Annotated in this window: 55 protein-coding genes, 1 pseudogene and 2 riboswitches (1 of these 58 cut by a window edge); of the genes and pseudogenes, 12 read left to right on the top strand and 44 right to left on the bottom strand. The window is 49.9% G+C overall.

Going from position 1 to position 57,671, the window contains the following annotated elements; translation table 11 throughout:
* The 4 genes from QNH46_RS06275 to QNH46_RS06260 all read right to left on the bottom strand — a co-directional run.
* A protein-coding gene (locus QNH46_RS06275; RefSeq protein ID WP_283927350.1) for a carbohydrate ABC transporter permease crosses the window boundary here: on the bottom strand, window positions 1–461 show its 5' end (the start). The gene continues 622 nt to the left of window position 1, outside the view; the window shows 461 of its 1,083 coding nt (coding positions 1–461); it begins with the start codon at window positions 459–461; its stop codon lies beyond the left edge, outside the window.
* A gap of 320 nt (window positions 462–781) precedes the next feature.
* Window positions 782–2,188, bottom strand: coding sequence for an ABC transporter substrate-binding protein (locus tag QNH46_RS06270; protein ID WP_283927349.1), 1,407 nt, complete (start codon window positions 2,186–2,188; stop codon window positions 782–784).
* A 267-nt stretch (window positions 2,189–2,455) separates the two neighbouring features.
* Window positions 2,456–3,460, bottom strand: coding sequence for a LacI family DNA-binding transcriptional regulator (locus QNH46_RS06265; RefSeq protein ID WP_283927348.1), 1,005 nt, complete (start codon window positions 3,458–3,460; stop codon window positions 2,456–2,458).
* A gap of 86 nt (window positions 3,461–3,546) precedes the next feature.
* The gene (locus QNH46_RS06260) at window positions 3,547–5,436 is read right to left on the bottom strand and encodes a cellulose binding domain-containing protein (RefSeq protein WP_283927347.1); all 1,890 of its coding nucleotides are present in this window, start codon (window positions 5,434–5,436) and stop codon (window positions 3,547–3,549) included.
* A 676-nt stretch (window positions 5,437–6,112) separates the two neighbouring features.
* Between QNH46_RS06260 and QNH46_RS06255 the strand changes: the two genes are divergently transcribed.
* Complete coding sequence (locus tag QNH46_RS06255; RefSeq protein ID WP_283927346.1) at window positions 6,113–6,343, top strand: hypothetical protein; 231 nt, start codon at window positions 6,113–6,115, stop codon at window positions 6,341–6,343.
* Window positions 6,344–6,443: 100 nt separating this feature from the next.
* On the opposite strand, the gene tyrS is transcribed toward QNH46_RS06255, so the two are convergent.
* The 5 genes from tyrS to QNH46_RS06235 all read right to left on the bottom strand — a co-directional run bounded on the left by tyrS (window position 6,444) and on the right by QNH46_RS06235 (window position 10,751).
* Complete coding sequence (gene tyrS / locus QNH46_RS06250; RefSeq protein WP_283927345.1) at window positions 6,444–7,703, bottom strand: tyrosine--tRNA ligase; 1,260 nt, start codon at window positions 7,701–7,703, stop codon at window positions 6,444–6,446.
* 650 nt (window positions 7,704–8,353) lie between these two features.
* Complete coding sequence (locus QNH46_RS24560) at window positions 8,354–8,455, bottom strand: SHOCT-like domain-containing protein (RefSeq protein ID WP_430691884.1); 102 nt, start codon at window positions 8,453–8,455, stop codon at window positions 8,354–8,356.
* 82 nt (window positions 8,456–8,537) lie between these two features.
* On the bottom strand, window positions 8,538–8,828 hold the full coding sequence (locus QNH46_RS06245) for a hypothetical protein (protein ID WP_283927344.1): 291 nt from the start codon (window positions 8,826–8,828) through the stop codon (window positions 8,538–8,540).
* A 457-nt stretch (window positions 8,829–9,285) separates the two neighbouring features.
* A complete protein-coding gene (locus tag QNH46_RS06240; RefSeq protein ID WP_283927343.1) occupies window positions 9,286–9,765 on the bottom strand; it encodes a GyrI-like domain-containing protein in 480 nt (159 codons plus the stop codon).
* Window positions 9,766–9,848: 83 nt separating this feature from the next.
* Window positions 9,849–10,751, bottom strand: coding sequence for a helix-turn-helix transcriptional regulator (locus tag QNH46_RS06235; RefSeq protein WP_283927342.1), 903 nt, complete (start codon window positions 10,749–10,751; stop codon window positions 9,849–9,851).
* Window positions 10,752–10,876: 125 nt separating this feature from the next.
* On the opposite strand from QNH46_RS06235, the gene QNH46_RS06230 reads away from it, so the two are divergent.
* Window positions 10,877–13,258: a polyprenyl synthetase family protein gene (locus tag QNH46_RS06230; RefSeq protein WP_283927341.1), complete on the top strand. Its 2,382-nt coding sequence runs from the start codon at window positions 10,877–10,879 to the stop codon at window positions 13,256–13,258.
* A gap of 123 nt (window positions 13,259–13,381) precedes the next feature.
* Here QNH46_RS06230 and QNH46_RS06225 read toward each other — a convergent pair whose 3' ends face one another.
* From QNH46_RS06225 to QNH46_RS06205, 5 genes and pseudogenes are all read right to left on the bottom strand, one after another.
* Window positions 13,382–13,795: a (deoxy)nucleoside triphosphate pyrophosphohydrolase gene (locus tag QNH46_RS06225; RefSeq protein WP_283927340.1), complete on the bottom strand. Its 414-nt coding sequence runs from the start codon at window positions 13,793–13,795 to the stop codon at window positions 13,382–13,384.
* 118 nt (window positions 13,796–13,913) lie between these two features.
* Entirely contained in the window at window positions 13,914–14,912 is a 999-nt protein-coding gene (locus tag QNH46_RS06220) for an EamA family transporter (protein ID WP_283927339.1), read from the bottom strand.
* 78 nt (window positions 14,913–14,990) lie between these two features.
* Window positions 14,991–15,101, bottom strand: a riboswitch (purine riboswitch).
* A 261-nt stretch (window positions 15,102–15,362) separates the two neighbouring features.
* A pseudogene (locus QNH46_RS06215) lies at window positions 15,363–15,691 on the bottom strand (pyruvate kinase); the annotation flags it as partial.
* Window positions 15,634–16,080, bottom strand: coding sequence for a type II toxin-antitoxin system death-on-curing family toxin (locus tag QNH46_RS06210; RefSeq protein WP_283927338.1), 447 nt, complete (start codon window positions 16,078–16,080; stop codon window positions 15,634–15,636). The pseudogene QNH46_RS06215 and the gene QNH46_RS06210, both read right to left, overlap by 58 nt.
* Window positions 16,081–16,380: an AbrB/MazE/SpoVT family DNA-binding domain-containing protein gene (locus tag QNH46_RS06205; protein WP_244996629.1), complete on the bottom strand. Its 300-nt coding sequence runs from the start codon at window positions 16,378–16,380 to the stop codon at window positions 16,081–16,083.
* A 220-nt stretch (window positions 16,381–16,600) separates the two neighbouring features.
* On the opposite strand from QNH46_RS06205, the gene QNH46_RS06200 reads away from it, so the two are divergent.
* Window positions 16,601–17,152 (top strand): sigma-70 family RNA polymerase sigma factor, encoded by a 552-nt coding sequence (locus tag QNH46_RS06200; protein WP_283927337.1) that lies wholly within the window; start codon window positions 16,601–16,603, stop codon window positions 17,150–17,152.
* Window positions 17,145–18,434: a DUF4179 domain-containing protein gene (locus tag QNH46_RS06195; RefSeq protein WP_283927336.1), complete on the top strand. Its 1,290-nt coding sequence runs from the start codon at window positions 17,145–17,147 to the stop codon at window positions 18,432–18,434. The genes QNH46_RS06200 and QNH46_RS06195 overlap by 8 nt, the downstream gene beginning before the upstream one ends.
* 108 nt (window positions 18,435–18,542) lie before the next feature.
* Here QNH46_RS06195 and QNH46_RS06190 read toward each other — a convergent pair whose 3' ends face one another.
* Both QNH46_RS06190 and QNH46_RS06185 read right to left on the bottom strand, forming a co-directional pair.
* Window positions 18,543–19,571, bottom strand: coding sequence for a Gfo/Idh/MocA family protein (locus tag QNH46_RS06190; RefSeq protein ID WP_283927335.1), 1,029 nt, complete (start codon window positions 19,569–19,571; stop codon window positions 18,543–18,545).
* Window positions 19,572–19,677: 106 nt separating this feature from the next.
* Complete coding sequence (locus tag QNH46_RS06185) at window positions 19,678–20,574, bottom strand: sugar phosphate isomerase/epimerase family protein (RefSeq protein WP_283927334.1); 897 nt, start codon at window positions 20,572–20,574, stop codon at window positions 19,678–19,680.
* Window positions 20,575–20,702: 128 nt separating this feature from the next.
* Between QNH46_RS06185 and QNH46_RS06180 the strand changes: the two genes are divergently transcribed.
* Entirely contained in the window at window positions 20,703–21,620 is a 918-nt protein-coding gene (locus tag QNH46_RS06180) for an AraC family transcriptional regulator (RefSeq protein ID WP_283927333.1), read from the top strand.
* A 238-nt stretch (window positions 21,621–21,858) separates the two neighbouring features.
* On the opposite strand, the gene QNH46_RS06175 is transcribed toward QNH46_RS06180, so the two are convergent.
* The gene (locus QNH46_RS06175; protein WP_283927332.1) at window positions 21,859–22,023 is read right to left on the bottom strand and encodes a hypothetical protein; all 165 of its coding nucleotides are present in this window, start codon (window positions 22,021–22,023) and stop codon (window positions 21,859–21,861) included.
* A gap of 5 nt (window positions 22,024–22,028) precedes the next feature.
* Entirely contained in the window at window positions 22,029–22,370 is a 342-nt protein-coding gene (locus QNH46_RS06170; protein WP_155609639.1) for a DUF1492 domain-containing protein, read from the bottom strand.
* A gap of 183 nt (window positions 22,371–22,553) precedes the next feature.
* Between QNH46_RS06170 and QNH46_RS06165 the strand changes: the two genes are divergently transcribed.
* Window positions 22,554–22,766: a hypothetical protein gene (locus QNH46_RS06165; RefSeq protein ID WP_283927331.1), complete on the top strand. Its 213-nt coding sequence runs from the start codon at window positions 22,554–22,556 to the stop codon at window positions 22,764–22,766.
* A gap of 351 nt (window positions 22,767–23,117) precedes the next feature.
* On the opposite strand, the gene thiE is transcribed toward QNH46_RS06165, so the two are convergent.
* The 6 genes from thiE to QNH46_RS06135 all read right to left on the bottom strand — a co-directional run bounded on the left by thiE (window position 23,118) and on the right by QNH46_RS06135 (window position 28,977).
* Window positions 23,118–23,789, bottom strand: coding sequence for a thiamine phosphate synthase (gene thiE / locus QNH46_RS06160; protein ID WP_283927330.1), 672 nt, complete (start codon window positions 23,787–23,789; stop codon window positions 23,118–23,120).
* Window positions 23,786–24,598 (bottom strand): bifunctional hydroxymethylpyrimidine kinase/phosphomethylpyrimidine kinase, encoded by an 813-nt coding sequence (gene thiD, locus QNH46_RS06155; RefSeq protein ID WP_283927329.1) that lies wholly within the window; start codon window positions 24,596–24,598, stop codon window positions 23,786–23,788. Before thiD ends, thiE begins: the two co-directional genes overlap by 4 nt.
* Window positions 24,595–25,440, bottom strand: coding sequence for a hydroxyethylthiazole kinase (gene thiM, locus QNH46_RS06150; protein ID WP_283927328.1), 846 nt, complete (start codon window positions 25,438–25,440; stop codon window positions 24,595–24,597). The genes thiD and thiM overlap by 4 nt, the downstream gene beginning before the upstream one ends.
* 15 nt (window positions 25,441–25,455) lie before the next feature.
* Window positions 25,456–26,145 carry a thiaminase II gene (gene tenA, locus QNH46_RS06145; protein WP_283927327.1) on the bottom strand — a complete coding sequence of 230 codons (690 nt, stop codon included), beginning with the start codon at window positions 26,143–26,145 and terminating at the stop codon, window positions 25,456–25,458.
* A 156-nt stretch (window positions 26,146–26,301) separates the two neighbouring features.
* A riboswitch (TPP riboswitch) is annotated at window positions 26,302–26,406 on the bottom strand.
* 64 nt (window positions 26,407–26,470) lie between these two features.
* Window positions 26,471–27,643: a Rho termination factor N-terminal domain-containing protein gene (locus tag QNH46_RS06140; RefSeq protein ID WP_283927326.1), complete on the bottom strand. Its 1,173-nt coding sequence runs from the start codon at window positions 27,641–27,643 to the stop codon at window positions 26,471–26,473.
* Between the two features lie 653 nt (window positions 27,644–28,296).
* Complete coding sequence (locus tag QNH46_RS06135; RefSeq protein ID WP_283927325.1) at window positions 28,297–28,977, bottom strand: hypothetical protein; 681 nt, start codon at window positions 28,975–28,977, stop codon at window positions 28,297–28,299.
* Between QNH46_RS06135 and QNH46_RS06130 the strand changes: the two genes are divergently transcribed.
* Complete coding sequence (locus tag QNH46_RS06130) at window positions 28,962–30,623, top strand: DUF2339 domain-containing protein (RefSeq protein WP_283927324.1); 1,662 nt, start codon at window positions 28,962–28,964, stop codon at window positions 30,621–30,623. The genes QNH46_RS06135 and QNH46_RS06130 overlap by 16 nt on opposite strands.
* Before the next feature lie 184 nt (window positions 30,624–30,807).
* Window positions 30,808–31,347: a hypothetical protein gene (locus QNH46_RS06125; RefSeq protein WP_283927323.1), complete on the top strand. Its 540-nt coding sequence runs from the start codon at window positions 30,808–30,810 to the stop codon at window positions 31,345–31,347.
* Between the two features lie 611 nt (window positions 31,348–31,958).
* On the opposite strand, the gene QNH46_RS06120 is transcribed toward QNH46_RS06125, so the two are convergent.
* Entirely contained in the window at window positions 31,959–32,825 is an 867-nt protein-coding gene (locus QNH46_RS06120; protein WP_283927322.1) for a DUF6612 family protein, read from the bottom strand.
* A gap of 154 nt (window positions 32,826–32,979) precedes the next feature.
* On the opposite strand from QNH46_RS06120, the gene QNH46_RS06115 reads away from it, so the two are divergent.
* Window positions 32,980–33,585 (top strand): SLOG family protein, encoded by a 606-nt coding sequence (locus tag QNH46_RS06115; protein WP_283927321.1) that lies wholly within the window; start codon window positions 32,980–32,982, stop codon window positions 33,583–33,585.
* 523 nt (window positions 33,586–34,108) lie between these two features.
* Here QNH46_RS06115 and QNH46_RS06110 read toward each other — a convergent pair.
* The 12 genes from QNH46_RS06110 to QNH46_RS06055 form a co-directional block, all read right to left on the bottom strand.
* Window positions 34,109–34,609 (bottom strand): CYTH domain-containing protein, encoded by a 501-nt coding sequence (locus QNH46_RS06110; RefSeq protein ID WP_283927320.1) that lies wholly within the window; start codon window positions 34,607–34,609, stop codon window positions 34,109–34,111.
* Window positions 34,610–34,663: 54 nt separating this feature from the next.
* On the bottom strand, window positions 34,664–35,263 hold the full coding sequence (locus QNH46_RS06105; RefSeq protein ID WP_283927319.1) for a response regulator transcription factor: 600 nt from the start codon (window positions 35,261–35,263) through the stop codon (window positions 34,664–34,666).
* Window positions 35,260–36,396, bottom strand: a complete 1,137-nt coding sequence (locus tag QNH46_RS06100) for a sensor histidine kinase (protein WP_283927318.1) — start codon at window positions 36,394–36,396, stop codon at window positions 35,260–35,262. Before QNH46_RS06100 ends, QNH46_RS06105 begins: the two co-directional genes overlap by 4 nt.
* Window positions 36,397–36,507: 111 nt before the next feature.
* Window positions 36,508–37,560 (bottom strand): Delta(5) desaturase DesA, encoded by a 1,053-nt coding sequence (desA, locus tag QNH46_RS06095; protein ID WP_283927317.1) that lies wholly within the window; start codon window positions 37,558–37,560, stop codon window positions 36,508–36,510.
* 279 nt (window positions 37,561–37,839) lie between these two features.
* The gene (locus QNH46_RS06090; protein ID WP_283927316.1) at window positions 37,840–39,009 is read right to left on the bottom strand and encodes an aminotransferase class I/II-fold pyridoxal phosphate-dependent enzyme; all 1,170 of its coding nucleotides are present in this window, start codon (window positions 39,007–39,009) and stop codon (window positions 37,840–37,842) included.
* A gap of 73 nt (window positions 39,010–39,082) precedes the next feature.
* The gene (locus tag QNH46_RS06085) at window positions 39,083–40,537 is read right to left on the bottom strand and encodes an aminotransferase-like domain-containing protein (RefSeq protein WP_283927315.1); all 1,455 of its coding nucleotides are present in this window, start codon (window positions 40,535–40,537) and stop codon (window positions 39,083–39,085) included.
* Window positions 40,538–40,917: 380 nt separating this feature from the next.
* Window positions 40,918–41,853 carry a putative RNA methyltransferase gene (locus QNH46_RS06080; RefSeq protein WP_283927314.1) on the bottom strand — a complete coding sequence of 312 codons (936 nt, stop codon included), beginning with the start codon at window positions 41,851–41,853 and terminating at the stop codon, window positions 40,918–40,920.
* A 280-nt stretch (window positions 41,854–42,133) separates the two neighbouring features.
* Window positions 42,134–44,008 (bottom strand): molecular chaperone HtpG, encoded by a 1,875-nt coding sequence (htpG, locus tag QNH46_RS06075; protein WP_283927313.1) that lies wholly within the window; start codon window positions 44,006–44,008, stop codon window positions 42,134–42,136.
* Between the two features lie 131 nt (window positions 44,009–44,139).
* Window positions 44,140–44,370 carry a sigma-70 family RNA polymerase sigma factor family protein gene (locus tag QNH46_RS06070; protein WP_283927312.1) on the bottom strand — a complete coding sequence of 77 codons (231 nt, stop codon included), beginning with the start codon at window positions 44,368–44,370 and terminating at the stop codon, window positions 44,140–44,142.
* Between the two features lie 8 nt (window positions 44,371–44,378).
* Complete coding sequence (locus tag QNH46_RS06065) at window positions 44,379–44,513, bottom strand: hypothetical protein (RefSeq protein WP_283927311.1); 135 nt, start codon at window positions 44,511–44,513, stop codon at window positions 44,379–44,381.
* Between the two features lie 4 nt (window positions 44,514–44,517).
* Window positions 44,518–44,700 (bottom strand): hypothetical protein, encoded by a 183-nt coding sequence (locus QNH46_RS06060; RefSeq protein ID WP_283927310.1) that lies wholly within the window; start codon window positions 44,698–44,700, stop codon window positions 44,518–44,520.
* 224 nt (window positions 44,701–44,924) lie between these two features.
* The gene (locus QNH46_RS06055) at window positions 44,925–45,194 is read right to left on the bottom strand and encodes a NifU N-terminal domain-containing protein (protein ID WP_283927309.1); all 270 of its coding nucleotides are present in this window, start codon (window positions 45,192–45,194) and stop codon (window positions 44,925–44,927) included.
* A gap of 158 nt (window positions 45,195–45,352) precedes the next feature.
* Here QNH46_RS06055 and QNH46_RS06050 point away from each other — a divergent pair, with 158 nt between their 5' ends.
* Window positions 45,353–45,745: a hypothetical protein gene (locus QNH46_RS06050; RefSeq protein WP_283927308.1), complete on the top strand. Its 393-nt coding sequence runs from the start codon at window positions 45,353–45,355 to the stop codon at window positions 45,743–45,745.
* A gap of 115 nt (window positions 45,746–45,860) precedes the next feature.
* On the opposite strand, the gene QNH46_RS06045 is transcribed toward QNH46_RS06050, so the two are convergent.
* The 4 genes from QNH46_RS06045 to QNH46_RS06030 form a co-directional block, all read right to left on the bottom strand.
* Window positions 45,861–46,892 (bottom strand): LacI family DNA-binding transcriptional regulator, encoded by a 1,032-nt coding sequence (locus QNH46_RS06045; protein WP_283927307.1) that lies wholly within the window; start codon window positions 46,890–46,892, stop codon window positions 45,861–45,863.
* A 114-nt stretch (window positions 46,893–47,006) separates the two neighbouring features.
* On the bottom strand, window positions 47,007–47,843 hold the full coding sequence (locus QNH46_RS06040) for a carbohydrate ABC transporter permease (protein ID WP_283927306.1): 837 nt from the start codon (window positions 47,841–47,843) through the stop codon (window positions 47,007–47,009).
* Window positions 47,843–48,685, bottom strand: coding sequence for a carbohydrate ABC transporter permease (locus QNH46_RS06035; RefSeq protein ID WP_213592718.1), 843 nt, complete (start codon window positions 48,683–48,685; stop codon window positions 47,843–47,845). Before QNH46_RS06035 ends, QNH46_RS06040 begins: the two co-directional genes overlap by 1 nt.
* A 133-nt stretch (window positions 48,686–48,818) precedes the next feature.
* A complete protein-coding gene (locus QNH46_RS06030; RefSeq protein WP_283927305.1) occupies window positions 48,819–50,210 on the bottom strand; it encodes an ABC transporter substrate-binding protein in 1,392 nt (463 codons plus the stop codon).
* Between the two features lie 275 nt (window positions 50,211–50,485).
* Between QNH46_RS06030 and QNH46_RS06025 the strand changes: the two genes are divergently transcribed.
* Both QNH46_RS06025 and QNH46_RS06020 read left to right on the top strand, forming a co-directional pair.
* Complete coding sequence (locus tag QNH46_RS06025) at window positions 50,486–50,644, top strand: hypothetical protein (protein ID WP_283927304.1); 159 nt, start codon at window positions 50,486–50,488, stop codon at window positions 50,642–50,644.
* 57 nt (window positions 50,645–50,701) lie between these two features.
* Entirely contained in the window at window positions 50,702–50,944 is a 243-nt protein-coding gene (locus QNH46_RS06020) for a hypothetical protein (RefSeq protein ID WP_283927303.1), read from the top strand.
* Between the two features lie 373 nt (window positions 50,945–51,317).
* Here QNH46_RS06020 and QNH46_RS06015 read toward each other — a convergent pair whose 3' ends face one another.
* From QNH46_RS06015 to QNH46_RS06005, 3 genes are all read right to left on the bottom strand, one after another.
* Window positions 51,318–53,942, bottom strand: a complete 2,625-nt coding sequence (locus QNH46_RS06015; RefSeq protein WP_283927302.1) for a cation-translocating P-type ATPase — start codon at window positions 53,940–53,942, stop codon at window positions 51,318–51,320.
* A 240-nt stretch (window positions 53,943–54,182) separates the two neighbouring features.
* A complete protein-coding gene (locus tag QNH46_RS06010; RefSeq protein WP_283927301.1) occupies window positions 54,183–55,547 on the bottom strand; it encodes a glycoside hydrolase family 30 protein in 1,365 nt (454 codons plus the stop codon).
* 71 nt (window positions 55,548–55,618) lie between these two features.
* Window positions 55,619–57,622, bottom strand: coding sequence for a beta-galactosidase (locus tag QNH46_RS06005; RefSeq protein WP_283928360.1), 2,004 nt, complete (start codon window positions 57,620–57,622; stop codon window positions 55,619–55,621).
* Window positions 57,623–57,671 lie beyond the last annotated feature (49 nt).

Below are 57,671 nucleotides of genomic sequence, written 5' to 3'. Positions count from 1 at the left end.
AGACCCAGGCTTACGCAGGCCAGCGTCCCAACGAACACCCATAACAGGTTGTTCCGCAGCGCCGTCGCGAGCAGGCGGTCGGTAAAAATGGCCGCATAGTTGGCCAGACCGACGAACTTATCCGAGGAAGCATTGAAGAAGCTTAAATATAGCGTCCGCAATGCAGGCAGAATAAGCAGCCATCCCAGGACGAGGGTTGCCGGGCCAACGAAGATGAACGGCAGGACTTTCCGCCGGACTTGCTCCGGGTACTGCTCCACCGCCCAGTTAAACGTGTAATAGATGAGGTAGACGCCGACGACTCCCCATAGCACGGCAAATACGGCCGTCAGCAGCGGGTTAAGTGTCGAATCGCGGAAAAACAAAAATATGGAACCGTGTACGGCGATATTGGCCAATAGTACAAGCAAGGATAAGAGCACGGCTTTCATGCTAATTCTTGGTTTTGCTTGTGCACTCATAATAGCTCCCCCTAAAAGTTTTGCGAAGCAAAACTAACTTCGTAAACATTCGCTTGTTTTGCGTAGCAAAACTTGTCTTCGTAAGCCTGATCAAAAGTGTCAACTTTTCAGCACCGAAGCCTAAGCTTTTGATGTACGTTTTTTTCAAAACGTTTTAGTATGCTTTTCAAGGGTGTTATGCAAGATTCGATGCCGATTAGCACCTTGAATAACTTCGTGATCAAAGTTGATAAGACAAGAAAAGAGGAGCAGCTAGCAATCGAACCATAGTGCTCCTCTTTACCCGTTAACAACGTGTGAAAAATGACGATAATTGCAGATTAGTTATCCCAGCCGGACTGAATTTGCTTCAATGCGTCATCCAAGGAAGCCGTACCGCTCACGTAGTCGGTCATCCCCTTCCAGAACGTACCTGCGCCAACTTTACCAGGCATCAAGTCAGATCCGTCGAAGCGGAGCGTGGATGCATCCTGTACGAGCTTCGCCATGCGGCGGTCGGATTCGGAGCTGTACCAGTCGAGAGATGCGTCGTTCATAGGCGCGATAACGCCGCCGGATTGAACCCAAGTTTTGATGGATTCGCCCGTCGTGAAGAATTCCATGACCGCGCGAACCTCCGGACGATCGTTGAACATCGCGTAAATGTCGCCCGCTACAAGTACTGGCTTGCCGTATTCTTTATCAATAGATGGCAGGTAGAACCAGTCGTAATCTTCATCCACTTTAGCCGTTTCCGGGAAGAAGCTGGTGATGAAGTTGCCTTGACGGTGGAACCAGGCTTTTGGAGGATCCGTGAACATTGGAGCCGGAGCATCACCGAATGCCGTAGTTACGATCGATTTCGTGCCGCCGTATACATAATCTTTATTCATCCAGATGTCAGACATAATTTCTACAGCACGCTTCACTTCAGGAGATGTGAACGGAAGCTCGCCGTTTACCCATTTGTCGTAATTCTCTGGAGTTGTAGTGCGGAGCATGATGTCCTCCACCCAGTCCGTAGCTGTCCAGCCTGTGGCTGCACCGGACTCGATACCGATACTCCAAGCAGGGTCGCCGTCTTTGGCGATTTGCTCAGTCAAGGCCATCATTTCATCCCATGTCTCGGGAATTTTGTATCCTGCCTCTTCGAACTGCTTCTTCGGATACCATACCAAGCTCTTCACGTTACTGCGGTTCCAGATCCCCGCCAGAATTTTGCCGTCTTTGCCGTCCATCGTTCCCATGTCGAGCCAGCTTTGGTTGTAGTTCGCTTTTAATTTGTCCTGGTCAAGAATGTTGGTCAAGTCGATGACTTTCCCCGTTTTTGCGATAGAAGCCAGCAGACCGGGCTGCGGGAAGTCAGCGATGTCCGGAGCATTTCCGCCGTCTACGCGGATATTGATCGTCGCTTCGAATTCTTTGGAGCCTTCATATTGAATGTCGATCCCGGTTTTCTCCTCGAATTCTTTAATGCTGCTTTCGAATTTCACTTGGTCAGCATCTACGAACGGACCGAACATCGTTACTTTCGTTCCTTTATATTCGCCCTTCAGCGCAAGCTCCAGAGGCGACAGATTCTCGTTGCTGCTGCCTTCGTTTGCTGCTCCCTGGTTGTTGCCTCCTGTATTCGCTGGCGGCTCATTTTTCGGCGTATTTCCGCCCCCGCCACAGGCGCTCAGCACCATCGTAAATGACAGCAATAGTACGAGAAGCAATGACATTTTTCGTCCTACAGCGTTCTTCATCTTATGAACATCCCCTTTAGTTTAGTAAATCTTGCGTCCCTAGTTGCAGGGTCTTGCATTCTTGCTTCTTCCTCGTTTTTTGCCCGCTAAACGGATCATTCTTCTCCAGGATCACCCCCTTCAAGGCTTCAATCTTCGTTTCTTAGGCTAAGCATATCATGATCTACAAGGTCGCATACGTTTACATTTTGCTGATTCCTCATTCAAATTTTTACGATTTCCCGATTCTGAAAAGCTTTTCAGAATCGACAGAAAAATAAGTAAAACTTACTTTTCTCGGCAGGAATCCCGTACAATGAGCCGATGGGCCATTTTTTCTCGTAAAATGTCGATGCTTCCCGTCGTGACCAGTTCATGCACCTTCTCTGCCGCACGATAACCCAACTCGTAGATCGGCTGCGCAATCGTCGTCAGCTTTGGAATATACATGCTCGCTACCCGCAGGTTATCGAAGCCTATAACGGATACTTGCTCCGGAACGCTGATGTTCCGATCGTTCAAATAAGATATCGTCCCCATCGCGAACTCGTCGGCTACGCAGAAAACCGCGGTGATGCCTGGGTGCTCCGCAAACAATTCGCCGGCCGCCTCATACGCATGTTCAAAACGGTGGTTCGCATATTTGACCTTCTCCACGTTTTGCTCCAGCCCGCAATCCGTAAGCGCTTGCACAAAACCTTCAAAACGTGGCGGTCCAGCTATGGAATTCTCATGGTTGAAGCCAATCATGCCGATGTCAGTGTGGCCAAGACCAATTAAGTATTTGACCGCATCATATGCCGCCGCCTTATCATCAATCTCCACGCTCGGGATGTCATATTCATAGGAGTGGGAGGAAACAAGTACAAACGGGATTCGGCTGCCGGCCAGCTTCTCATAATACTCTGGAAAAATAATGTCACTAGCAAAAACGATGCCATCCACCTGTTTCTCATGAAACGCGTCGATGTAAGACAGCAGACGATCCTTGTCGCGGTCCGTATTGCAAATCATAAGACTGTAGCCAAGCTTGATGCAAGCATCCTGCACTCCCCGAATGATGCCGGAATAGTAAATGTTCTCGATATCAGGGATCAGCAGGCCCAGCGTAAATGACTTTTTGTAAATCAAGCCCCGAGCAAAAGAGTTCGGCTGATACTGCAGCTCCTCGATCGCATCCAACACCCGCCTCCGTTTACTCTCAATCACTGTATCCGGGGCGTTCATAACACGGGATACCGTGCTGATGGATACTCCTGCCATCTTGGCAACATCCCGAATTGTAGGTTTCATCTTCGTCGACTTCCTTTTTTGAAAAGCTTTTCAACGCCATTATAGCAAGCCCTTTTTATTTTGACAACAACTTTTTAAAAACGCTTTCAAAATGAACAACCACATCGCCCATGAACCAAAATTTCGCGAAAGAAATAGCCTTGTGCTCCTAGAGAGAACAAGGTTATTTCTTGTTTAGATCCAATTTCGATTAAGGCTCGATTCCCCCAGACCAGTACTCCGTTGTTGTATAATGTTACTTTGTTCCAGTCGGTGTATGAAGTCTTGGTGGCATCGAAGGAGTAGTCGTTGTTCTCATTAAAGTTGGACCAGTCGGATTTGGACATCCGCAGTTGAATGTCCCCGGTCTGCCCGCCGGGAGCAATAGAGCCTGCTGCGGCCGTGAAGCTGAGCTCGACGTAGGTGTCTGCATGAGTGCCAGAAACACTGCCGAAGGCCGTTTGAATGTTGCTTGACCCCACCTGAGCCCAATCGATCCAGGCGTTCATCGTTTGATTGCCGTCTTTCGTAAAGTAATAGCGAAGCTTCAGGCTGCTTAGATTGACGGCGCTCGTTCCGTTATTTTTGATGTTAAAATACGGTTTGATTTGATTATCGCTGGAGTTTGTATCCCCAGCCCGATATTGTAAAACGAGGGAGCTGGAAGGTACTGGCGTACCTTGCGGAGTTACGCTGGCCTGCGTGGAATTGGAGCTTGTTCCGACGCTATTCGCGGCGCTCACCACATAATAATACGTATTGCCGTTCGTCAATCCCGTATCCGTATAGCCGGTAGCTGCAACGTTGCTGGCAATCGTCGTGTAAGGCCCGCCGCTGACTGCTGCTCTCTTGACCGCATAGCTTGTCGCTCCGGAGGAAGCATTCCAGCTCAATACGGCTTGTCCATTCCCTGCCGCAGCTGTTAAGCCTGTTGGAGCGGCCGGTGCTGTTGGCACCGGAGGATTCCCGTTATCCGGAACCGGCTGATAACCAGGCGTTGTGTAAATTCCGCTAAGCTGAGATGTAGCGAGTGTGCCATAGGTGCTGTTCACTACGGTTTTACCCCAATCCGTCAAGCTTCCCGCCGGGCCCGTTGCCAGATCCAAATATTCGACGCCTCCGCCGTTGCCATACCAGGACCAGGCCAGCCAGCCAACGCCTTTCTGCTGGGTATAGCTCAGGATGGTCGCCTCATCCACATCGCCGCTGGAATGCTTATGTCCAAATTCGCCAATGATGACGGGAATATTCAGGGCCAGGGCATTGTCAATGTTGCTCTTTACCGTTGCGGCATCGCCGCCCGCATATTCGTACATATGGATAGAGAAGATCATATTTTTCAGCGGATCGGTGCTCGCAACAGCCAATCCTTTCTCAAAGATCGAGTTCGGATATTGTCCCCAGCCTGCCGCATCCACAACGAGCGTGTTCTTAATGCCTGCATTGCGGAGAGCCGGGATCGCCGCCTGATAACCGCTTGCCCAGCCATCCGAGCTCCATGACCCGAACCATTCATTGGCAATGTTGACGATGACGCGATCCTCTTTTCCGATTAACGCATCTTTAATGCTGATCCAATAGTCAACGGCACGATTCAGCGTTGAGGCAGAATCCGAGCCTGTCGCATCATGTACTTCGAGCATCGTAATGAGATTATATTGATCACATAAGGCGATGATATTCTGGACCGAAGCGACATCGTCCCTCGTCCACTGTCCCCCATCCGACAGTACGATTCTTACGGTGTTCGATCCTGTCGCGGCGATCGCGGGTATAGCGGCTGCTAAATCATTCTTGAACCAGGTGTGAGCATGATTGACCCCTCTCATGACAAATGGCTTGCCCGTTGCATCATAAAGCGTCGTACCGTTCACATAGAATCCCTTTACAGGCGTAGCTGCCGCGGATGCTTGCCCGCCGGAAACAATAGCCGAGGCTGTGATAACGGTCATAGCAAGAAGCATTGTAGCAAAAGACTTCAACAGTTTTCTAGCCATAAATAGAACCCTCCAATTCAATAGTTTGGATGATAGGTAAGCGCTTACTTGATTGGCGTTACTACGAAGCTCCTTTCTGCGGAAAAGTAGATAGAAATGGAAATTACAATTCTCATCATACATTAACTGTAAAAATAATTCTATAGTTTATTATATTTTGTTAGCATTATTATAATAACAAACCTAGAGCTATGGTGACAAAGAAGGATGCCCCAGCCACTAAATGAATAGTTTACGGGGCACCCCTCACCTATGTATGTATGTATGTATGATATGTTGACTATTCTGCTAATACAGGTTCCTCTGTCTCAGCATGACCTCAGGCGGCGAATCGGTTTGGCGGGTAAAACAGCAGCAATACTTCTATAGTCAATCTATTTAAAAATGGAGACATGTTCCCTGTTGAGCTAACTACTCTGGAAGATAGCCGGCATAGTAGATCGTCGACCTTCTGAATAAGCAACTGCGAGTGGATATATGAAAGTGAAACAGATCAGTATTTGCTAATCTTCCTTGATACGGGAACTGTATTCCCCCTAAGAGGCTGCTCCCGCAAGATGATGCTTCCTCAGGGCTCAACTCTACTATTTGTCCATTTTCTTCTCTTTTCGGAACGATCACTCCTACGCCAACATATTCTGGAGTATGCCATTGCGTTCCAAAGGAGTGACTGCGTGTGAAGCGTGTGAGACCTATAAAAAAGCATGTAAAGCAGTCGGCAAGAAAGCATGCAAAACCCGTAAAAATACGAAGTATAAGCGGTCGCCATGGCAGTTCGATTTCAACGACCCGAAGAAACGAAATCGCGCTGCTTTCCGCCATTTTGTTTCTAATCGCCGCCTCACTTAGCTTATATGTCGCCTGGAATGATTTGCAATCCGGCGGCACCTCCGAAACGCTCATCTAACCTACGCAGAGACGCCAAGATAACTCGGCGTCTTTTTGCATAAAAAGCAAAAGCACAGCACCCTCCCGCAGGAGACTGCTGTGCCTTTCGTTTCGTACCCCTAAACCAATTTCACCAAATGGTATTTCTTCTTCCCTTTGCGGACGATGATGAAGCGGCCTTCGATCGCCAGATCGGCCGTAATCTCGAACTCCAGCTCATTGACCCGCTCCCCGTTCAGAGAGATGGCCCCGCTCGTAATATCCTCGCGCGCTTGGCGTTTCGAGGGTTCAATGCCTACGTCAACGAGCCAATCGACGATATTCTTGGATTCTTTGGCTGCTTCGAAGGTCGGCATTTCTTTGAAACCTTGTTCGATTTCATCAGCAGTCAGAGACTTAATATCCCCGCTGAACAGAGCGGCGGTAATTCGCTTAGCCTCAGCCAGCGCATTCTCGCCGTGCACGAACCGGGTCATTTCTTCGGCCAGCGTAATTTGCGCTTCGCGTTTATGCGGCTCGGTCTGTACCTTCTCAGCCAGAGCCTCAATCGCCTCTTTATCGAGGAACGTGAAGTATTTCAGGTATTTAACGACATCGCGGTCATCGGTATTTGCCCAGAACTGGTAGAACTCGTACGGTGTCGTTTTCTTCGGATCAAGCCAGACCGCGCCGCCGGCCGTTTTGCCGAATTTCGTGCCATCGGCCTTCAGCATGAGCGGAATCGTTAAGCCGAAGGCTTTCGCTTCCGGGCCTACTTTTTTGCGAATGAGATCCAGCCCGCTTGTAATATTGCCCCATTGATCGGAGCCACCGATTTGCAGCTGAACATCCTCTTCCTGATACAGATGCAGGTAGTCCATCGACTGCAGAATTTGATACGAGAACTCCGTGAACGAAATTCCGCTATCCAAACGGCTTGCTACGACATCTTTGGCCAGCATCGCATTGATGCTGAAATTCTTCCCGTAATCCCGCAGAAAATCAATCACGTTCAACTGATGCGTCCAATCGTAGTTGTTCACCAGTCTCAGCTCATTGTCCCCGTCGGTCATAAACAGCTTCTTCATTTGCGCAGTCAGCGCCTCAACGTTAGCCTGTACCTGCTCCATCGTCTGCAGGCTGCGCTCGGTCTGACGGCCGCTTGGGTCACCGATCGTTCCGGTTGCGCCGCCAATGAGAATGACAGGTTTGTGCCCTGCCAGTTGAAATCTTTTCAGCACGATAAAAGGAATCAAATGCCCGATATGCATGCTGTCTCCCGTCGGGTCCACCCCGCAATACAAGGAGATCGCCTTCTCCTCGGTCAGCTTGCGGAGCCCCTCCGCATCCGTCTGCTGATTAATCGCTTCGCGCCATTCCAATTCATCGATAATATTCAACATCTTCAGCTCCCTATACTCCATAAAATAAAAAACGTCCCCTAGTCTGTTTCAGACTAAAGGGACGATTGAATTAACCGTGTTACCACCCAATTTGTACGATGATCTCAACATCCGTCAGCCGGATTCGCCATCATACCTCTCTCAGCTCGCTATCGTGAGCCAACCCGCTTGGCATTACCCAAGATACTCCGGAGTGTAATTCGCAAGGGATCAGTAATGCTGCCAGGTCGCATCGACCCCTGGCTTTCTGAGAACAGTGACTGCCCGCTACTTCGTTCCATCATCGTAATTGACATATAAGTTTACAGAAAGTATAGTGAATTGATTTTCGATTGTCAAATGTATTTTTCCCCTGAGGAAAGGAATCATAGATCTTTGGTTATCATGATATCCATTTCCTTCTGCTGACGCTTACGGAGAGATTTCCGGCCTCTTGCCCACTCTTCTACCAAAATAATCAATCCAACTAGAAGTAATACAATATACGCAGTCTTACTTTCAATTCTATTGGTTGTAAACATCCATGTTATCACAGCAGTGAACACTAGAGGGATGATGGCACCGAGTATGAAACTATTCCTGCTAGCCATAAAATACTGAACAGCCGACATACCAACAATGATGAAAAACACCGTTAAATCCGGCGTCTATATCCCTCTCCACTCTGCATTATATTTCTCGATAATAAGTCGTGCATCTTCTAAGGTAATACGTTCCTCAATGGCAAGTTTCTTAACGAAATTAACCAAAGGTTGTGAATTCTCGTCCTGAGCTAGTAAGAAGGGGCTGTTTTAGCCCCTTCTTCATCGTATTAATCGGTAGAGAATTTCCTTAGCTCGACTGCTTGCCGTCAATTGCACACAACAATATGCTGGCAGCAAGACCAAAGCGGCGATCAAGCGTGTGAGACGGGTCGGTGGAGAAATCCACATTAATTTTCGTGACAAACGAATTGAAATTTTGCTTAAAAGTAGTCACCGTACTTCCATTTATTTCTACGTTATAAGTTTGCGGAATTAAGCTGCTGAGGAACCGCCGCAGCAGTGCTAGTAGCCTGCTATCCTCTTTGATCCGCCCGATCTCGGCCTCGCCCGCATTCAGTATGATCCATTCATCTTTCAAAATAGACTTAAATCCCTTTCTGCGCATGCTTCCGACATGCTTGATTGGCATTATAAATATGGAACCTGGCACCCAGTACGGAGATTATCTTTTGCTTTTCGCGATGGCCTCCCATGAGCTTTATTATTGTTTATAATACGACAAGCTAGAGGCTCTGTATATAAAGTCGAAATGTGTTGTCCCAGTGGACTTTTCATGCCGAAATGTCTTTCAAATAGTGGACACCTGAAATATATCTGCGCCATCTGGGATCATCTATATATAGATTTTTATAATATTCAAACACAATATGTAGTCAGCGCTATGCGTTGGATGATGATCTCCCTAGTGTCCACATTTGCATGGACATTCACTATTAAAACGTCCGCGATGTACGCACAAAAAAACCATCCCCCTCTAATGTAATAACGAAATCCCCGCCCCACATTCAATTCAATTCAATTCAATTCAATTCAATTCAATTCAATGCAATATAAATGTGAATTTCGGCGTTATCCATGTCTCCACCGCTTTGATACTCTTCAAAATCGCAGCTGAATTTTCTATCCAGCTCCATCGAACACAGCTTCGTCCAAAATTCAGCCACCGCCTGCTGCATATGACCTTGCACAATAAATTTTGCATACTTCCCCGCAGGGATCGTTTCGATCTGAATCTCCGCCTCTTCTAAACTTTGTTTGGCATCAGAGTCCCCCGCTCCTTGCACTTCGCAGCATACGATCACATCATATTCGCCATGAACATCCATCTCATAATGGGTGTATAAGCCAATGCTTTTATCATTCCTTTTGCCAGGTATCGCGTGATAGATTCCATCCTGATAAAACCGCTGCCAGAGCTCACCTATCTTTCGGCTCATAAGGGGATCGTTGTTACTGGTTCTGATCCGGAGTCCTGCGACTGTTTTTTCCTCTACATGTACTATTTCATAATTCATGGGCAATACCTCGTTTCATTTGATTTTGAGGTCAGTATAGCAGCCCTAATTTGACAACAGCATGTCATATTATAAAAACTAGCTCATGAATATTTTCTTAAACTCGCCTCCAGCTTTTGCTTTATAATATTCCGGACATGCTCCGGTTCTATCACCTCAGCAGCAGCACCGTAAGACAAAATGTACCCGTACACCCACTCATCCTCGACATAAGTAACCTCTACAATAAAGCTTCCGTCCGGAAGTTTAGTTATTCCATTCTGGTCAAATTCGTCATAGACCCTATAAGCCATGCTGGACTCCATTTTTAAAACAAGCTTTACCGTTCTATGATTTATATTGGAGGGATAACTCCAGACTTCCCCCAGCTTCTCTCTGCTAAATGTTTCTTGAGAGCAAGCCAGATTTTTGATTCGGGTCACCTTGAACATTCTGAAGTCATTTTTCAACCTGCAAAATCCATAAATATACCAGCCTTGCCCTTTAAAAATCAGCTTTACAGGCTCTGCGATTCTCTCGGTTTTTACTCCATAGGAACTATAATAATCAAAGGCCACTACATTTCTGTTTAAAATCGCCGTTTTCAATAAGTTGAACTTCTCCTGCTCCGAAGCATCAGAGCCCCACCGGGAGAAATCGACATCAATCCAGCTGGTGGACTCTTTGTTGAATATGGCTGCGAGCTTACTCAGCACGGGCTCCACATCTGGAACATTCAGGGCATTCAAGCCTTGAAGCGAAGAGAGGATGTCCACCTGTTCCTTGTCTGACAGCATCGATTTGCCCAGCACAAACTGATCAAGCAGACGAATACCTCCGCCCTTCCCCTTACTCGTATATACGGGGATTCCCGCCGCACTCAATGTATCTATATCGCGGTAAATCGTCCGCTGCGATACTTCGAACTGCTCGGCCAATTGCTTGGCGGTTACCTGCTTTTTATCCAATAAAATATAAACAATTTCAAGCAGCCTGTTTATTTGCATCACTGTCACCCCAGCCTATTTTACCAAAGTGTATGGGCCGATGTTGTAACCAATAAGTTTCTTTCACGTATATGATGTAAGCATCATCCGTCCACTAAACAACTAGAAATTGAGGGAAGCCAACAATGAATGAGGTAATTACAATTCAAGCCAATACAGGGTATAAAAGGGCTGAGCAGAAGGCACTTGAGTATTACGCATCTCTGCAAATGCGGGCTATGAATCATACGTATGTTCAAACATTGACAACTGATATTCAACGGTGGAAAAAGAGCCATGTTCCCCGCTTCTGGCATTCCTGGCTTCCACGCGGCAGCAAGACGCCTGATGCACTGGGCTATCATCAATATATCAGCTGGCTGAATCGCTCCGGCAAATTGGACGGCTATCTGGATCGAAGCATTTCTTATATTTACATGCGTGACTTGGGCAAAACCCTCGATTCTCCAGATACCCTGGCTCGCATAGAGCGTACAGCAGCGGATGTTAAAAGATACCTGCTTCGCTACACCAGTACCAAACAGGGAGACCCTCCAGAATTCATGAATATGGCCGGACTATACCGATGGGCGCAGAAGGAGAACATAGAGGACGCCGTTATCTGGCTAATCGAAAAACTGAACCGCGTATCCACCCATATCCCTCAGGGAATGGATGCGGAGCATGCCCAGAGAAAACTGATGAAAATCATCATCGGCGTCGTGCTTCATGTCATGGATGAGATGAACGATAGCCTGCCGGCTGATGAGCGCTCGAAACGGCTTGATGAGGCGATCCGCCTCGGTTACTCCTATGGACTGACCTATCCTTTTATTGACGATCTCCTTGATTCAGAAATTCTAAATACCGGGGAGAAGGAACAATATTCCCGCATGATCAGAACTGCACTGCTTACCGGCTCTGTTCCGGAATCCGGAGAGTGGGACGGCGAGAACAGGGACTTCATCCAGTATGTATATTCAGAGCTTCGGGAAGCTTTTGAATATATTAGAAACTCCCAGTCGCCGAAAACCATCAATATCTTTTTTGAGCAAGCCTATGTATTTTTCCATGCTCAGCATCTGGACCGTGTCAAGGAGCTGTCCCATCCTGCCTACACCAACGAGGAGCTGTACCTGCCTGTTATTCTGAAATCCTCTTCTTCCCGATTGATTGTCCGCTCCGTCATTGGCGCACCCGAGGATGAAGGCTTCGAGCAGCGGACGTTCTACTACGGGATCTACAACCAGCTCGCTGATGATTTTGCGGATATGTTCGATGATATGAAGGCCGGTGCCGTGACGCCCTACACCTATTATTTGCAGCACAGCAAGCAGCGTCCGGACCTGATGAATCCGTATGAATTGTACTGGACGGTCATTTCCTATTTGATCCACGACGTGTATCGTTCAGATGCCAGAACACGGGACATTATCCTGAATCGTGCCATCAACGGATTAAAACGCTTCAAGGATCGCCTTGGGGAAGCGAAATACAACGAAACCATGAGCATCTTTACCTCGGGAAATCCGGAATTCAACCGGCTCATCCAGCGTATGGTTCAGCAAGCGGACGATGTGGACTTTCTTGACAAGCTGCTTCGGGATCAAATCATCACTGTACTGAGAAACAGCCGCAAAGAGAAGGATAGCTTCATCGATACGATTCATTCTGTCCGCCGCGAGATCAATCAACAATTGCAAATTCCTAAAGCGGGAGAAATGCCGCCCGTCACAAATTCGCTAATTGATGCCGCGAACTATAGTCTTCAAGGAGACGGCAAACGTCTTCGGCCTATTTTAACGTGGGTCATGGGGGTTAATGAATATGGCCTGGAGCCCGCGGCGATCATGCCGCTGCTGAAATCATTGGAGTATATGCATACAGCCTCTTTGATTTTCGACGATCTGCCCTCACAGGACAATGCGCCTACCCGCCGGGGACGCCCGACTCTTCATCAGGTTCATAATAGCGCCACCGCGGAGCTGACGGGGCTGTATCTGATTCAGAAAGCCGTTGAAGAGCAGTCCTCCCTGAGCGGTTTTGAGGCCACGGCCGTACTCGCCTTGATGCGATATTCATCCCAAAAGGCCGGCGAAATCTGCATGGGTCAGGCCATGGATTTAGAAGCCAGGGGACAATTGTTAACCCTTGAGCAGTTGAATACGATATGCTTCTACAAAACAGGGATCGCCTTTGAAGCTTGCCTGGTGATGCCTGCCATTCTGGCTCAAGTCAACGAGGCGGAAATAGCATCATTAAAGAAATATGCCTACCATGCAGGCATCGCCTTCCAGATTAAGGATGACTTGCTGGATTCGGAAGGTGAAATCAGCTTATTGGGAAAGCCTGTTCGTCAGGACATTGAAAACAATAGTTCGACCTTTGTAACCCTTCTAGGTCATGATGGTGCCCGAAGGGCGATGTGGGAGCACTATTGCCGGGCCGTGGAAGCATTGAACGATATACCCCGGAACAACGTTTTTCTTAAGCACTTATTACATTATATGGTGAGCAGAGATAAATAAAGCGATAACAGCAGATCATTCTGTACGTTAGAACGTCGTGAGGTGAGGATTCGTGTGAAAGAGATCGAATATCCGATCCATGACGTCTAACGTATTTTTTACCTACTAGAAACTTGTTCATTTTTAAGCTTTGCTGGATGATTGGTCTGGGTTTCCTCCCGCACTAAGCTTCCGGACAAACACCTTATCCGCCTCAGCGAACTCAAATAAACCAAGCTCACTCTTGGCGATCCAGCAGTATTCATCATGGTCGGCTAATGTAATTGTCCCGGCCTGATATGCTGCCTTCCAGGCAAACAGCCGGATATGCACATCTCCATACCAGTGGTCATTGACGCCAACAAATTCATACGGTTCAATCGTAATATTCATTTCCTCCATGAGTTCCCGGCGAAGGCACTCTTCACCAGACTCGCCTTCTTCGATCTTTCCGCCCGGAAATTCCCACAGCCCCGCTTGGGACTTCCCTTCTTTTCGGCGTGCTATTAGCAGTTGCCCTTGTTCATTCTCAATGATTGCTGCCGCTACTTGGATCATACTGCTCTCACCTCTCGTTAATTCTGGCACAAGTATACAACAAAAAACACACCCTCCTCCAATCGAACCAGTCGATCTAAGGATGGTGTGCTGACACCGACATAAATGTACAACGACGCTAAGTTAACCGCCCTGCGGTTCTTGCTCGCATTTTATAGAGTTCCGGCAGCATGACCCCAAGCAGCACGATGATGACCCCGCCCCATTGCAGCATTGTCACGTGCTCGCGAAGAACGAACGAGGAGAGCAGCACGGCCACCGGAAGTTCGGCAGCTCCGAGTATGCCCGCCATTCCCTCGCCGATGTGAGGCACGCCGACCGCGAATAGCACTGGAGGGATAAAGGCTCCAAACAAGCCAAGCAGGAAGCCGAACAGGAGCAGTTGGCTCCACAATAAGCCGTTAAACAAAAAGTACGGCGGAAACAAGATGAACACAAGCACCAGCCCGCCGGTAATCATCCAAGCGCTGCGGTAAGCCGGGTGAACCGACGGTATCGCTTTACCGCTAAATAGAATAAACAGGGTGTAGCTGACAGCCGATAATAGTCCCAGCGCAATGCCAATCGCGGGGAAACTTGTCTCCTTCTGCTCCATAAGTCCAGCAGCGAGCAGCGTACCTCCGAGCAGCAATACCAAAGTAAACAGCATAATTCCATTTGGGCGCTTCCGCTTGCTAACCGCTTGAATTAAAACACTGATCCAAGTGAATTGAAACAGCAGCACAATCGCCAGCGAAGCCGGAATATAGCGCAGCGAATGATAGTAGAGCAATCCCGTGATCGCAGTAGGCATCCCAGCCAGCATCAGCAGCAATCTATGCTTCCAGATCAGCTTCGGCGAATGTTTTGCCGTTGCTTCCGATTTCATTGAACCTGCTGGACCTGCTGTCAAATCTGCTGCCGACTCCGCTGCTGCCCCCAAACGCTTGCCCTTGCTGCGTTCTTTCCAGGCCGTATACATGGCCAGCAGCCACGCCAAGATGCATCCCGTCAACAACTGTGTGCCCACCACTTCGCCAAGCTGATATCCTTGGCCATATGCGAGTACAACAATCGTCGACAATATGCCGTAGCTGCTCGCTCCAATTAATACAGACAATAGGTATTTCATTTTCATTTCCTTGCAAATCCTCCCCAACGTATATCAAAATAAGCCCAGAAACGCAAAAAATCCTAGCTGCGAAATAAGAATCGGCAATACCGTTCTCATTCTCGTAGCTAGGAAGTTACGGCTTCCAGTAGAAACCCTCGCTCCGATTTGGTGTTAGTTCAGCGAGGTTATACGAAAAATAATCTATGCGATGCAATTGTCACACTCATGCCTGGCAGCTGCAGCAAACCACAACGTAATAACCAAGACACATCTTACACGACAAGCAGGAGGCTGTCAATCCTTTTAAGATGGCTCCAAAACCAGACTCTTCTGGTGCATCCTCCAGATTTAATTTTAAGGCTTCATCATGCCTTGACCTGCTGAATCTGGATCAGGTTGGTCGTCCCCGCCTGCCCCAGCGGCAAACCGGCGGAAAGTACGACCGTGTCGCCCGGGTTCACATAACCTGTCCCCAGCGAAGCGCTCCTCCAGAATCCGCCGTACTTCCCGAATATCATCGCCCTTGCGGACAAAAGAGACGGCGATCATCTCGGTCTCCTGTTCCAGTCCGAAGCCGATATGGCGGATATCCCTTTCCGTCACCCCCGTCAGAGACGTATGAATTCCCGGCAGGTTTACACCCTTTCGCGGCTTTAGTTGGCCTCCGCTTTTGATGAGACAACGAATTTCTGTACCTTCGACATCCATGACGCTCAGACGCTCAGCTCAATCAGGCCGTCCTCGATCAGAATGCGGTCATTCTTCCGGACGACCGAGGGCATTTCCGCGTAGTTGACCGAAATCCCTGAATACAATGCTCACCAAAAATATGTGCAATATCTTCAAGGGAGTACTTTCCGGTTACGATATCAACCATGAAGTTAACTGCAAAGCTTCTCTCCATTTTCAAATGATAACCATTTATAAGCAGAAAGGTCTTAACAGACAAATAAGCAGTGCGCTTATTGCCGTTGTGGAAGCAATGATTTTTAGCTAAAGAATCGACCAGTTCAGCTGCTTTATCAAACAATGACGGGTAAGCATCCTCATGAAATACGGTTTGCCCCGGTCGATGGATCGCTGACTCAAGCAAAGAATAATCTTTAACCCCTGCTTGCTCCAAATCCTCCATCTGCTTCATCATAAAATAATGCCCGGCAACGACTTCTTCCTTGGTTAAATACTTTACCATTTACCGGTCCCTTAAATCGTCTAAGATGTCCCGATCCTCGTTGAAAATATCATAGAAAGCTTCGAGCACTTCTGGGCGAACATGATCTGGCAGCTTTGTCGGAATAACTTTTCTAAGGACCACTTCGCCTTTATTATTCTCTATAAATTCAATTTCATCGCCTTGCCCTACATTAAGCTTTTCTGCTAAAGCCTTTGGTATACTAACTCCCAAACTGTTTCCCATCCGGCCTATTTTACGTGAATATCTCATAGCCTTTGATCTATTCGTAGTTCTATCCACCTTAGCTACACCACCCAACGCAGTATCCTCCTCAATAGTATAATCATCGCACGATTAGTTATACCTTATAACTGTAATTACATAATAACGTAATAACTCGAATTCATGTAAAATATAGCAATAAAGCGAGATCGAGTAGTAACAATTATAACGATGTATACTTTGAGATAGCCAATTTTTTTTAAAGAATGAACTTTTCCCCCGGGTCGTGACTCTTATAGGGGAGTGAGGTGAAGCAATGAATGCGGTTCGATACGTAAAAAAAGCAAAAAAGGGCAACAAAGAAGCGCTGCTCCAACTGATCCTGGCCGAGAAAGACGACTATTACAGACTCGCGTTGACCTACATGGGGAATTCCCATGACGCGATGGATGCCATGGAGGATATGATCGTCAGATTGTACGAGAACATCGGCCAGCTCAAAAAGGAGGAAGCCTTCTACAGCTGGAGCCGAACCATTCTGGCCAACAGCTGCAAAGCCTTGCTTCGCAAGCGCCAGAAGCTGGTGCCGCTGGATGATGCGGCCATGAACGGCAAGCTGACAGAAGACCTGGCCCTTGCCCTTCCTAGCGATCCTTATCGGCACAGTGATCAGCAAATGGATATCCGGCAAATGCTGCTCCATTTAAATGAACAGCAGCAGGAAGCGATCCAATTGAAATATTGGCATGATCTCGATTACCAGACGATTGCGGATATGATGGGCGTGCCGATCGGGACGGTGAAATCGCGTATTTTTCAAGGATTAAAAAAAATGAGAGAGCTCTATGGGGGTGAAACGGATGGATAATATCGAGAAGCGGCTAACAGAAGAGAATCGGCGCCTGAACACCATCGCCGCACCGGAGGAACTGGAAGCCCGGTTACGAAGCGCCCTGGAGGGGGCTGCCCCAGCAAGAACTAAACGGATATCCGTGGTCTGGCGGGCCGCGGCAGCCGCTATATTGTTGATCGTTATTTTCGGCTATAACTATAATGCCTTTGCCTTCTACGGCAAGAAGCTGCTTGGCTTCGACGAGCTGATCAGCAGTACACTGCAGGAGCTGAACGATCAAGGGATGGGGCAGCTTGTGGACAGGAAGGCGACCTTAAGCGACGGAACGGAGCTGACGATTAACGGCATCATGACCGATGCCAACCAATTGATCCTGTACTACACCTTGACGAACCCCAGGGGGATCGATGATTGGAGCGACCCTCCGTTCAAGCCGTCCAGGATTACCGGCTTTCTGACGAACTCCCATTTGGAAAGCGGCGTATCGCAGCCCAACGAGGGCCAGACCGAGGTGAAGGGAACGATCACCTTCGAGCCTGTAAGCCCTTTTGCCAAAAAACTGACGCTGCATTATTTCGAACTTGGGGAAAACAACCAGCTCATCGACCAAACCCTCTCCTTCGCCTATGATCCGAACCAGGCGATGCAGACCGAGGTGAAGCAGTCTATCGGCAAGAAGGCACAAGTAGACAAAGGCACGATAAACTTCCAGTCGATCACCGCTACGCCAACGATGACCATGATTGAAGGCTCGTTAAACGTAGATAACTTTGACCGCCTCCCTGGAGCATTAGACGGGATCGAGCTGATTGCCAACGGAGTGCCTGTAGAGAGGACCGGAAGCGGGCATGGATCTTCTATCGGAGGCAGAAAGTTTGACCTGCGCTACAATCCGCTGCCCAAGCCCTTGAAATCCCTGGAGCTCGTTATGAAAGAATTCGCCGGTTACCAGCAGTTGGATCAAAGGCTGCCCCTCGCGTCGGCTGGCGAAGAGCCCTTCACATGGGAAGGCAAGGAGCTATGGGTGAAAAAAGTAACCATCACGTCTCAAGGTGTGGAAATCACGATCGCGACCGAGGAGGATGTCCTGCTTGACGGCGTCTCGATCGAAACGCAGGGCAAGACCATTTCTTTACGTACGACCGTCGGCCAGATCGAAACCAAGCTGGAGGATGGAACGATCCTGAAGGAACGCACCCTGCTGTTTGATTCGCAGGCCAAGCCGGAGTACCTGCGCATCAAAGGAATGCATTACATGAAGGAATATAATGTGGTTATCGATATTCCCGTCGATTAACAGAGCCGCCGCTTTCGGCGGTTTTTTCTTTATTCTTGTGCAAAAAAATAAAGGGGGAGCATGCCGCTCCCCCTCCTTCCAACCCTTTTCATCTAACCGCTTACTGTGTTACCCCAGCCTAACCTTCCGTCCGCTCTTCGCGCTTTCGATCGCTCCGAGCACCATGGCCATGCTGTGGATGTTATCACGGCAATCGGTCTCGGCCGGACGGCCTTCCTTCAGAGCCAGGAACATTTCATCCAGGCAGCCCTCATGCCCCGGCTTGCCATTCCAGCGCAGCGGCGCCTCCACGCGCACCGTATCGCGCATGAACTTCTGCTCCGCCTGTTCGCCGGCGCTCACGACCTCCGCATAAGGCGCCTGGACGCCGTCCCAAATCGCCGTCCCTTTCTCACCGATGATCCGCCAGTCACCCTCCCAGGACGTCGGAGCGCCTTCCGCGCACCACGAGCCCCGGTAGCTGAACACCGAGCCGTCCGACATTTCATAAATGCAGACGGCCGAGGCATTGCCCGCGTACCAGGAGCCCGGAGGGTTAAACTCATGGCAGTAGACCGATACCGGGTCGGCGCCGGCGATAAACCGGGCTTGGTCAAAAGTGTGGATCGCCATATCCAGAATCAGCGGGCTCTCCATCACATCACGGAACCCGCCGAAATGCGGCCCCAGAAAAAAGTCCGCATTGATCATGCCGGGCCTGCCGATCGTGCCGGAGGTTATCAGCTCGCGCAGCGCGCGGATATTGGCGTCGTATCGGCGATTCTGCATGACCGACATTGACCTGCCTGTGGCATCCGCTGTTTCAATAATTTTACGGGCCTGCTCCATCGTGGCGGCCATCGGCTTCTCGCCAAAGACATGGCAGCCCTGCTTCATGGCCGTCGTGCTGATCTCGAAGTGACTGTCCGGGATCGTCACGTCGATGACCAAATCCGCGCCTGTATCGGCAATCGCCTCCGTCAGTCCGGTATAAACACCGCACGCCAGCCCATAGGCGTCCCGGACTTTCTCCGCCTGGCCAATATGCACATCGACCAGCCCGACAACGAGGGCATCGTCCCGCTTCAGCAGCTCTTTGATCCACACGTTCGACATTCCGCCGCACCCGGCGACCACGATCCGATGCTGCCTGCTCATTGTTCACACCACCTATGATTTAACTTGTATGCTTCGGAATCCATTTCAAGCCCTTGCCAGACATCCACGTCGCTAAGTCCAACTTGGATGATCACTCAGCTCTCCCCTACACCGGGTTTGGCACAAAAGCCCCGCCGCGGCACTGCTTCAAGTAATTCAGCGCATGCACCTGGCCGGTCATTTCCAGCTCGCCCTGATAGACCGGATCATGCCAGCCCTCAATATCGATCGTGCCCTTATACCCGGCTTGACGTAAAATCGTAATAATGTCCGTCCAGTTCGTGTCGCCAAATCCCGGCGTCCGGTGCCAGACAAATTCCTTCGGTCCGTGAATACCGTATTCCTTGACGATATCCCAAGCGATCGTTGCGTCCTTGCCGTGCACATGGAAGACTTTGTCCACCCACTTCCGCAGCTGCGGAATCGGATCGATCAGACTGACCATCTGATGGCAGGGCTCCCATTCCAGGCCAAGATTGTCGGCCGGAACCTCGTTGAACATCATCTCCCAGGCCTGCGGGTTATGAGCGATGTTCCAATCTCCCTTCCACCAGGTGCCGCCCATATCGCAGTTCTCGAATGCGATCCGCACGCCCCGGTCCGCTGCGCGCTTCGCCAGCTCCCCGAATACTTCCTTGAAGCGAGGCAGCGACTCATCGATCGGACGGTCCGTCAGACGCCCGGTAAAACCGCTGACGATATCCGCTCCGAACAGATGCGCATGATCGATCGCCCTCTCCCAGCTGGCCAGCGTATCCGCATTATCCCCTTCTCCTGTCAGCGGGTTGCCGAACACCCCGATGCTGGAAATGACTACTCCGTGCTCATCTATCATCTCCCGAACCTGCTTGGCAAGCTCCGCCAAATCGATGCCGCCCGTTGTTTGCCAGAAGGTGAGGCTGAATGACTCGAAGCCATGTGGCAAAATTTGCGGAATGACCCGTACCGCATCCTGTCCGCCCACCAGCGTGCCTATACGTAACAAATGATTGCCGTTTTGCATTTGCCAACCACTCCTATATTGAGTATATTGTGAAGCATAAGCCCATTGTATAGCGCTTCCCTGAATATATCTCTATACAATCTTGTGCTTTTTGGGTTCTATATTGCGCTAGAGGAGCTGTGCCTGACATGACGCATCCCCAGGAATTGCGGGAGCATACGTATTTTAACGATCCATCCTATCCCTTTAATATATTTCGCCTTCGCCAGGAACAGCAGCAGAAGGGCACCCCTTCGTTCTATTTGCATTGGCATGACCATTTCGAGATTCTGCTGGTGGTTGAGGGAAAGGCCGTTTTCTTGATCGACAGCAATCCCTATGAAGCACTGCCCGGCGATATCATCCTTGTCCCCTCTGGAGCTCTGCATGCAGGTTACGCCGCTGACGAAGGGCCGCTGGAATACTATGCCATCGTGTTTAACGCGGCGCTGCTCCGGCATGGCAAAACCCCCGACCCGAAGCACGCGCTCTATATTGCGCCCTATCTGGACGGAGGTCTGCTGTTTCCTGTCAAGCTAAGTCATCAAGACGAGGAGAATCTGCGCTTCAAGCATGTTCTAGAAGAGATCATCCGCGAATTCAAAAGCAAGCAGCCCGGTTACGAGCTCATGGTCAAAAGCCAGCTGTACATGCTGTTCACCCTGCTCTCCCGCCGCTTCATGCCCGGCGATCAGCAAGGGCGGGCGAATCTGGCCCATACTCGTAACACGGATCGCTTCAAACAGCTGCTGCTCCATATCGATAAGCACTATGCCGAGCCGATCACCGTATCCAAGGCAGCGGCGATGATGAATCTCAACCCGTATCATTTTTGTAAAATATTCAAAAAAACGACCGGCTCCACGCTGATTGAATACGTCAACTTCATTCGGATCAACGAGGCCATGAGGCTGCTGAGCGGCAGCGATCTCACCATTACGGAAATCGCCGGGCAGATCGGCTGCGGCAACCCGAATTATTTCACCAAGCTGTTCAAGCAATACAAAGGCGTGACGCCCTCCCAGTGGCGGAAGGAGGCTGCGGGACCCGGTTTGCAGCGCCTCTAAGCGGAATTTGCAGCTCCGTTATGCCTGCGGTCTGGCGGTCTGGCGGCCCAGCAGTCGAATGGCCTTGTGGCTCCGTCTTCGGGCCAGCGGTCAATTGCCTCATGATCCGGTTATCCCGTTCCCAATAATAAGGGAACATCCGGCCCGGCGATTACAACCGCTGCTGCAACATTTTTTACAAAATATAACTCCAGCACAAAGAAAAAAGAGGCAAACCCCTGAAAGCACAGGGATTTGCCTACTCCTTCCGCTCCTTAATCAATTCCAGAAACTCTAGTATAATATCCGAAACGGCATCTTCCTCCGACGTGTGAATATACTTGCTTACCCGCAGAATATCCCCTTTATAGAGCTCGATGAGCTTCAAGGTGGATTCCTTATCATTCTGCCTTGCTTTATCCAACAGGTTCAGGAACTCACCATCCGGGACAATTCTTTGATCATCTTTCGCTTCCATTTGTTCACCCCTTGCTGACTCATGTTCAACTCACGGGCAACCTCCTGCTCGGTTTTGTCTTGAATATAGATCTTGAATATAATCGATCGGCCCGTGTCAGACGGGAGGGCATTAATCAACTGTCTTACGACGATTTTGTTATCAGAAGATGAGGTGAAACTGGTTGTGGCCGGTTCCATTCCGCCAAATGAACACTCCCGCTTCCGCACGACCTTTGCTCGATACTGAATCCGCCAGGCGATCCGATACACTTCTCTGCGATATTGCTCGTACACGGTTTGTTGTTCTTCCAAAGCTACCTCCCCCTTTCAAAATCATCTTCTACCTATAGGGAAAAATTCTTCGAAAATTAACAACTGAGAAATCACCTTATTTATTGAAATTATAACATTTATTTCTATATTCTTGGTTGTAATTCTCCCTGATTATTTTCTCTATATTGTGAAAGGACATTTAGAAGAAAGGAGGGAGCGATGATGCAGGTTGCTGATATGGTTACGCTGGTCACGAACGTCGGTTTTCCCGTTACTCTAAGCTTTATCCTGATCAAATACTTACTGCAAACGATGGGCGAAAAGCTGGACAAAATGGACGATACGATCCACCTCTTAAGCCAGCAGGTCAAGAGCCTTGAAGCTCATGCCGAAGCTGCTAAAGCTGCAGATCATGCGGACACGAAAACGAAATGAGGAATACAGGCAACGGAAACAGGAGTAGACTCATAAAGCAGCTGCTCGGGAAGCAATCCCCCTTAAGCATCGCTCCAGGCGGGTCGCTTCCTTTCCTATCATCTTGCTCGCAATCTCTTTAGTCTTTATAGAGCCTATAAGGTGCGGCATAGTTTGTACCGAAAAAAGGGGCATTTGTTTATACATTATATGTGCGTGAGCGGAAAAATATGACTCGTATTTAATTAGACGTAAAATTCCAGTTTTTGTTTCTGAGACCAAATAACTGAATTTTTTATACGACAAAAAGGCCGCAGATTCCAGTGATGAATCTGCGGCCTGCTTTGATGCTTCAGAGTCCGCGCCGTTCTGTTATCGTCCGGCTGCCCGGGCGACCTGCTCCAGCAGATCTCCGGCAGCTTCGCGCACATTCGCCGCCTGCGTAACCGCGGAGATGACAGCAACGCCGTCCGCGCCTGCTCGTACCACCTCAGCGGCACGCTCTGCGGTAATGCCCCCAATACCGACGATCGGCAGTTGGATCCCTTGCGCCCGCATCTCCTGGATCATTCCCGTCCCCTGCACCGGGCGCGCGTCATCCTTGGAGATCGTCGGGTAGACCGGGCCGACGCCGATATAGTCGGCGCCGTGAACAAGCGCTGTCCGCGCCTCCTTCACCGTGTGCGCGGACACGCCGAGGATGCGGTTGCCGATCCGTGCGCGAACGGCTCCCGCGGCTTCATCGTCCTGACCGACGTGGATGCCGTCCGCCCCAATCCGGGCGGCTAGCTCCACGTCATCGTTGACGATGAATGGCACCCCGGCGCGGCGGCAGGCCGCTTGCAGCTCAAGAGCGAGCGCAAGCTTGGCCTCCCCGGTCAGCGCGCCCGGGCCCTTCTCGCGGAACTGGACCATCGTCGCGCCCCCGCTCAACGCTTCCTCCACGACGCGCAGCGGCTCCTCCCGGCAGTTCACGCTGCCGATGACCAGGTACATCTGCAAGTACCGGCGCATTTGTTCAGGAGAGATGCTGCTGCCGCTCATCGCTCCTGCTCCTTTCTGCGGCGAAATGCCCAGTGATTCGTCGGGCCATGCCCCTGCCCCAGCTCCAGGCTGTCCTCAATCGCAGCCTGGATATAATCGCGGGCCATCTGCACCGCCTCGAGCACCGGCAATCCCTTCGCCAGTCCGGCTGTTATCGCCGCGGAATAAGTACAGCCCGTTCCGTGCGTATGAACGGTATGAATCCGCCGGCCCTTCAGCTCCGTGCAAGACGTGCCGTCATAGATCAGGTCGACCACCTGCTCGCCATCCTCGTCGTGTCCGCCCTTGATCACGGCAACTGCCGGGCCATAAGCGCAGATGCGCTTGGCTGCCTCACGGCGATCCGCCATCGAGCGGATAGTCATGCCGGACAATGCCTCGGCTTCCGGTATATTCGGCGTGACGATCAGCGCCAGCGGCAGCAGCTGCTCCTTCAAGGCTCGCACGGCTTCCGGCAGCAGCAAATCTGCTCCGCCCTTGGCGATCATCACCGGATCAACGACGACATTGCGCCAGCCATGCTCCTTGATGCGTCCAGCCACCGCTTCAATGATCTCGGCGCTGAACAGCATCCCCGTCTTCAAGGCATCGACGCCAAGATCGGTGCTTACGGCATCGATTTGCTCTGCAGCAGCTTGCGGCGGCAGCGGGTACACGCCCTGAACACCCAGCGTATTCTGCACCGTGATGGCCGTAATGGCCGACATGCCGAAGACATCCAGCTCCTGGAATGTCTTGAGATCGGCCTGTATGCCCGCACCGCCTCCGCTATCCGAACCGGCAACCGTAAGTGCTCTGGCTATGTTCATATCAACGCCTCCCCTGTGGCGGAGGCCTGAAATTCTCGAACCGCAGCATGTCCCTTCAGGGAGTGAGGGTGAAGTTTGGCCAACTCATCGAGAAAAGCGGCTTGGAAACTGCCCGGGCCGATTTCAGATGTGCGCTCAGCCGCCCGGGAGGCAGCCGCGCCGTAAAAGGCCAGCCCAGCCGTACCCGCCAGCAGCAAATCCTTCTCCACCGCGGCAAAAGCGCCCAGCACCGATGTCAGCAGGCAGCCTGCTCCCGTCACCTGGGTCAGCAGCGCATCCCCGCCGCTAACGACCCGGCACAGGCTCCCGTCCGAGATAACATCCTCCTTGCCTGTAATCGCTACGATCGCATTCAGCTGCCGCGAAGCCCGCAGCCCAAGTCCGGCGTTCTCATTGTCGGCGCCATCTCCGGCGTCAACGCCTTTGATTTCACGCGACTCGCCGATAAGGTTGGCGATTTCCGCCGCATTTCCCCGCACGAGGGAGACCTTCACCTCGCGGAGAATCCGCAGCGCCGACGCCGTGCGGAACGCCGTTGCCCCGGCCCCAACCGGGTCAAGCAGCACCGGTACGCCATGCTCGTTCGCCGATTTTCCGGCGATGATCATCGCCTCGACCTGCTCCTTCGTCAACGTGCCGATGTTGAGCACGAGCGCCCCGGCAATTTTCGCCATATCGGCCACCTCCTCCGGCGCATACGCCATGACGGGAGATGCACCAAGAGCATATAGCCCGTTTGCTGTAAAATTGGTAACTACTACGTTGGTCATATTATGAATAAGCGGTTTGGTTCTCTGAACCTTTGTAAGAAGTGCTGTTATATCGTTTTCCAGTGTATTCATTATGATCCGCCTCACTTATAATGCGTATTCCGCCGTATTCATGGACACCGGCCAATCCTGAACGTTATAGGCCATATCCCAGAACATATACTCGAGCTGGCAGCTCAATAGATAGTGCTCGGTCATTTTTTTGCGTTCAAGCTCGGTCGTAATTTCCGCCCACTTGTCCAGACGCTCGGAGAATTTAGCGGTCGTATTCGTCCGCGTCGCATAGAAATGGATCCATTCATAGAATGGATGGGCCTCGGTCGGCTGCACTTCTCTCATCAGCTTCTCGCCAATCTCCAGGTAAGTCCACGGACACGGCAGCAGCACTGCCATAATTTCAGCCAGGCTTCCTTCATGAGCCACGTTCAGCATGTGGCGGATATAATGATGTGCCCCCGGAGCGAGCGCATAACCCTGCATTTCATCATAGCTGACTCCGGCAACCGCACAGAAGTTATGATGCGGATGAACTTCACTGTTCAGAATGAAAGAGATTTGCTGATTAAACATTTCGATCTCGTCGCGGCTCGAGCATTTGGATATGGCAATGCCGTAAATCCGCATATACGCCGTTAAATATTCATGATCCTGCTTGACGTAGTGAATGAGCTGCTCCTTCCGCAAGTCGCCGTTAGCGATTCCTCTCACAAAAGGGTGTTCAAAAATAGCCTGAAAGATACCGTCCGCCTTCTGTCGAAGCTCCTGCGTAAAACTCATGGTTCCCCACCTCCGGATATAATGCGAACATGATCAGGAAGCCGTTAGGGACGATGCCGCACATGCAAAAATACCAAAAAGGCCGCTCCATCAATGGAGCGGCCTCATTCAACGCCACCTTTACACGGGCAGCAAGCTGCAATAAGTGTCAGGCATCGGATTCCGACTCCACTTTCCTACGCTAGTACGAACTAGATCAGGTTCAAAGGGTCCAAGATTACGATCTTGTCTCAGCCGCTGCCGGCTCCCCTAGTGGACTTCCTATTCATTTTCACTATTACTGTATCTGTCTTTACAAGTGTTGTCAAATTTTTGGCATTTCATTTTATTTGCCGCAGCATTTTTTGTACTTGAAGCCGCTGCCGCACGGGCATGGTTCGTTGCGGCCGATTTTGGTGACGGACACCTGGCTTTTGTTCAATGGACTTAGCTGGCGATGTGCCGCTCTCAGCTCCACATTTCCGGAAATCCGGTTCATCTCAAAAGGAGTATGACCTCTATGGATCCACAGTCTTGTATGGTTGTACACATCGTTCATTAGACCGATAACCGTATCCGCCTGCTCCATGCTTTGGAATTTCAGGCCTCTTCTCTCGAATTCACGGATCAGCTCTCCCGAGGTCGCTTGCATCGTGCAGGCTAACTGTATATCGTCGATAAGATAGTCGATCATTTCCGCATCCCGGGAAATTTCCTTCATGATGTATGCTCTCAGCTTCGTCAGCTGCGGCGTCATCTCGAAGTAATCTTCATCGGCGTATTTCAGCAGCTCTTCGCGTTTCGGAATGAAATAAGGCTTGCCTTGTACTTGCGCCAGCAGTTCTTTAAGCTCTCCTTGCGAATCCTCTAGAGACAAATATCCGTCGACGATGAAGCCGTCCTCCATCGTATAATTCTGTTCTCTGCTCGTTAACTCTCCAAGCAGCTCCTTGAACCGTTTCTGATCGAGCTGTTCGCTGTTCTGCGCATTGTAAATTTCAATGACCTTATCCGGCTCAATCACACCGTATAAGTGCGTCATAGCTAATATATACTCATGAACGAGCTGTACACTCGCCCGTTGTTGATGGAATTTCGCGTGATCCAGCTTGGCATAGGCTTCTCTAATCTCGTCCGGCATGACGACATAAAGCTGACCCTCGCTGAAATAAGTAAATACTAGCCCACGGTTCATTAAATACCAGTAGTGCTCAATTAGAATGAGATTGTTCTGCAGAACAGGTTGACGAAGAAGCGATTCGAACAATTGCCATTCCAGGCCGCCGACAATCAGCAGGGCGGATTGCAGATGCTCCGCATCGGTCATGTATGCTGTTAGCGCTTCTATTAATTCTTGCTTTTTCATCTTGGAACGTCCAGGCAAATTGCAGGCCGAAGCAAGCGATGACAAACGGACCTTCGTCAAATCTTGAAGAATGTCAGGCAGGCTTGTCGTCACTTCCCCGATAATCGCATGCTGGATATTCATTTGTTCAAGCATTTCATTATAATCTTCCAAGTTCAGTTCTCCTCTTTCAATTCCTTGTTTCCTTTGTATTTCTTTTTGCCTCATACCATCATTATACCACCGGATAATTCTCCTATTTCGGGCTCAACTACATATACTACCACACAAATGGCATCTAGGAGAGGGATTCTCAGCAAAATTCATAATTTGGTTGTTAGGTTTGCAATCGACATTGAGATGCATAAACACCAAACGCAGCATATTAATTGGAAATGATGTAACTAATTAGGCGTAAAATAACTATTTCTGGGGATTAGATGGATTTTTGCGCCTAAAATGAAGGATTCAGCCCATTGCTGGCAATTTCCCTTATTCTAATGACAAGAAATCCATGTAAATCGAATTTCCCTTTCTTGCTGCAGGAACTAACTGCTATAAATCCATTTATTATAAGTTAAACAATAAAAATTCGGTACTATAAACCTAAAGTATTCACTTCCAAAATATGGACTTGAAGGATTGCCAGCCATCCGTTATTGTCAATGGTTGATCAGGTATCGTAATCAGAGTGTTCAACATTTAAACAAGCAGAGGTGATACGAACTTGGATAAAGACAAAAAGATCAGAGAACTGGAGGAAGAATTAAGAAAGATAAGCGAACAACTGTCTGAGCTGAAACAAGGCGAAGGACCTGTATCAAAACCTATGTACCCGGTACTAGAAAAGGAAGCGAACCAGGATCCCGCCCTTGATTCGTCCCTTCGGGCACAGCGGCAGGGTCAGCAATCCGGACCGCCGCCATGGAACCCGCAAGCCCCACAGCAGCAACAACTGCACCCGCAGCAGGAACATTTACACTCCGAGCAACAGCTGCATCCACAGCAGGAGCTTTTGCATCACCAACATCAACAACATCAGCAAGTTTACCGGCAACCAGAACAACAACATCATCAGCATCATCAGCAACAACAACAGTATCTAAACGACCAACGTCAGCAACCGGACCCGCAACTAGAGCAGCAGTCCCAACAACAGCACTACCAGCAAGATCATGTCCAAAATCAAGACACATTCGTTGGCATGCAGCATAACCAGCAGCAAACTGACCATCCTGGGTGGGATCCTCGTCGCTCGCAGCAACATCAATATCAGCATCCATACCAGCATGAGCAACAACATCAATATCAGCATCCACAGCAGCATCAACAACAACAACAACAACAACAACAACAACATCAATATCAACACCCACACCAACATGAGCAACAACAGGAGCAGCAACAAGGGGGGCAACAGGGGAGCTTACAACACGATCATCAACAAATGTACCAGCAGGAGCCGCCACATTACGATCAGCAGGGGCACTCTTTGAGTCAGGAAGCATCCCCTGATGCTCAGCAGTACAGCCAGCAGCAACAGGCACTGTTCCTGAACCAGGCGCCTCCTGCGGGAGCGCCATATCCAGGCCAACAGCCGGAATTCCAGCAGCCTCCGTATGTGAAGCCTCCGGCGAATACACCCCGCTCCTCGCAAGATTGGGAATACGCGATTTCACGGGTATGGCTGCCGCGGGTTTTCATCGTGGTGTTATTGCTCGGCGTACTCTGGCTGTTCATGGCCGCTGTCAACGCCGGATATTTAAATGAGCCGCTGCGCTGCCTGCTAGGAGCCGTCCTCGCCGCAGTCATGTACTGGTTTGGAGACAGGCAGGTTCGCCAGCAGCGCGAGGCGTTGGGGCAGGTCCTTCTAGGCGGAGCGAACGCCGTGCTGGTGCTCACTCTATTTGCCGCGCATATGCTCTATAACTTGATACCGCTTGGCATTGCCTTTGTCCTGTACATCATGTCCATCGCCTTTGGCGTGTTCATAGCGGTTCATCATCGATCGCAAACGCTGGTCATCATTGCCTTGCTGTCCGGATACCTCATACCGTTTCTGGTCAAGTCCCCGGCCAGCCCGTGGATGTTCGTGCTGTACGAGGCCATTTTTTCTATCGCCATGATGCTCGTAGCAATGCGTTTCAATTTCCGGGCCGCTTATATCGTAGCCATTTCCGTCCCACATGTACCGCTCTTAATCCTGTATGTGCAAGGCCTATACGATAAGAGCAAATATCTCTTCTTAATCGCTGTATTATTACAGCATTTCGTATTATATGGAATTACAGTGGCCCGACGCTACCGGCATAAGCTGGATCAGATGATTTTGCTGCCGATTGGCTTTTTCCTGCTCTCCCTTTGGATCATCGGACTGTACTCCGGAGAGGAAGGATACACGTTCAGCATTCTAATGGCTTTATTGTCCATCCTGTATAGCGTGACCACCGTGCTGTCCTTAAAGCACAAAGAAATGTCGCAGCTATTCGCTTCCATTGCTACATACGGCTGGGTCGTATTTATCGTCGACAGCGTAGGCAACAACTACAAGGCCAGCGTGCTGCTTGTCTTGGGCATGCTCTCCTTCGCGCTTGGCATTAAGCTGAGAAGCCTGCTGCAGCAAATCGTCGGCTTAACCTTGTACTTGTTTAGCGCATTGCTTATTTTATTCAGCCTTATACCTGCGTTTTTCTCCAGCGAGACGCTGGCCTGGTTTTTGCTCGTAATCAGCATGCCGATTCCATATTTTATGGTAAAAAATGAACAGGAGCCTAAATGGATCCATTCTCTTTGGAACGTCTTCAACTGGGTTGAGGCAGCGCTTTGTCTCATTTTCCTAACCCAGATTGCCCATGTATTAAGCAAATCCTTCAGCAGCGATGTCCAGCATTTGAGCTTGTCCGGCGCATGGATTCTTTATTCGGCCGGCCTGATTATTTTCGGGCTGATCACGAACCGCTCCCGCGTCAGACTGGCAGGCGTTATTTTCTTGTTTGTCATTTTGCTGAAAGTCGTGATTATTGATTTGCCATGGGTATCGATCGGCGTAAGGGCTGCATTATTCATCGCCTTGGGGCTTGCGGGAATAGCTACCTCGAGATTGCTTTATAAAAAGAAGCAGGACGAGGAGCAGCCCATGTCCCCGGATGCATAAACAAGCACCAGAACAGCAGAGCTGTGTGTAAAATATTAGCTGATTTCTTGGCAGCGTTAGAGGAACCGTCTTTTGGGCGGTTCTTTTTTCTGCGATACAACCATTGCTTCGCATATAACTTGCCACCAGGATTATGATATAATCACGGCACAATGAAATTTATGTAATTTTAGGGAGGCAGTACATGCTTACGTTCCAACAGAAAATCCACATTCTTGAATCCTTTCCCCAGCTTGAGCGCCGGGACGTATCGCTGGGTCGCGTCAACTTCCACTATGAAGGCAGCAACTATGACAAAAAAACGGTCGGCTATCATCTGCATCCGAACGGCAACGGCTTTATTTATGCCGGGCGGCTCGATCGGCCCGATGTGAATGATAAAGGCTTCGTCAACATTCGCGACTTCACGGAATCCGAGCTTCGCCAACTGGTGCAGCAATCGATCGATTCACTGTCCGGGCTGAGTGCAAGTTATTCCGGTTCCCCGGTACCAGGCACAGCAGCCGCTGCAATAAGCGGTGATACAAGCGGGTCAGATACACAAGCGGCACCTTCAGGCGAGAACTCCAGTGAAGAGCTTTGGCATGACCCGGAAGGAACCAGCCTGCTGCTCAAGCCCGAGGACGACTTATGGTACGTTTACGCCGGCTCCACCATTGAAATGGTGTTCGAGACCCGTGAGGAAGCAGAGGAATATTTGCGCGAGGAAGGCTTTGCACCTTAGGGGAAGGCAGGGCTGCCCTTCTTATATAACTTCAAAATAATGCAACCGCAACTGATAACCACAGTCCAATGCTCTAGAATTGGCTGTGGTTTTTTTCGCATACAAATAACTTTTGTCAAGATGAATCAAAAAAGTGTTTGAAATTAGACACAAAATGTTTAATAATATGTAATAAGGACGACACAGATTGTTCACAAATTATGAATTCAGCATTCACAAGGAGCTGATCCGTATGCAAAAGCCAAAAACAGAGTATAAAAACGAAAGCAACATATTTGCCTGGATTGTCGCATTAGGTACATTCTATACACTGTTCTATACGACCTTTACGATCCTGGCCATTCACGGTTAATAACAATCAGAACATAAGAACTTAGGCCTTTCTGAGAGCCAGAAAGGTCTATTTGTGTGGAGCGGCTTCAGGCACTACAGGATATATTCGAGGGATCGCCGCTTGGGGATGTGCCGAATTACCAGCCGACGCTTTTAACCATTCTTCCATTCAGCACAACCACAGTGCCCGAAGGGCGCCTGATGCTGCCAGCCCACCAATATAAGATAACCGCCGAACCCGTAAGTTCGGCGTTATCGTATTATCGGAGCAATTAAACTTAAATTGCGCTATCAATCACGTCTTGCGGAATTTTTATCTCATCCAACGCATTGTGATTGGAAATTTGACCGTTCGAGCTCATTACCCATAACGTGAACTGATCTTCGATTTCCATCTCCAATTCCAAATACATGTCAATTCTTGTTGGAAGATATGTTTCTTTATCTATAGCATTACTGAGCTTGATTCTTTTAATCGTAAGCATTTCCAGCATTGCTGCCATTTCCTCTTCTTTATCGATGGCTGCTTGACCTATTAGGCTTGCTGCCAATTCTTTATATTCGTCTCCCGAAAGATCAGCAGACAATATATATTCATCCCCTTCTTCGATAACCGTAACATCCTTATTCATTAACTTGAAATTCTCCAATCGAGCTTCTAGGCTAGATGCTTGTTCCATTCTCGAAATCAAACCTTCCTGCACAACCTTAGGAATCCTAACCCAAGCATCATCCGTTAAAATATAGATACCTTCATTCGTTATGTATTGCTTAATCTCTGTTTCGCCTTCTTCTCCGGCGTCCATTTCCAGATCTTGGTAAATAGCGAATGGCTTCTGTTGAACGTCTATCATCATAACGGTTTTGGTGTTATTGCTTGCTTCTTGATCGCCTTGCTTTACCGTCATCTTTTGATCAACATTCCCTTGCATCGAATAGCTCTTTAGAGCTTTGGTAGCTTCAGATGATCTCGTAATCAGTTCGTCCGCCGTAGGCAAAGGATCTTCAGCTAAAGCAGACCCAGCTTTGTGTATACCTGCGTTCGTTGCAGGTGTATTAGCGCTTCCCGCCTCATTCTCCTTTCCACAAGCTGTGATGTTTACTAGTAACATTGCCCCCAATAGTACTGCTGTGAATTTCGTCAAAGATTATTTCCTCCTAATTACTTAGTACCCTGAACATAATAATCAAATTGCACCAAAACTGAAACTATTGTTCCTGTCAGGTAGCTATCTCACGAAAGCTATTCTATGATTATAAATAATCCAAAAAATTTTAATAGAACGAAGGAGTCCTACATTGAAGAACTTATTCGTGACCGGTTACCGGGCTCATGAGCTTGGCATTTTCAATAATAAACATAAAGGAATCCCCTATATTCAGCAGGCGATCCGGAACAAGCTGATCCCTCTTCTGGAGGAAGGCTTGGAATGGGTGATCACTCCCGGACAATACGGCGTCGATCTTTGGGCTTGCGAGGCCGCCATTTCGCTCAAGGCACAGTATCCGCAGCTGAAATGCTCCATTATTACGGCATTCAGTAACCCAGAGGAAAAGTGGAGCGATGAGAAAAAAGTGTATTACGAACAGCTGCTGCGAAGTATCGATCACTATGCCGCGGTAAGCAAAGAGTCTTACCAGGGCAAATGGCAGTTCATAGCGAGGGACGAGCTGCTCCTGCGTAAAACGGATGGCATTCTGCTCGTCTATGACGAAGAGATGGGCGAGGCCAGCCCAAAGTTCATCAAGCAGCGGGCGCTTCGCAAACATGCGGAAGAGGGGTATGAAGTCCTTACCATCGGTGCCGAGGAAATTCAATCTTTGGCCGAGGAAGAGGCGGAAGCCCAGTTTAATGATGAGCAAGCTTATGAATGGCTTGATCCTGGACAGGAATCATCAACATAAACGGATAGTCACGGCTCGAACAGCGAGAAACTTTACTCAACCAGCGAGCGAATATATTACTTTTTGCAGGAGTTATTACTCGGCAGTGGGAGCAGCAAGCGCTCCTTCAACGCGGTCTATAGCTTGATTTAATACTCGGTTCTCTGACTATCCAATTTAATTGGATTTCGTGTGTTTATTCTATTCTGATCAGCCAATAACGAGAAAATAGATGGATACCGTGTATCTATAAACGTTATATTCATCGGATTCGCTTTCTTTCTTCGCTATTAAAGACACGAAATCCAGTTAATTATACGCTTTACGACCGCCTGTATATTTGAAATACCAAAAATCCATCTATTATCCATTGTTCGATCGCTGTTATCGAAACTTACCTACTAACCCGGAGAACCCTATTTTTTGGCGCAAAAAACTGTCCCCCAGCCCAATCCGGTCGACCAACCGCCGTCATGCAGCGAACCCCGCGCGCTGGGAAGGCGCGCGGGGCGAAAAGCAGTAAGATGGCATCGAATCTACAAGTTCAACTCGAGCGCTCCTGCAGTTCCTTCCATACTTTCTTGTTGCTATATTCCTTATTCGTGCTAATGTCCAGACCGAACCAGTCCGGCGGCGTAAACCCGATCGCTTCCTCTTCGGATGCAAACTCCACCTCAAGCACCATCAAATCAATTTGATCATACAGGTCGACCTCAATGATTCGTCCGTTCCACTTCGCCGTTACCCGGTTCTTTGTCAAGGGCACTGCCTGGTGTATCCCTGTGATCTGTTCGTAGATCCCTTCCGATATTTCGTACTCTACTTCCTCCCGAAGCAGACCATGCCCCTTCTTAAAGGTATGCGTATATGTGACCTCGCCTGTAGCCAAGTCCTCGATTTTACGCACGCGCAGTTCCTGATCGCCAGCCAGCGCCAGGTAGGTCTGCTCGATTCGATGCTCTGATTGCAGTTGCAGCTCCCCTTCTTCGATTAAAGATTGGGGAATCTCCTGAAGCAGAAATTTACGCTCAATTTCGAATGACATTTGCTGACACATCTCCTTCTCTATGATGACTTACGATGGAGAGTAGCCCGAAGCCTACTTAAACCATCCCTTCTCTTTAAAACGGGTAATGGCCTCGATTCGATTGCTTACTCCCAGCTTATCCAGGATGACGGAAATATAATTGCGAACCGTCCCTGTAGTAATGAACAGCTCGCTAGCAATTTCCTTGGTATTTTTCCCGTCGGCGACAAGCCCCAGTACTTCTTTCTCCCGCTCGGTTAACGGGTTCACTTCCCCGTAGGCCTCGTCTACAAGCTCTGATGCGTAAATTCTGCGCCCCGCCATAATACTGCGAATAGAAGTTGCCAATTCCTCGCTGGGACTGTCTTTCAGCAAATACCCGCTTGCCCCGGCTTTAATCGCCCGTTCAAAATACCCCGAACGAGCAAAGGTCGTCAGAATCATCACTTTACAGCCGGAGCCTTTCAGCTCTTCTGCCGCATCCAGACCATTCTTCACGGGCATTTCAATATCCATTATACAAATGTCCGGCTTATGCTGATGAACTAGCCGGACTGCATCTTCCCCATTGCTAGCCCTGCCGACTACCTTCATATCTTCCTCCAAATCAAGGATTGAAGCAAGAGCTCCGAGCAGCATGCGCTGATCTTCGGCAATGACAATTCGGATCATATCGATGCCTCCTCTACAGGTTGTTTTAATGAGCTGGGTACTTTAATCGTCAGCACCGTCCCTCCATTTGAAGCAATTTCCATGCTCCCGTTAACAAATTCGAGGCGTTCCTTCATCCCTCGCAGACCATTTCCCTTGAAATAGAACGAGTTGACGGCTATGCCTACCCCATTATCCTGTATTGTAACGATTAATTCACCACGAGACGGTCTAATTGCAATAGAACAGGCCGTAGCGCTGCTATGCTTGACGATGTTCGTTACGGCTTCCTTAAGACACATGCTGAGCACATTCTCATTCATCAACGAAATGTCCAGCTGCTCAGGATCCCCTTCCAGCGAGAATTCAATTTGAGCAGCCTTCAATATTTGCTTGATCCGAAATATCTCATCCTGTAGTCTCGTTCCTCTCATCTGAGTAACCAACTCGCGAACTTCCTTCAATGCCACTCTAGCTGTCTGGCGCACATCAGCAATCTCAGCCTGTGCTCGGGATGGATTCTCAGCAATCAACCGGCCTGCAAGATCGCTTTTCAGACCGATTAAAGACAGCTTCTGGCCAAGCGTATCGTGCAAATCCCGAGCAATCCGCTGACGCTCCTCCAGCTTCACCAGCTCCGAAATCCGCTTGTTGGCATCCTCCAACTGTCCCTGCAATCGATCGCTCTTATTGCGGTTATACGTCGTAACGGGCAGCAGAATAACGCCGATCAAGCTGACAAGAACGAATGGGAGCTGCGTAATGAACCACGAGGTTTTCGTAAGAAATCCCCAATTTATCGTTACCACCGTTGTGACCAGGTGAATGGTATACAACGTAATAAAGCCTACCTTGTTTTTGATATTTCCTATGAAGAAGGCCAGAAACAAAGAGAAATACACATAGCCGAATAACATCGTCATCGTAATTGAAATAGCGATCTGCAAGCTGGTCCAGAAATATACCTTCCAGCCCCTGGACACAAATGACAGAACATAACAGGCGAAGAAAGCGATGATCAACAAGCTTCCCAACACAATCTGGTAAGGCGCAGACGATCGGAATATGAAGTAAAAGGGCAAAATGTAGAAAACAACCCAGATGTATGGACTTAACCCGGTATTTCTTTGAAAAATCTGATACCATTTCTGCATTTTCCCCACCACCTTTTGTTAAGATGATTCATTTTTTTCAATACCCCATTATGCAGTTAGTATAAACAAAGAACAAGCCCATTACTATCCAAATAAAGGGCTTGTTCTTCTTTATTTCGCTTGAACGCTTGGTAACGGACTAGGATTGTGACCAACAGTAGGTTTGCGCTGAACCTCCTTAAGCTCCTTAAAAGAAATAAACGTCTTGCTCCGTTCGTCCCACAGACGGAAGCGCAGCGATTTAAGACTCGTTCTGATTGTGATCGTCGTCGCTTTCTGCAAGGGCGGCGTAGCCTCATGGGCCTTCTCCAGATTGTAGTTCGGCACCTTCGGGCTCAAATGATGAACATGATGGAACCCGATGTTGCCAGTAATCCATTGCAAAATTTTCGGCAGCTTGTAATAGGAACTTCCTTCCACCGCAGCGTTCACATATTCCCATTCTTCATCATGCTCAAAGTAAGAATGCTCGAACTGATGCTGAACATAGAATAACCAAATGCCCAGCATACCGGATACGAAAAAGATCGGCAGCTGCACGAGCACAAAGGCCTGCCAGCCGATCGCCCATATTAATAATCCATACAAGCCGACTAGCGCCACATTGGTCACGTAAGTGCTAATTCTTTCTTTTTTTCGCGCATCCTTGCGATTAAAGCGATACGCCACAAGAAAAATATAGATCGGTCCGACAACAAGCATCATGAATGGATTGCGATACATCCGATAGACGAATTTCGTCCAGGCCGAGGCAGCGATATATTCATCGATCGTAAGGAGCCACATGTCTCCTACGCCGCGCTTATCGAGATTACTGCTCGTTGCGTGGTGGATCGAGTGGGTATTTTTCCATTGCTGATAAGGACACAGTGTGAGAACACCCGTGATCGTCCCTAGTATTTCATTAGCCAGCCGGCTCTTAAAAAAAGACTGGTGGCAGCAGTCATGAAATATAATGAAGGTTCTGACTAGAAAACCGCCAGCAATGATGGTGATCGGCAAGGTCAGCCAATAGGATACCGAAAGGCTTAAATAAGCGCCATACCATAGAAGCACGAGGGGCAGCAAGGTATTGAACAGTTGGCGGACACTTGATTTCATGTCAATCTCCTCGTAGGGAGCTACGTTTTTCTTCAAATCTGACAGACGGCTGGATTTGTTCATCTTTTATTTTCCTCCCCTGGCCTGACGTACCAATATGAATCAAACGACTGGAACGTCGAAATCTTTGATGTATTCTAAGTATAAAAAATACGGCCTAGGTCAGACAGATACATCCGTCAGGACTTGAACATGATAAATGTCATGTCCGTACCTGTTTATTCCGTTGATTCACCTTTCAACTGGTCTACATCAGAACATAACAAACCAGCAGTAAAAATGACCAGCACAAACAGCGCCCGCCGGAAGGGCGAGCGCTGGATTTTAAGCTATGTCCAGCTTCTACGACGATTGGCGCAGCGGCAGCCTCACGAAGCGATCGATCCGCTCTACGGCCTCCTGCAGCTGGGACATGCCCGTGGCATAGGAGCAGCGGATATAGCCTTCTCCGCCCGCCCCGAACACCTGGCCGGGTACGGCGGCCACTCCCGCCTCCTTCAGCAGGCGCTGCGCGAACTCCTGCGAGCTGAGGCCGGTGCCGGCAATTGACGGGAACACATAGAAAGCTCCCGCCGGCGCGTGACATGGAAGGCCAATATCCCGCAATGCCGAGACAAACCACTGCCTGCGCTGATCGTAGGAGCGGATCATTTCCTCCATCTCCTGCATACCGCTGCGCAAGGATGCGATCGCTGCCACCTGTCCCATCACTGGTGCGCACATCGCCGTGTATTGATGAATTTTCAGCATGGCCGCGATCAGTTCGGCAGGGCCACATACATAGCCGATCCGCCAGCCTGTCATGGCGAAGGCTTTCGAGAAACCGCTGATCACAAGCGTGCGTTCCTTCATGCCAGGCAGCGAGGCGATGCTGACATGGCTCTGCCCATAGCTTAGCTCTGCATAAATTTCATCCGAGATGACGATGAGATCATGGGCAACGGCCAGCTCGGCGATCGGCACCAAATCCTCTCTCGTCATGACGGCTCCGGTCGGATTGTTGGGATAATTCAATATCAGCACCTTGGAACGGGGCGTGAGATGACGCCGGAGATCTCGGGCGCGCAGCTTGAACTCTTCCTCTGCCGAGGTCTGCACCTCTACAACCTTGCCTCCATGCAGCTGGGCGATTGGCGTATATGCGATGTAGCTTGGCGTCGGTACAATCACCTCATCCCCCGGCATCAGAATGGTACGAAGCGCCAAATCGACCGCCTCACTGCTGCCTACGGTCACGAACATTTCATGCGCTGGGCCGTAGTCTAGGCCGAATCTCGCCTCCAGATAGCCGGCGATTTCCTCCCGAAGCTCCATAAGCCCGGCATTCGGGGTGTATCCCGTCGTCCCGCGATTCAGCGCTGCGATGCAAGCCTCGACCACAGGTCTTGGCGTTACAAAATCCGGCTCGCCTACAGCGAGCGATATGACATGCTCATCCGCCGTACCCACAAACGCCCTGATTCCAGATGGAGGTATCTCCTGTACTACCGGGTTAATCCAGTCATTTCTCATTTCAGCCCACTCCGTCCCATTCATTTACTTCCCGCTGCGAGAATCAATCATCATCCACAGGGTTGAGGCGAGGTCACGTTTGAGTGAACATCTCCCTGGCCGCTTCACCGATGATCCTTATCCCCGCTTCGATATCCTCGTCGCTTACGCGGGAGAAGCCCAGCCGCATCGTATGCTGCCCAGTGCCATCCGTATGGAAAATATCCCCCGGCGTAAATATGACGCCCCGCTGCTTGCAAATCTCCAGCAGCCGTCTCGTATCCGCACCTTCGCTGAAAGATACGAACAGATGCAATCCCCCGTCTCCCGTCAGCCGGTTATATGGCAAATACGTTTCGCAGCACTGCTTCGTCCATTCGTATTTCCGTTTGTATTCCGTCCTGGCTTTGCGCAAATATTTATCCAGGTTGCCATTTAGCAAATATTGATACAGTATCGATTGATCCAGCGTTGATGTATGGATGCTGCGGGCCCGCTTCAGGCTTTCCAGATAGTAGATCAACTCCTGATCCGCCAGTACCCAGCCTACCCGGAGACCGGGAAACAGCACCTTGGAGAAGCTACCCAGATAAATTACCCCATTGCCCTGGCCAACCGCTGCGATCAGCGGAGACACATGGGAGCCGGAGTAGCGAAGCTCTTCGTTGAACCCGTCCTCGATAACGGGAACCTGATAGCGGGTCAGCAGCTTCATGAGCTCCAGCCGTTTCTCCGGGGACATAACAATTCCGGTCGGATTGTGGTAGGAAGGCACCAAATAAGCGCAATCGAAGGATTGCCGCCGCAGAGCCTGCTCCAGCTGCTCCAAATCGATGCCGTCTCTTTCCATGCCGATGCCAGTGATCTCGTACCCATGCAGCCGCAAATTTTTGATCGCAGTATGATGGGTCGGATTTTCACATATAACGGCTCCGCTGCGCTTCGTCAAAGATGACAGCACCAAATCCAGGCCCTCCGTGAAGCCGTTCGTAATGAGCAAGTCCTTCCCGGCCAGGTCCACGCCTTTTTGCTCCATATATTGCTTCAACAGATCAATTAGCGGCTTGTAGCCTTTGGCGTAACCGTAGTTGAGCAGAACTTCGCCTTCCACCGCCATCCGGTCAAGGAACGCCCGCTTGACGTTGCCGAGATCAAACAGCTTCTCGTTCGGGGCAATGCTCGTAAAAGAAATCGTGCCCCGCTCCGCGCGTATACCGTGCTTCATCAGATCCATTGCCTCGGCCATCCGAGCTTGTTCATTCATGCGCTCCTGCCAGTCCAGCCGCCATGAAGGCGCGGCCGCGCTAGCTGTGATCTGGGCAATATAGCTCCCTTTCCCCTTCACGGTGTAGACCAGGCCCTCTTCCTCCAGTCCGAGGTAAGCCGAAATAATCGTATTGCGACTCACGCTCATCAATTCGCTGAGCTCCCGGGTTGAAGGAAGCTTCTGATGCGGCTGGAGAACGCTTTTCATGATCATGCGCTTCAAGTAATCCTTTACTTGAACATAGGCCGGCCGGCCTTCCACTAATTTGAAATCCTGATACATCTTTATCTCTCCTATCCCTATAGTGGCATAGAATCTATATTGGCAAAAGAACCACAGCCCTGCATTGTTGCCAAGGTTGTGGTTCCCTTTCATCTCGAATCGATCCGTTTATATTTTCACTATTATAAGTTGAACCATTGCAATGGATGTAGGGCAAGTACGTAAAATGTTTTTTTACAATCGCTGTTGCCCCCTGTTTTCTTGGATCATATAGGTTCGTAAGAGGTAGGAATCCGATCACAAAGGCGACCGGAAGCCTAAGCTTAAGCTCTCAAAGCAGCTTTAAGGCGATCACAAGCTATGCTTCCGAAGCAGCTTTCTACCAGATTTCAATTTCTACAGAAGCATTTTTCTGCCTTGCCTGCATCCCATTTTTTGGTTCATCTTTTATATCTCTTTCTGCCTATCAAAATGACAAAATCGAAGGTTATGACAGGCTGCTTGTTCATCGCCTGCATCAGGCGAAGCTGCTCCTCACCGGCCTGCCAGGCCAGCGGAGTCATCTGCAGCAAATCAGCCCAATCCTTCTGCTCTATTAGAAGCTCGTATTTTACCTGCTGCATGTCCACAAGCTCAAAATGACGGCGAAACAGCTCAATCGTCCTGTCATTGGAATACGTCCGCCGCCCCGTCTCGCTGTGCAGCGCCCGCCGTATTTCCTGCAAATACTCAGTGCCCGGGATCACCTTCATCACCAAGCCATCATCCGCAAGCATACGGTGAAACTCGGAGTAATTCGCCGGGGACAAGATGTTCAGGATAATATCGAAGGAACCGTTGGCAAAAGGACATTTCGCAAGATCGGCAACTCCCCACAGCATTCCGGGATTGGCCTTGGCTGCCAATTGGATGCCGGCTTTTGAAATATCTATCCCTGCGGCGACAAGCTTGCACCCTGACGTGCCCGCCAGATGGCGCACCAGCGCCGATAGATGGGAGCCTTCTCCGCAGCCTGCATCCAATATCGCAACGGTGGTATGTTGCCTTTCCCCTGGACTCTGACCCAGGCTGGGCGGCACCACTTTTTGTTGTACCAGCTCTCCCCGCTGCCGCTCCAACTCGTTCCGGACAATCTCGCCCAGGCGGTCGGTCAACCCGCGAAACACCCCAGCCTGGCTAACTCGGGCACGCGATTGAAACAATCGTTTGTCGTATTTCTCCTTCGGAGCTTGCAGCAGGAAATTGACGTACCCCTGCTTTGCGATATCAAAGCAATGACGGCTTTTACAAATCAGACTATTGTCCTGTAACTCAAGCGTACCCGAGCACACCGAACAAATGACTGTTCCGGCAGGTATGGTATGAAATATTAACATGCTATCGCACCTCATTCATTCGTATTGAGTTAATGAAAAAAGGCACAGCTAAATAAGCCCAGGCATCTTCATTCTTAAAAACCCGGGGTTATCCTTCTGTACCTCTCATTAACGCAACCGAATGTAATGAACCATCTGATAGCAACCTCTTTCCTGCTATAGCTCATGTCATCCTTGAACATGGCAACAAAAAATGACGAAAGGCGCTTAGAACAAAAGCTCCTTCCGTCATTTTAACTTAAAGCTGATCCAATTGTAAAATCAGGGATTAAATCAGGGATTACACCATGATTTTGCAAATGTCATTCGTAAATTCCACCGGATCCTGCACAGGCAGGCCTTCGATCAGCAGCGCCTGGTTGTACAGCAGGCTGGTATACAGGCTCAGCTTCTCCTTATCGTTCTCATGCGCCGCCTTAAGCGATTGGAACACCTCGTGGTTTACGTTGATTTCCAGCACTTTGTCGGCCTGAACGTCCTGGCCGCTCGGCATCGCCTTCAATATTTTCTCCATCTCGATCGATAGGTCTCCCTCGGCCGACAAGCAGACCGGATGGGATTTCAGCCGCTTCGAGGCTTTAACACTCTTCACTTTGCCGCCCAGAATGCCCTGCATCGCCTCAAACAGCTCTTTGTTGCTGCTCTCGTCTGTTTCCTGATCCTTCTCATCTGGCTCGATGCCGAGGTCTCCACTCGATACCGATTTGAATTCCTTCTCCTTGTAGCTCAGAATCGTCTTGAGCGCGAACTCGTCGATATCGTCGGTGAGGTACAGGATTTCATAGCCTTTATCGGCGACAAGCTCCGTCTGCGGCAGCTTCTCGATCCGCTCGATCGATTCGCCGGAAGCATAATAGATATACTTCTGATCCTCAGGCATTCTCGAGACGTATTCATCCAGCGTAACCAGCTTCTTCTCCTTGGAGGAATAGAACATAAGCAGATCCTGAAGATCTTCTTTATGCATCCCATAGTCGTTGTACACGCCAAATTTCAATTGGCGGCCGAAGGAATTGTAGAACTTCTCGTACTGCTCTCTTTCATCCTTCAGCATGCTTTGCAGCTGCCCCTTGATCTTGTTCTTAATGTTGCGGGCGATCAGCGTGAGTTGACGGTCATGCTGCAGCAGCTCCCTGGAAATGTTGAGCGACAGATCCTCGGAATCGACCATCCCTTTGACGAAGCCGAAATAATCCGGCAAGAGGTCGCCGCATTTGTCCATGATCAGCACGCCGTTGGAATACAGCTCCAGTCCCTTCTCGTACTCCTTCGTGTAGTAATCAAACGGAATGTTCTCCGGAATGAACAGGATCGCATTGTACACGACTGCGCCGTCCGCGCTAATATGGATATGCTTCAGCGGTTTGTCGAAGCCGTAGCGCTTCTCGTGGTAGAAATTCTCGTAGTCCTCTGCGGTCAGCTCGTTTTTATTTTTCCGCCAAATCGGCACCATGCTGTTGATCGTTTGCTCTTCCTTGTACTCCTCGAACTCGTTCTCCGTGCCTTCCTTAGGACGTCGTCCGCTTACGTCCATCTTGATCGGATAACGGATGAAGTCGGAGTACTTCTTGATGATCGCTCTTAGACGGTACTCTTCCAGGAACTCATCGTATTGATCCTCTTCCGTGTTCTCTTTGATTTTAAGAATAATATCGGTGCCTGGCGTCGCTTTGTCAAACGGAACGATCGTGTAGCCGTCCGCCCCTTCGGACTCCCATTTGAAGGCTTGGTCGCTGCCGAACGGCTTGCTGATCACGGTCACCACGTCAGCTACCATAAACGCCGAATAGAAGCCTACCCCGAATTGGCCGATGATGTTGTGGCCGTCCTTCGCTTCATTCTCTTTCTTGAACGCCAAAGAGCCGCTCTTCGCAATGATCCCAAGGTTGTTCTCCAGCTCTTCCTCGGTCATGCCGATCCCGGTATCGGAAATCGTCAGCGTGCGATTCTCTTTGTCCGGCGTAATCTTAATGAAGTAATCCTCGCGGTTGAACACGAGATTGTCGTCAGTCAGCGCCTTGTAGTATATTTTATCGATCGCATCGCTGGCATTGGAGATGAGTTCTCTTAGAAAAATTTCTCTTTGTGTATAAATGGAGTTAATCATCATTTCCAGCAATCTTTTGGATTCCGCCTGAAACTGCTTTTTTGCCATGAACAATAATCTCCTTTCGTTCCATTGATTCTAGCTACTTAGATCCTTCACCTTGTTAGCACTCAAGTTCGCAGAGTGCTAATTCTTTCTTTTATATACCATATAGTAAAATTTAAAGTCAACCCGTTATGCTACATATGCGTTAACTTATCCGGATTTCTAATAAAATAGATGCCTCGGGCTGCCCCGTCTTCAACTTGCAGCAGTACAATCGTATCTAAGCTGCCTGACGAGCGAACAATGACGCCGGTATCTCCGTTTATCGAAGCCAGCTCGAAATGAACATCCCCTTGCTGATCTAGTTGCCGCATTAAACCAAGCAGGAAACGGCTGACATGATCCCGCGATGTGATCGGACGCACTGCCGCCGCTACTTTGCCTCCTCCGTATCGATTTGCAGAGCCCCAGCTTCCTGGCGCATGAACCAGGCCAGCTCGGCCGAAGTCTCGATTCCGCTAATGCCAGCCCCGACCACCACCGTAGTCAGCAGCCGCTGCTTTTCCACGGGATCAGTCGCCTCTGCAGCCTGGCGCATATTCTCCTGCCATTGCTGACGTATTGCCGCAGCGGCCTCCAGCTCCGTTAGAGCGATCCCCCCCCTGATCAGGTTTAGGCCGCCTTACGATGCTGCCAACCGTAACTACGGCAATATCGTACGCAAGCGTATGCTTGCCGGATAGAGTGAATCGCATTTATTCCTGCGTAACCCCCGCCTACGACCAGGCATGTTAATTCGTTCATTCTTCCCATCTCCTTTGTGTTGTTTCCCATGGGACGGCAAAGGAGCCGGATTTGTGACACATGGCAAAGAAAAAGGCGGTCCCCTAAGGAACCGCCCTTTTCTTGTTACTACGTCATCGCATTTTTACCTAAAGATAAATCCGCAGGATCAGACTTATCGCATACTGTCATTTTATTAGCCGTAAATTTTCTTGAATACTTCTTCCGCTTGCTCCAGAATTGGATCCCAGTCCGCCTCCGGCTTCTTCGTAATCGTCACAAAATCTCTCAATCCAAAAATATTATCCACGCCTTCGATGCCCAGAAGGGCGCTGGCCAGCGGATGATCCGTCTCCTCACCGCTCTTCAAGGATATGCTGCGCGTGCCTTCGAACAGCGTCTCGTTCGCACTGATCTTCACGGCGTTCGGATTCGGGGTGGCCTGTACATCAACTTCCAATGCCATTGCTATCTCACTCCTTTCCATTCCCCGCTATTGTAGCATGCTTCGGTTCCCTTGACGAATAGCTCCTCCTAATTGCATCGACACAATTTGTTCATATAAAGTTTATATTCCCCTTATATACTGAAGAGGTTCTTACATTCAGATTTGGGGAGTGTGTTATGGTAAAATACAGCAAATGGTTGATCCGCATTGCGGCAATCTATTCTCTTATCGGCGCTTTGATCGGTGCAGATATGGCTGGGCGGCATGATTATGCGTTGACTCCTGCTCATGCCCATATTCTCGTTGTCGGCTGGCTGACCTTGTTTGCCTACGGCATGTTCTACTATATCTTCAAAGAGATCAGTATGATCAGGACGGCCAAACTGCACGTATGGTGCAGCATCATCGGCGGCGGACTAATGCCTTTCAGCATGCTCGTCTATTACAAAATGCAGAATACGGCGACATTGCTTGCCTTCATCCTGGCGGCTAGCGTTCTGCTGCTCGCCATCGTCCTGTTCGTCGTGATTTTATTTTTCGATAAAAGGTTGTTCCAGATCAATCGCTGATCACGATGTACCGCCCTCATACATAGAGCCCTGTTCTCCCTTAGCAAGGGAGACAGGGCTCTTAACATTCCACGGTTCGAGGCGGTCCTGTCTGCTAGCGCAGCAAGCCGCTTCGCTAGTTGAGACGTTTCGTCGAATTCCGGATGACCAGCTCGCCGGGGAAGGTTTTATGGGCATGAGTTATTTTTTTATCTATTAGATCGAATAAGATCTTAATCGTCTCCTGCGCTATTTCCTCCGTCGGCTGCTTGATGGTCGTGATCGAAGGATTATAGTAGAAGGAAATATCCAGGCCGTCGAAGCCTACGACGGAATAATCCTCGGGCACGCTTAGGCCAGCTTCGAATATCGCTTTGCACGCTCCGATCGCGAGGCTGTCGGATACGGCGTAAATGGCCGTGAATTCCTCGCCGGACTGGAGCAGCTCCTTGGTGACCTCATAACCGTTCTCCATGGAGTAGCTGTCGATGTCCTCCCGCATAGGGCGCACCAGCCGCTCATTGTATTCGATGCCGTGCTGCTCCAAAGCCTGCTTGTACCCTTCATATCTTAGCTTACCGATACTTACGTCATCCATCGGTGCGGTAATGATTGCGATTTTGCGATGTCCTTCATTGCATAAATAATCGACGATTTTATAGCTTTCCTTGACGTCATCGACGGAAACAGAGGAGTAATCGTTAGGATCAAATTCTTCCGTCATCCCAATCGTACTGAGTACGAACGGCACGGTTAACTGATCCAGCTTATCTTTGGAATGCGAGAAGTACCCGCCGAGGAATACGATGCCCTTCAGCCGCTTCTCCTTCTCCAGCTCAATGGCCACTTCAATTTCATCCTGCTTCTCGTCGACGCGCTGCAAGATGAACGAATACTTCCTCCGCTGGATTTCCCGCTCGAACACCTGAATCATCGGGTTGAAAAACGGGTTGGTAATCCCCTTGATCAGCACCGCAATCGTCTTGGATACCGAGCGCTTCAAATTTCTTGCGCTATTGTTAGGTACGTAATGATTGTCTTTGATGACCTTCATGATCATCGCCTTGGTCTCTTCGCTAATATCGGGATGGTTATTGATGGCTCTAGAAACCGTAGTTACCCCGACGCCGCACATCTTGGCAATATCTTTAATTGTAATAGAAGCCATATTTGTTCTTCCCTTACATCATAATCTAAACCGCTATTCCGGATATATTTCATAAGAATAGCAGTTAAAGTTCCAGAAAACAAGGCAGATTCCATCCGAAGAACCCCGCAGCCGTCAGCCTTTTACCGCCCCTGCAACAACGCCTTCTATAATATACTTCTGGCAGAGCAGATAGAATATGACGATCGGCACGATCGCCAGCACCAGCATAGCCATCATAGCGCCCATATCGATGGAGCCGTATCCGCCTTTCAAATACTGGATCGCAATCGGGATCGTCTTGTACTCGCTTCCGATGACGAGATCAGGCAGCAGGTAATCGTTCCATACCCACATCACATTCAGAATGGCGACTGTGATCGCAATCGGTTTAAGGATCGGCAGCACGACCTTGAAGAAGGATTGTACGGGATTGCAGCCGTCGATCATGACCGCTTCTTCGATTTCGATCGGGATTGACTTTACGAACCCGCTGAACAGGAAGACGGATAATCCCGAACCAAAACCGAGGTAAATGAGAATGATGCCGATTGGATTGTCCAGATTCAGAACGTTGGCTGTCTTCGTCATGGTGAACATGACCATTTGGAACGGCACAATCATGGAGAATACAAAAATATAATACAGCAATTGGTTGAACTTCGTCTTGACTCTCGTAATATACCAAGCGGTCATGGACGTAAATAAGACAATGACGGCCACGGAGAAAACGGTGATGAACAGCGACATGCCAAACGCCGATATGAAATCCGTCTTGGCGATCCCGCTCGTATAGTTGCTGAGCCCGGAGAACGTCTCGCTATTGGGCAGCAAAAACGGGGTATCGCTGATAAAGAACTTTCCTTTAAATGAGTTCATCAATACGATCAGGATCGGAGAAATGAAGGCAACCGCCAATAGGAACAAAATCAGAAAGATGAGCGTATCTGCTCCTCTGTTTGTTTTTTGCATCAGCTCTCAACCTCCTTCCTTCTAGTAATCAGCAGTTGAACGAGCGCAATCAAGGCCACCAGGACGAAAAATACGACCGCTTTGGCCTGGCCTACGCCTTCCCAACCCGTCTTACCATAGAAGGTGTTGTAAATATCCAATGCCAGCATCGCCGTCTGCTTCGCCGGAGCCCCTGCTGTGAGAGCCAGGTTCTGGTCAAACAGCTTGAACGAGTTCGACAAGGTCAGGAACAGACAAATTGTAATCGATGGCATAACGAGCGGCAGCGTCACATTGCGCAGTACCTGAAACCGGGAGGCGCCGTCGATTTTCGCCACCTCAATGACATCCTTAGGCACGTTCTGTATACCCGCGACGTAAATAATCATCATGTAACCAATCAGCTGCCAGTTCATCAGCACGACGAGTCCCCAGAAGCCGTACTTCGGATCGAACGTCAGGGTGAGATCGAATTTATACAGCACGCCGTTAATGATCAGCTGCCAGATGTAACCAAGCACGATCCCGCCGATCAGATTCGGCATGAAGAACACCGTGCGGAACAGGTTCGTTCCTTTCTTCCCGCGGGTGAGCAGCATCGCAAGAATGAAGGCGAACACATTGATCGTCAGTACCGAAACTACAGTGAATTTCACTGTAAACCATAATGCATTCAGAAAGTCCTGGTTCGAGAACGCTTTGACGTAATTGCTTAATCCTACCCACTTTGCATCGTTCACGGTCGTAAATTCCGTGAAGGAGAGGTATACACCTAATATGAACGGTAGAACAAAAGCTACCGAAAAGGCGATGATCGTAGGCAATGCAAAAAGGGCAAAATATTTTTTCATCGACTTTTGCATGTTTTCTTCTCCTATCTCAGTATTAAACATGATGATGCCGGAATGCCTGTCACTCATCGATCATCGGATGGAAATGGGATTGATGCCACTGGGCTTCTATTTGTCCCAGTGGCATCGCATACACCCGACGTTATTATTTTGCCTTCTCTGCTGCCCAGCTCTCCGTGAACACCTTCACAACTTCATCCCAGGATTGGTTGCCTTGAACGTATTGCAGCAAAGCATCCCCGAACTGATTCTTGAACTCCTCGCTCGGGAACGCCGCGAACGTCCAAGGAACAGAGGTCACATCCTTCTCCATCCAGGACATCACTTCTTTCGCCAGCGGGTCAGCCGGTTTCTCGTTTTCATTAAACGTATTGAATGGCGCGATGAAGCCTAATTCCTGTGTAACGTAAGCTTTTCCTTTGTCGCTAGTGAACAGCCATTCCAGGAAATCGATCGAAGCCTGCTGCTTCTCAGGCGACACTTTGCTGTTGATCGCAAGGTAGTTCTCGGTACCGATGGCCAGACCTTGCTTCTCTTCGCCGTTAACTCCGGTGTAGATCGGCAGGAACTTGATATCCTCCGCCTTAACCACGTTGCCGCCTACTTCATTGATTTGGCCCCAAGCCCAGTTCCCGTTCTGAACCATCGCCGCTTGTCCCAGCGCAAATTCAGCCATAGAGTCAGCTACGGATTTGCCTCCGAGCAGCGCTCCCTTCGTCACTGAATTGTTCGTATACAGGTCAAAAATGTTCTTGAAGTTGTCCGCATATTTGAACTGCACTTCATTCGCTGCCAGACCGGCCAGCACGGTGTTGTCGAACTCCGTATTATCCTTGAATTCATAGTACAGCGGCAGGTTGGCCAAGTGTGTCTGCCATCTCCACTGCTCACCAGCGCCAAGCGAAGTGGATGCGAATACGCCCTTAATGCCAAGCTGATCCTTCTTCGCCGTCATGTCCTCTACAACCGCTTTCAAAGTAGCGAAGTTGTTGATTTCGGAGGCGGAGGAAATCGAAACCGCCTTATCCGGCAGCGCAAAGTATTTCTGCATAATCGCATCATTATAAATGATGCCGTAGCCTTCCACGACGTAAGGAATGCCATACACGCCGCCATCACTCGTCACCGCAAGGCTTGGATCGGACAAGTAGCTGTAAAGCTTCGTATCTTTCAGATCGAGTGTATAATCCTTCCATGCTTGATAGCCGACAGGTCCGTTGATTTGAAAAATCGTCGGCGCATCCTTCTTGGAAATTTCCGATTTCAATTTCGTTTCATAAGTACCGCTTGCTGCCGTAACAACTTTGACCTTAACCCCTGTTTCCGCTTCATAATCTTTCGCGATCTTCTCATATACTTCCGCAATCTCCGGCTTGAAGTTCAGGAAATAAATTTCCTTGGCTCCGTTAGAAGCTCCTTCGCCTTTGGCGCCATTTTCCCCGGCAGCTGAATTGTCACTCTTGCCGCACGCTGCAGCCAGCACAGTTACCAGAGTGAATACAAGCATAATCCCCAGCATCTTCTTAAGCTTATTCATCGTCCAGACCCCTCTTCCTTAATGAATATCATTTGTCACGAAAACGCTTTGCAATTACTATGACAGCGTTTGCGGAAACGTTACCGAAAACAGGATCGGAATCCTTTTCGGTAACGTTTTCGGTGACAAGGCTATAGTAGCACAGGAAACCCAAAGTCCGCAATCCTATTTGCTGATTTTCAAAACATGTAATTCTTTCAGTAAGCTTTCAGCGTCCATTCAATTTGAATTAAGCCCGTCAAGGTGATGCGGGAATCTCGCACAAACGAATCTTCTTGCATAAATCGAGAGCGATGAGCCATATCGCCGTCTCGACCAGTGAAATCGCCGGCGGCACGGAGCAAATCAGCGCAAGCTTCCAAGATCAGCTCAGCGCCATAAACGAGGTCGATGCTGCGGCCGGACAGCTGTCCGCCATGGCCGAGAAGCTGTGAATTATGACCTCCGGATTTACGGTGTAGCGTGAGAGTGAATTGCTGGGATTGAGCGGAATGATAGAGACGGGTGGGAATGTTGGGATTGAGCGGATTGATGGGATTGATCGGATTGAGCGGATTGAGCGGATTGATGGGATTGCTGGAAACGATAGGAACGATGGGAATTATGGGACGAATGTGAGTGATGAGATTATGGGGAGTGATCGGACTGATTGGACTGATGAGATTGCTGGAAACGATGGAACTGATGGACTAATGCTGGAATTGGCTGAACTCGTGGAGCTGTTCGCCCGCTAACACCCGCTAACGGACAGGAGATCCGCTAATCGTGCAAATAGGCTCTCTTTCGCTATACTCGCGGACACTGGTTCCGTTATTCGACCAAATTGACTGCAATAAACAGGTTTCTGGGAGCAATAGCGGAACGTAGGTCCGTTGGCTCTCAAAATTCCTCGTTAATTCACAAATAGCGCCCCCTGTGTCCGTTTAGGATTGCACATATTCAGTTGCCCAGCCAGCCACCCAAGCCACACAGCATACAAGCCGGCAACGAACGGCCGACAACCAACTACCTCACCACGGCGAAAGCAAAAAAATTAGACGGAAAACGCGATGTTTTCCGTCTAACTTTTATTTTTGGAGCTTATTGGGCAGCCCCTTCTCCATGTGCTTATTGTACTGTTCTGAGGCGCATGAATACCTTGATCAACTCGTTGACGAGGAGCGGAATCAAAGCCAGACCAATGACCACGCCCCAATCTGCGAGGGACAGGTTGTGGACTTTAAAGGCCGCAGCCAGGAACGGAATGCTGATCGAAGCAAACTGCAAGGCAAGCCCGGCAATAACCGCGCCGACCAGAAGCTTGTTGGAGAACAGTCCGACCTGGAAAATGGACTTCGTGTCGCTCCGTTTCGTAAAGGAGTAGAACAGCTGCGATGCAGCCAATACGACGAAAGCCATCGTCCGGGCATACGTCATTGCTTCATCGGAAATATTCGCCGAGTTCAGGCTGAAGCCGTGCTCTCGCAGTCCCAAATAGAAGGCTACCAAAGTCAGAGAACCGATCAGGAGACCGCCGAGAATCGCCCGGAACGCCGCTCCGCCGGCGAAGAAGCTCTCCTTCGGATCCCGCGGCTTCCGTTTCATGACATCTTTCTCGCCTGGATCCACCCCAAGCGCGATCGCCGGCAAAGTATCCGTCACCAGGTTCACCCAGAGAATCTGTGTAGCCAAGAGCGGCAGCGGCCAGAAGAACAGAATCGATGCCAGGATGGCAACTACCTCACCAAAATTACAGGACAGGAGGAAGGTCACCGTCTTGCGAATGTTCGCATAGATATTCCGTCCTTCCCGGATCGCATGTACAATGGTGGTGAAATTGTCGTCGGTCAATATCATGTCGCTGGCGCCCTTGGAGACATCGGTACCGGTAATGCCCATCGCTACGCCGATATCGGCGTTCTTCAGAGAAGGCGCATCATTGACCCCGTCGCCGGTCATTGAGACGATATTGCCTTGCGCTTTGTACGCCTTAACGATTTTCACCTTGTGCTCCGGCGAGACGCGGGCGAACACTCGGATGTTTCTGATTTTCTGAGCAAAAATATCGTCGGAAAGCTCATCAATTTCCGCCCCCGTCATGCTTTGCTCAATCGAATCCGCAATGCCAAGCTCTTTAGCGATCGCGACAGCCGTGTTCCGGTGATCGCCGGTAATCATCACGGGAGTAATCCCCGCCATCTTCGCCTCAGCAATGGAGTCCTTCACTTCAAGTCTCGGCGGGTCGATCATGCCGACAAAGCCTAGAATCGTTAAATCCTGTTCCATTTCATCCGGAGATAGAAGCTGTTCCGTATCTTTATACGCAGCACCGAGCACCCTCAAAGCATCATCGGACATGCCTTCGGCTGCGTTCAAATATTGCTGCTTCAGCTCCTCGGTTAGAGGAACAACCTCCCCGCCTACGACTGCAGAGGTGGAGATATTCAGAAGTTGGTCGATTGCCCCCTTGGTATGGACACGATAGCCCGTTCTCGTCTGGTTTAGCGTAGACATGAGCTTGCGGTCAGAGTCGAAGGGCTTCTCGGAGACTCTCTTATATTCAGCCTCCAGCGATTTCTTCAAAATATTGTTTTGTTCCCCGTATACGACGAGTGCAACCTCCGTCGGATCCCCCGTGCTTTCCCCGTTCTCATACGTTGCGTCCGAGCAGAGCACGAATGATTTAATCAGCTCTACCGGAGGCTCGTCACCGAGCGGAGTAGCGGTATAGTATTTAACAACCGTCATTTTGTTCTGGGTCAGTGTGCCCGTTTTGTCCGAACAAATAATATTGACCGAGCCCAGCGTCTCCACGGCAGGAAGCTTCTTCACAATCGCGTTGATCTTCGACATTCTGGTCACGCCAAGCGCGAGGACAATGGCGACGATGGCCGGAAGCCCTTCCGGGATAGCCGCTACGGCCAAGCTAATGGCGGTTAGGAACAACTCGAACAAATCACGCTTCTGAATAAGACCAATAACAAAGATCAGTACGCAGATGCCAATGGCGATAAAGCCCAGTGTCTTGCCAAGCTCTTCTAATTTTTTTTGCAGCGGGGTCAGTTCATGGATGTCCTCATCGAGGATCGTCGCAATTTTCCCCATTTCCGTGTTCATCCCGGTAGCCACCGCAATGCCTTCTCCCCTTCCATAAGTTACGAGGGTGGACATGAAGGCCATATTGGACATATCTCCAATCGGTGTCTTGGGATCATCGAGCAAGGTTGAAGCATCTTTATCCGATGGGACAGACTCCCCAGTCAGGGCGGATTCCTCAATCTGCAAGTTGGCGCTATCCAGCAGCCGAAGATCAGCCGGTATGTATCGACCTGCATCCAGTATGACAATATCCCCGGGTACGATGTCCTCGGAATTAATTTCCCTCACCTCACCTTGACGGCGAACGAGCGATCTAGGCGTGGTCATTTGCTGCAGGGCTTCAATGGCCTTCTCCGCCTTATGCTCCTGGAACACACCAATCAGTGCATTCAGCAGAACGACAGCTAGAATAATAATGGCATCCACATATTCGCCTACGATAAGCGTGACTACTGCTGCGCCCAAGAGTACATAAATGAGCATATCCTTTAACTGGGCCATAAATAGTGCGATCATGCTTTTCTTCGGTTTGCCCTTTAATTTGTTCGGCCCATGCTGCTCCAGCCTTGCGCGTACTTCTTCCTCAGAAAGCCCGACAGCCGGATCGACCTGCAGCTCCTTGAGTACTTCTTCCTGTGATTTCGAATGCCACATTAAAGAAACACCTCTTATTATTGATAAAATGCATGTAGTCTTACCTATATTGTAAACCCAATCGATCATAAATAATCGATCGGATTAATACTATATACGAACCACCGCGCAAAATGTACTCAAAAAAAGAGCACCGCTCCAAGCCGGTGTCCTGTCAGTCCTTCTCATTGTCATGTTCTTTCGGCCTATTGCCTAAAACAAAGAAGCCGTCCGAATCGACAGCTTCTTCGCAAGAAAAACTCAAATTTTAAAAGTATGAAACGATAATGCTGGCAGCTCGCAGGAGAAGGACTCGCTCCCGACCTGCAGCGACAGCGTTCTTGGCTCTTTGAACGGGTTCGCTACGATCACGATCCGGCCTCCGTCCGGGTTGCGGAAAGCAAGCGCGTTCCCGGCCGACGTTCCTCGGATGCCAAGCCGCACCGCCCCGGGTTGAATGAATTGCGAGAAATGGCGCATCACGTAATATTCCGGGTTGTAAACGACCCGCTTCTTATCCGGATCGGCCGTGATCATCGCGTTTTGCGTCCAGCCCCATGTGCTGCGGCCGCCCGGCTCCAGCACCATATTCCAATAGATGTAACTGTTCACGCCATTCGTAAAATAATGCTTGTACAGGTTGAACACGTAATGAGCATATTCCCAGCTGTTTTTGCCATCGCCGCATTCATTCTCCGTCTGCATGTAGCGGAGCTCGGGGTAGCTCTCTACCGTGCGCTGCAGAGCATATTTACCGGCCCACTGATAGCCGACACCGCTGATGTACTGCCTGGCCTCCGGATCGCTCAGCACCACATTGGCATAGACATCATAATCGGTGTTCTCCTGACGGTACGGATCAGGGCCGTTAATCGTTCCCAGCCAAATTTCCGTGGTCAATCCGTGCTCCCGGAAGGCCGGGCCGAGATAATCGCGAATGAAGTCGCGCAGCTGCTCGCCGGTCCACACGCAGGAAGGGAACTTCTGATCGGCGACCGGCTCGTTCTGTACATACACTTGATGAATCGTGATGCCTTCCTCGGCATAAGCCTGAACGAATTTGACGAAGTACAAGGCGTAAGCTTGCAGAACTTTCGGCTCCCAGCGCAGCGTTCCGTAGTTGTACGCTTTCGGATGCTTCATCCAGGTCGGCGGGCTCCAAGGCGAAGCGAATAACGTCAGATTGGGGTTCCAGCGCAGTGCTTCTTTAATATAGGGAATAAGAATTTGCTTGTCCCGCTCGATCGAGAAATGCTCCATCGCGTAATCGCCGTCCGTCTCGTTCAGGCTGTACCACTCGGCGGCATAGTCGCTCGCTCCCATCGGCAGCCGGCAGATGTTGAACCGGCATTCCCCGTCAGGATCGAACAGTTTCTGTATCACCTCCATTCTATCCTTCTCCGAAATATGCTGGAGCGCAAAATAACCGAGCTCATTGAAGCATCCGCCAAAGCCATCTACGGTCTGGTATTGCTCCTCCGTTACCTGCAGGCTTGCCGGCAGGTGAGTTAAACCCGCTTCGTTCCCGGCATTTGGCGATAAGTTGAGCGCACTTGCTCCCGCAAGGGGGAGCGCCTGCTCCTGCCAATATTCCTGCTGCGTCGTAGAAATCCATGTCTTATTCATTAGGACTGAACCTCCTGAGTATTATGATGTCCATTGAAGAGCTGCTAAGTTGCTGAGCTGCTGAGCTGCCGTCACTTCTCCTCTATAATCCGTACGCCCCAGCGCTCCAGGGTCAGCTGCTCCCCGCTTGCCACGCTTCGTCCCGCCAGCAATTCCTCACCGCTCGGATGCGGGTACGTCATAACCTGCTCTTCATCGGAATAGTTCATATAGTAATGGACGAGCTTGCCCGCTTCGTTCCAGCCGGACTTCGTGATCAGCGGGAAGGCGATCTCCTGATCCTTGCCCCACAGTCCCGCCTCCTTCACGGCTTGCTTCAGCACCTGGCGCATGATCGCCGGACTCGGCAGGCAGCCAACGTAAGTCGCGACTCCGTCGCCGTACGTATTGCGGGTAATCGCTGCATAGACTCCCCAATGCGGGTGGTCATAATAGGCTAGCACCTCCGCCGTCGTCGGCGTGATCAGTTCCATCCATGTCTCCACAACATTGTGCTCCTCGCCGACGCCGAAGGGATCGCCTTTCAGCGACACATTTTTCGGTTCGACGAACATGCTGTAATAAATGCCGCAGGCTTCGTTGATGATGCCTGGCTGATGCGTCGTCCTTACCTTCATGTGTTCGTTCGTAAATCCGCTCTTGAAGGAATAGACGATATGTCCGCCTTGGCGTACGAATTCATTCAACCTTTCGAGCAGCTCGTCAGATGCTGTATACAATGCCGGTACGATCAGCAGCTTATAGTCATTCAGATTGGCACTGGATGGATGCACTATATCGCAGCCGATGTTCATCATGTACAGCTGGTCGTACATGAGGCGAACCACATCGTTGTAGTTCTTCTCCTGACCCGGCAGCTTGAACCACTCCAGCGCGGTCAGCGCTTCGTTGCTGACGAGCATGGCGGCCTGATTTTTCTTCTGCAAATTCACGAGCTTCGGAGATAGTCTGGCAAAATCGCGTCCGATCGTCCTCGCCTCGTTATAGACCGGGTTCGGCTCAAAATCATGACTGAGCAGTCCTTTCCAATACGTCTCGAATGAATTATGGATCGAATGCCAGTGCCAGTACGCCACCATATTCGCCCCGGAGGCCAGATGGCTGAACGCCTGCAGCCGCAGCTGACCCGGATACGGGACCCAATGGGCAAACGCCTGCGCTTCCGTCTCCAATACGAGATAGCTGGCCCCCTTCGTAGAACGGGCCACATCGCCGCCGAACGAAATTTCGATGCCGGTCAAATCATCCTGCGACGGATGATAGATATCGACCCCGGTAATGTCAAAAGCTTCGGAAGCCGCGAAATGGTCGACATCCGGCTGTACCCCATAGGAGTAGCCCCGCCACTCGAAATCGAAATTCTGGGTCACGAATTGATCCGGACGTTTATACTCGTTCACAATCGCCACCTGCCAGGCCAGAAAGTCGGTCACCAGCTTCCGCTGGAAGCGGGCGAACTCAGCGCCCAGGCTGCCGTTGATCGTTCCCACGACCGAAGGGAAGTCCTCCCAGCTGTTAATCCGGTTGCTCCAGTAAGCGAGTCCAAACTCCTCGTTCACCTTCTCCACGGTTTTGAATTTCTCTCTCATATATTTCACGAACTGCACCTGTACATTGGGTCCTGCCGTATGATAATGCTTCGTCTCATTGTCGGTCTGGTACCCGATGACGGCCGGATGATCCTTCACGCGCTCCATCATTTTGCGGATGATTCTTTCGGCGTAGAACAGGTATTTCGGATTTGTTATGTCCATAATTTGTCTTGCTCCATAGCGCCCTTCTCCTTGCGGCGTCACCGCCAGCACGTCCGGGTGCTCCTTCACCATCCAGGTAGGAACCGCATAGGTCGGGGTTCCGACGATCACCTGAATGCCCGCTGCATGCATCGCCTCCAGGACGCGATCCAGCGAGGTAAAATCAAACACACCGCTCTGCGGCTCATGCGTGCTCCAGGTTGATTCTCCGATGCGCACCACATTAATGCCGGCATCCTTCATCATTTGAATATCCTGATCCAACCGGTCATAAGGCATATACTCATCGTAATAAGCGACTCCATAATAAAGCTTTTGCATTTTCTGCACAGTCGTCTCTCCCCTCTTGGTGATGCTTCTTTATCACGCG

This window comes from Paenibacillus woosongensis, assembly GCF_030122845.1.
Classification (GTDB): Bacteria; Bacillota; Bacilli; order Paenibacillales; family Paenibacillaceae; genus Fontibacillus; species Fontibacillus woosongensis_A.
The sequence above is the reverse complement of the archived record's forward strand: the minus strand, read 5'-3'. Positions and strand labels throughout refer to the sequence as shown.

Coding starts and splice junctions, on each gene's coding strand:
- QNH46_RS06270 (WP_283927349.1), bottom strand. CDS start 2,188: ATGAAGAACGCTGTAGGACGAAAAATGTCATTGCTTCTCGTACTATTG.
- QNH46_RS06265 (WP_283927348.1), bottom strand. CDS start 3,460: ATGAAACCTACAATTCGGGATGTTGCCAAGATGGCAGGAGTATCCATC.
- QNH46_RS06260 (WP_283927347.1), bottom strand. CDS start 5,436: ATGGCTAGAAAACTGTTGAAGTCTTTTGCTACAATGCTTCTTGCTATG.
- QNH46_RS06240 (WP_283927343.1), bottom strand. CDS start 9,765: ATGAATTATGAAATAGTACATGTAGAGGAAAAAACAGTCGCAGGACTC.
- QNH46_RS06235 (WP_283927342.1), bottom strand. CDS start 10,751: ATGCAAATAAACAGGCTGCTTGAAATTGTTTATATTTTATTGGATAAA.
- QNH46_RS06230 (WP_283927341.1), top strand. CDS start 10,877: ATGAATGAGGTAATTACAATTCAAGCCAATACAGGGTATAAAAGGGCT.
- QNH46_RS06225 (WP_283927340.1), bottom strand. CDS start 13,795: ATGATCCAAGTAGCGGCAGCAATCATTGAGAATGAACAAGGGCAACTG.
- QNH46_RS06220 (WP_283927339.1), bottom strand. CDS start 14,912: ATGAAAATGAAATACCTATTGTCTGTATTAATTGGAGCGAGCAGCTAC.
- QNH46_RS06210 (WP_283927338.1), bottom strand. CDS start 16,080: ATGGTAAAGTATTTAACCAAGGAAGAAGTCGTTGCCGGGCATTATTTT.
- QNH46_RS06200 (WP_283927337.1), top strand. CDS start 16,601: ATGAATGCGGTTCGATACGTAAAAAAAGCAAAAAAGGGCAACAAAGAA.
- QNH46_RS06195 (WP_283927336.1), top strand. CDS start 17,145: ATGGATAATATCGAGAAGCGGCTAACAGAAGAGAATCGGCGCCTGAAC.
- QNH46_RS06190 (WP_283927335.1), bottom strand. CDS start 19,571: ATGAGCAGGCAGCATCGGATCGTGGTCGCCGGGTGCGGCGGAATGTCG.
- QNH46_RS06185 (WP_283927334.1), bottom strand. CDS start 20,574: ATGCAAAACGGCAATCATTTGTTACGTATAGGCACGCTGGTGGGCGGA.
- QNH46_RS06180 (WP_283927333.1), top strand. CDS start 20,703: ATGACGCATCCCCAGGAATTGCGGGAGCATACGTATTTTAACGATCCA.
- QNH46_RS06165 (WP_283927331.1), top strand. CDS start 22,554: ATGCAGGTTGCTGATATGGTTACGCTGGTCACGAACGTCGGTTTTCCC.
- thiE (WP_283927330.1), bottom strand. CDS start 23,789: ATGAGCGGCAGCAGCATCTCTCCTGAACAAATGCGCCGGTACTTGCAG.
- thiD (WP_283927329.1), bottom strand. CDS start 24,598: ATGAACATAGCCAGAGCACTTACGGTTGCCGGTTCGGATAGCGGAGGC.
- thiM (WP_283927328.1), bottom strand. CDS start 25,440: ATGAATACACTGGAAAACGATATAACAGCACTTCTTACAAAGGTTCAG.
- tenA (WP_283927327.1), bottom strand. CDS start 26,145: ATGAGTTTTACGCAGGAGCTTCGACAGAAGGCGGACGGTATCTTTCAG.
- QNH46_RS06135 (WP_283927325.1), bottom strand. CDS start 28,977: ATGCTTCCTGACTCAAAGAGTGCCCCTGCTGATCGTAATGTGGCGGCT.
- QNH46_RS06125 (WP_283927323.1), top strand. CDS start 30,808: ATGCTTACGTTCCAACAGAAAATCCACATTCTTGAATCCTTTCCCCAG.
- QNH46_RS06110 (WP_283927320.1), bottom strand. CDS start 34,609: ATGTCATTCGAAATTGAGCGTAAATTTCTGCTTCAGGAGATTCCCCAA.
- QNH46_RS06105 (WP_283927319.1), bottom strand. CDS start 35,263: ATGATCCGAATTGTCATTGCCGAAGATCAGCGCATGCTGCTCGGAGCT.
- QNH46_RS06100 (WP_283927318.1), bottom strand. CDS start 36,396: ATGCAGAAATGGTATCAGATTTTTCAAAGAAATACCGGGTTAAGTCCA.
- desA (WP_283927317.1), bottom strand. CDS start 37,560: ATGAACAAATCCAGCCGTCTGTCAGATTTGAAGAAAAACGTAGCTCCC.
- QNH46_RS06090 (WP_283927316.1), bottom strand. CDS start 39,009: ATGAGAAATGACTGGATTAACCCGGTAGTACAGGAGATACCTCCATCT.
- QNH46_RS06085 (WP_283927315.1), bottom strand. CDS start 40,537: ATGTATCAGGATTTCAAATTAGTGGAAGGCCGGCCGGCCTATGTTCAA.
- QNH46_RS06080 (WP_283927314.1), bottom strand. CDS start 41,853: ATGTTAATATTTCATACCATACCTGCCGGAACAGTCATTTGTTCGGTG.
- htpG (WP_283927313.1), bottom strand. CDS start 44,008: ATGGCAAAAAAGCAGTTTCAGGCGGAATCCAAAAGATTGCTGGAAATG.
- QNH46_RS06060 (WP_283927310.1), bottom strand. CDS start 44,700: ATGCGATTCACTCTATCCGGCAAGCATACGCTTGCGTACGATATTGCC.
- QNH46_RS06055 (WP_283927309.1), bottom strand. CDS start 45,194: ATGGCATTGGAAGTTGATGTACAGGCCACCCCGAATCCGAACGCCGTG.
- QNH46_RS06050 (WP_283927308.1), top strand. CDS start 45,353: ATGGTAAAATACAGCAAATGGTTGATCCGCATTGCGGCAATCTATTCT.
- QNH46_RS06045 (WP_283927307.1), bottom strand. CDS start 46,892: ATGGCTTCTATTACAATTAAAGATATTGCCAAGATGTGCGGCGTCGGG.
- QNH46_RS06040 (WP_283927306.1), bottom strand. CDS start 47,843: ATGCAAAAAACAAACAGAGGAGCAGATACGCTCATCTTTCTGATTTTG.
- QNH46_RS06035 (WP_213592718.1), bottom strand. CDS start 48,685: ATGCAAAAGTCGATGAAAAAATATTTTGCCCTTTTTGCATTGCCTACG.
- QNH46_RS06030 (WP_283927305.1), bottom strand. CDS start 50,210: ATGAATAAGCTTAAGAAGATGCTGGGGATTATGCTTGTATTCACTCTG.
- QNH46_RS06020 (WP_283927303.1), top strand. CDS start 50,702: ATGATAGAGACGGGTGGGAATGTTGGGATTGAGCGGATTGATGGGATT.
- QNH46_RS06015 (WP_283927302.1), bottom strand. CDS start 53,942: ATGTGGCATTCGAAATCACAGGAAGAAGTACTCAAGGAGCTGCAGGTC.
- QNH46_RS06010 (WP_283927301.1), bottom strand. CDS start 55,547: ATGAATAAGACATGGATTTCTACGACGCAGCAGGAATATTGGCAGGAG.
- QNH46_RS06005 (WP_283928360.1), bottom strand. CDS start 57,622: ATGCAAAAGCTTTATTATGGAGTCGCTTATTACGATGAGTATATGCCT.